This window comes from Trinickia symbiotica, assembly GCF_003028655.1.
In the GTDB taxonomy this organism is placed as follows: domain Bacteria; phylum Pseudomonadota; class Gammaproteobacteria; order Burkholderiales; family Burkholderiaceae; genus Trinickia; species Trinickia symbiotica_A.
The window spans coordinates 113,401-168,497 of sequence record NZ_PYUC01000004.1 but is presented as its reverse complement, the minus strand read 5'-3'; the positions used below and the strand labels follow the sequence as shown (position 1 = coordinate 168,497).

Sequence of the window (55,097 nt, the reverse complement as noted above, 5' to 3'; positions counted from 1 at the left end):
CTAAGCGCCGCCTCGTCCGTATCGGCACTCGGATGATGGAGCGTCCGCACGGCGCTGGCGAGCGGCGGCAGCGCGAGCGGCTCGCAATAGCGCTCGGCGATCGGTCGAGGCAGCAGCTCGGGCAAGTCGGTGCGCGCGAGCGCGTTGTCGATCGCCGTGCGCAAATACGCCTGCGAAACGCCCGCCGTGCTCGGGTACACGGGCGTCAGCGCCTGCGGCAGCGGCGTATCGTCGTCGACGACGCGGACGGTCGGATGCACCATCTCCAGGCCGAAGAAACCGCCACGTACATCGCCCCGCACGCGCAGCCGCTGGCCCACGGCCATCTGCTTGACTTGCGAGCCGTAGAAGTTGAGAAACCGCAAGACGAGCTCGTCGCCCGCGTCGTCGCGCAGCTTGACGACCAACTGCCGACGTGGGCGGTACGCAATTTCGTTGTCGAAGACGATGCCGTCCGTCTGCGCCGTCTCGCCGGGCAGCAGCTCACCGATCGGCGTGAGTGTCGTTTCGTCCTCGTATCGCATCGGCAGGTGCAGCACGAGATCGATGTCACGCGTCAAACCGAGCTTCGCGAGCTTGTCGGCGGTCTTCGCGGGCGCCGCGCGTTTCGCCGCGGGCGCGGCGGCCGACGCCTTCGCCTTCTTCGCTTTCGCCGGGCGCGACTCCCCAATGGTTTTCATGCGCGTCGAAGCGTCCGCGCCGCGCGCGCCGTCGTACCCGTTGCCCACGTTGCGCGCCGCTCGCAGCCACGCGCGGCCGCCCGCGGCGTCGGCTGCGTCGTCCATCGCGTCTTTTGCAGGCTCGGCCGGCCGGCGGCGGGTCAAGGGCATGAGTCTCTTCGCAAGTACAATATCGGTTTCGTCATCAGCATCGCGCCCGGCACGTGGCCGGACGTCCCGCGATGATAGCGGCTCGCGAATTCCGCCGGGCCGCACACCGCCGATCAACGCAGCATGTTCACGCTTTCCGATTTCGATTTCAATCTACCGCCCGAGCTGATCGCTCAGGAGGCGCTGCCTCAGCGCAGCGCGAGCCGCCTGCTCGAGGTCGTCGCACCGAGACCGGGCGGCGATCCGCAAACCGTGACCGATACGATGCGCCTCGTCGATCGGCGCTTTGCCGAGCTTCCCGATTGCCTGACAGCCGGCGACTTGCTCGTTTTCAACGATACCAAGGTGCTCAAGGCGCGCTTTTTCGGCGTCAAGGGGAGCGGCGGTCGAATCGAGGTGCTCATCGAGCGCCTGACGGGCGAGCGCACCGCGTTGGCGCAGATTCGCGCAAGCAAGAGCCCCGCGCCAGGAACGACGCTGCGCCTCGCCGACGCGTTCGACGTGACTGTCGGCGAGCGCGTCGAACCGTTCTACACGCTTCATTTTCCCGAAGCCTGCCTCGAGCTGATCGAGCGCTTCGGCCGGCTGCCGCTGCCGCCCTACATCGAGCACGACCCGGATGCGACCGACGAAGCGCGCTATCAGACCGTCTTCGCGCGCAACCCGGGCGCCGTCGCGGCGCCGACGGCGGGTCTGCACTTCGACGATGCGCTGCTCGCCGAGCTCGATCGCCGCGGCATCGAGCGGGCGACGCTGACGCTGCACGTGGGCGCCGGCACGTTCCAGCCCGTGCGCGTCGAGAACATCGCCGAGCACAAGATGCACAGCGAGTGGTACCACCTCCCGCAGACGCTCGCCGACAAGATCGCGGCCACGCGCGCGCGCGGCGGCCGCGTCGTCGCGGTCGGCACGACGTCGCTGCGCGCGCTCGAAGCCGCGGCGCGCGATGCCGAAGCCGCCGGCCGGCCGCTCGAAGCCACTTCGGCCGAAACGGATATCTTCATCACGCCCGGCTACCGTTTTCGCGTGGTCGATCGGCTCATCACGAACTTCCATCTGCCGAAGTCGACGCTGCTGATGCTCGTCTCCGCGTTTGCCGGCATGGCGACGATACGCGAGGCCTATCGCCATGCGATCGAGGCGCGCTACCGCTTTTTCAGCTACGGCGACGCGATGTTGCTCACCAGGAGTCACTGAATGACCGACGGTCATCCGAACCATCACGACCCGATCGCATCGCCCGCCGCCGCGGGCGGCCTGCAATTCGAGCTGCTCGCCACCGACGGCCAGGCGCGCCGCGGCAGACTGACGCTCAACCATGGCGTCGTCGAGACGCCGATCTTCATGCCCGTCGGCACCTATGGCACAGTCAAGGCAATTCAGCCGCGCGAGCTCGAGGAAATCCAGGCGCGCATCATCCTCGGCAACACGTTTCACCTCTGGCTGCGGCCGGGCCTCGATACCGTCGCCGCGCACGGCGGGCTGCACGGCTTCATGGGCTGGCGCCGGCCGATCCTGACCGATTCGGGCGGCTTTCAGGTCTTCTCGCTCGGCGATCTGCGCAAGATCACCGAGGAAGGCGTCGCGTTCGCCTCGCCCGTCAACGGCGACAAGCTCTTTCTCTCGCCCGAAATCTCGATGCGGATCCAGCGCACGCTCAACTCCGACATCGTGATGCAGTTCGACGAATGCACGCCCTACGCAACCGACGGCGTGCCGACGAGCCACACGGAGGCCGCCGAGTCGATGCGCATGTCGCTGCGCTGGGCGAAGCGCTCCATCGACGAATTCGAGCGGCTCGCGAACCCGAATGCGCTTTTCGGCATCGTCCAGGGCGGCATGTACGAAGACCTGCGCGATGAATCGCTCGCGGGGCTCTCCGAAATCGGCTTTCACGGCATCGCGGTCGGGGGGCTTTCAGTGGGCGAGCCGAAGGAAGAGATGTTGCGCGTGCTCGCTCACGTCGGACCGCGGCTACCGGCCGACAAGCCGCACTACCTGATGGGCGTCGGCACGCCCGAGGACCTCGTGGCCGGCGTCGCGGCCGGCATCGATATGTTCGACTGCGTGATGCCGACGCGTAACGCGCGCAACGGCTGGCTCTTTACGCGCTTCGGCGACATCAAGATCCGCAACGCCCAGCACCGCAACACGCTGCGTCCGCTCGACGAGTGCTGCGGCTGCTACACCTGCCGCAACTTCACGCGCGGGTATTTGCACCATTTGCATCGCGTCGGCGAAATTCTCGGCGCGCAGCTCAACACCATTCACAACCTGCACTACTACCTCGAGCTGATGGGCGAAATGCGCGCCGCCATCGAGACGCAGACCTTCGACGCGTTCCGCAAGCGGTTCGCCGAGGAGCGCGCAAGAGGCACCGAATAGCCGCCGCGCGCGACGAGCGGGCATATGTCCGACTTCCGGGACCCGCGTCGCCGCGCAATACCGCAATGGTAAAATATCTGGCTATTTCGCGATCGTCCGATCGTCTTTTACGGAGAAACCAACGTGTCGATGATTTCCAACGCATTCGCGCAAGGGGCCGGCGGCGGCGCCGAATCGAATCTGATGAGCTTCCTGCCGTTCATCCTCATGTTCGCGGTGCTGTATTTCATCATGATCCGGCCCCAGATGAAGCGCCAGAAGGAGCACCGCAACATGCTCGCCGCGATGGCCAAGGGCGATGAGGTCGTGACGAACGGCGGCGTCGTCGGCAAGGTCACGAAGGTCGGCGATGCCTACGTCGGCGTCGAAATCGCCGAAGGCACCGAGATCCTCGTGCAAAAGGCGGCCGTCACCACGATCCTCCCGAAAGGCACGATCAAATCGCTCTGAAGCCGCCACGCTCCCATGTCGCGTCGATCAATGTTTCGATCGCTGCTTGAGATCGCCTCCCGCGCCTTCACGAGCCGGGCGGCGCGCCGGGTTTCCCCGCGCGCCCTCGCACCGGCCATGAAGACGCGGGACGCGGCGCTTTGACGCCCCTTCCCCGAACGGCGAATGCCATGAATCGTTATCCCCTTTGGAAATATGTCGTGATGGCCGTGGCGCTCGCCATCGGTCTTCTCTACACATTGCCCAACTTCTTCGGCGAAGCGCCGGCGGTGCAGGTGTTGAGCGGCAAGGCCACGGTCAAGCTCGATGCGTCGACGCTCGACAAGGTCGAAGCCGCGCTCGCCGCGAACCAGATCAAGCCTGACGACGTCACGTTCGACAATAGCGGCGCGAATGCCAACATCCGCGTGCGCCTGAAAGACACCGACACGCAGCTGCACGTGAAAGACGTCCTGCAAAAGGCGCTCAACACCGATCCGGCCGATCCGCAATACGTCGTCGCACTCAATCTGCAAAGCGCCTCGCCGCGCTGGCTGACGGCGCTGCGCGCGCTGCCGATGTACCTCGGGCTCGATTTGCGCGGCGGCGTCCACTTCCTTATGCAGATCGACATGGCGGGTGCGCTCGACAAGCGGCTCGACGCCGACGCGTCGGACGCGCGCACGTACTTGCGCGACAACAACATTCGCGACGGCGGCGTGAATCGCGTCGGCCAATCGGTCGTCGTGAGCTTTGCCGATGCGAACGTCGCCAATACGGCGCGCACGCAGCTCTCGCGCACCATCACCGAGCTGCAATGGAACACGCGGCCCGCGGCGCAAGGGGGCGGCGTCGAGCTCGTCGGCACGTTTGCGCCCGCCCAGCAGCAGACCGTCGAGGAAGCCGCCGTCAAGCAGAACATGCAGACGCTGCACAACCGCGTGAACGAGCTCGGCGTGGCCGAGCCCGTGATCCAGCAGCAAGGCGCCGACCGCATCGTCGTCGAGCTGCCGGGCGTGCAGGATACGGCGAAGGCAAAGGAAATCATCGGCCGCACGGCCACGCTCGAGGCGCGTCTCGCGGATCCGGTCAACACGCATCCGGCTCCGGGCGAGCCCGTGCCGCCCGGCGACGAGCTCTTCACCGAAGGCAATCAGGTGCCCGTGCTGCTGCGCAAGCAGGTCATCTTCACGGGCGATAGCATCATCGACGCGTCGGCCGGCTTCGACGAGCACCAACGCCCCTCCGTCAACATCCGCCTCAATTCGGCCGCGGGCCGCGCCGTCGCGAGCGTCTCGCGCGACAACATCGGCAAGCCGATGGCGATGGTGCTGTTCGAAAAGGGCAAAGGGCAGGTGCTGACGGTCGCGACGATCCAGTCCGAGCTCGGCGACCGCTTCCAGATCACGGGCCAGCCGACGCCGCAGGCCGCCGCCGATCTCGCGCTGCTGCTGCGCGCGGGCTCGCTCGCGGCACCGATGGACATCATCGAGGAGCGGACGATCGGACCAAGCCTCGGCGCCGACAACATCAAGAAGGGCTTCGACTCGGTCGTCTACGGCTTTGCCGCGATCACCGTGTTCATGATCGCCTACTATCTGCTCTTCGGCGTGGTTTCCGTGATCGGCCTGTCGGTCAACCTGCTGCTGCTCGTGGCCGTGCTCTCGTTGCTGCAAGCCACGCTGACGCTGCCCGGCATCGCCGCCATCGCGCTCGCGCTCGGTATGGCCATCGACTCAAACGTGCTCATCAACGAGCGCGTGCGCGAAGAGCTGCGCCACGGCGCGCCGCCGCAACTCGCGATCCAGAACGGCTACGCGCACGCCTGGGCGACGATCATCGACTCGAACGTGACGACGCTGATCGCCGGCCTCGCCCTGCTCGCGTTCGGCTCCGGGCCCGTGCGCGGTTTTGCCGTCGTGCACTGCATCGGCATCCTGACCTCGATGTTCTCGGCCGTGTTCTTCTCGCGCGGGCTCGTGAACTGGTGGTACGGCGGCAAGAAGAAGCTGAAGACGCTCTCGATCGGCCAGGTCTGGCGGCCCGCCGCGGCGGGAGCGGCAGCCGGCGCCGGCGCTTTCGGCGCGTCCGATGCGGGCAGCGATACGGCGGCGCTCGCGTCGTCGGTCGGCTCGCAACCGGCCCCCAAGGGCGGAAATCGAGGGGCTCGCGCAGGCAAGCCACAGTTGCGCAATCGCGCGCGCGAAACCGCGGCGCCGCGCAAACCGGATTCGTCCCGCTGACGGCTCGAGGCCGAGCGCTTATATGCCAAAAGGAAGGCGGCCCGCAGGGGCCGCCGAGCGGCTAAAGGGCCGATGACGGCCCGGAGAGAAACACGATGGAATTTTTCCGTATTCGCAACGACATTCCGTTCATGCAGCGCGCGTTGATTTTCAACGCGATCTCGTTCCTGACGTTCTTCGCGGCGGTGTTTTTCCTGCTGCATCGCGGGCTGCACCTGTCGGTCGAGTTCACGGGCGGCACCGTCATGGAAGTGCAGTACCCGCAGGCGGCGCAACTCGAGCCGGTGCGCACGACGCTCGGCAAGCTCGGCTATGGGGACGCACAGGTGCAGACGTTCGGCACGTCGCGCGACGTGATGATCCGTCTGCCATTGAAGACGGGGCTCTCGTCGGCGCAGCAAAGCAATCAGGTCATGACGGCGCTCAATCAGCAGGAGCCCGCCGCGAAGCTGCAGCGCGTCGAGTTCGTCGGCCCGCAGGTCGGCAAGGAGCTCGCGACGAACGGCCTGCTCGCGCTCGCATGCGTCGTCGTCGGCATCATGATCTACCTGTCGTTCCGCTTTGAATGGAAGTACGCGGTGGCGGGCATCATCGCGAACCTGCACGACGTCGTGATCATTCTCGGCTTCTTCGCATTCTTCCAATGGGAGTTTTCGCTGTCGGTGCTGGCTGCGGTGCTCGCGGTGCTTGGCTACTCGGTCAACGAGTCGGTCGTCATCTTCGACCGGATTCGCGAAACGTTCCGCCGCGAGCGCAAGATGACCGTCATGGAAGTCATCAACCACGCGATCACGAGCACGATGTCGCGCACGGTCATCACGCACGGTTGTACCGAAATGATGGTGCTGTCGATGTTCTTCTTCGGCGGCCCGACGCTGCACTACTTCGCTCTCGCGCTGACGATCGGCATTCTGTTCGGCATCTACTCGTCGGTCTTCGTGGCCGCCGCGCTCGCGATGTGGCTTGGCGTGAAGCGCGAAGATCTGCTGAAGGAAAAGCGGCAGCGCCACGATCCGAACGATCCGAATGCGGGCGCGCAGGTCTGAGGTCGGCAGCGCACCGTTTCGCGTCATTTGACGGACAAAAAAAACGCTTCGAGCGCCATGCTCGAAGCGTTTTTTTTATTGGCTCGCCCGACTAGCGCCCGTCATGCGCCAGCTTACGACGGCCGCGCGATTACTGCTGCTTGATCCCTTCAGCCTGGATCTGCAGCTTCGTATCCATGTTGAAGCCATACTTCTGCCCGAAATCGAGACCGAAATCGGCGCGATTGAAATCGCCGCTCGCCTCGACGCCGCACACTTCACGCTTGAGCATCGGGTGCGGCATGCACTTGAAGGAATCGATCTTCAGGTCGACAGGCTTCGTCACGCCGTGCAGCGTCAGCTCGCCGATTACTTCGACGGGCTTGTCGCCGTCGAACTTTATCTTCGTGCCCTTGTAAGTGGCCGTCGGGAACTTCGTCACGTCGAAGAATTCGTCCTTCTTCAAATGCTCGTCGAGCTTGGCGTTGCCCGTATCGATCGAGGCCGGATCGATCGTCACGTCGACCGTACCCGTCTTTGCCTGCCGATCGAGCGTCACGGTACCCGTCGTCTTCGTGAACTTGCCGCGCCAGACCGACAAGCCGCCGAAATGATCGGCCGCGAAGCTCGGGTACGTGTGGTTCGGGTCGAGCTGATACGTATCCGCAGCGAAGACGCTGCCCGACAGCGTCGCCGCCAATGCCGCGGCGGCGATAAGGACATTCTTTTTCACAACCGATTCTCCTGATGCGAGCACCGCCGAACGGGCGGCAACGTTGAATAAACGAGGGAAGATCGCAAGATTGCGCCGGTCAGCCTTTCTTCGCCGCCGAGACAATATGGAACTTGATGACGACGTCGTCGGCGACGACCGAGGTATCCTTCCACTCCCCGGTGCCGACGTCGAAGGCCGAGCGCTTGATCGGCACGGCGCCGTCGAACACTTGAGCGGCCCCCTGCTGCGTCACCGTCACGGGGACGACGACGGTCTGGCTCTTGCCCTTGATCGTCAGCTTGCCCGTCACGTTGTATCTGTTGCCGCCGGCGGGCGCAATGGCGCTCGAGACGAAAGTAGCCGTCGGATACGTCTTCGCGTCGAACCAGTCTTTGCCGGCCACCTGATCGTTGTATTCCTTATCGCCGAGATCGTAGCTGCGCACGTCCACGGAGAATTGCGCACTGCCGGCCGTCGGCTTCGACGGATCGAAGCTCACCTCGGCCGTGAACTTCGTGAACTTGCCATCCACGGGCACGTTCATTTGTTTCGACGTCGCGACGATCGAGCTCTTCGCGGAATCGACCTGCGCGAGCGCGGCCCCCGAGGCTGCCAGTGTCGCGGCCGCGAATGCGGCCAGCATGTAGCGATAGAACGAAGCTTTCATTCAGGTGTCACTCTTGAAAGGTCACTTGGGAAGTCGGATCACTTCAGAAACGGAATCATCCGCGAAAGAAGGCCGTCGCGGTCGAGCCACTGATGCTTGAGGGCGGCCACCACATGCAGGACGACGAGCGCGGCGAGGCAATAGTCGAGCGTGATATGCGTCGTTTTGAGCACTTCCTTCAGCATCGGATCGGGCGCGATGATGCGCGGCAACGGCACGATGCCGAGGTAGACGACGGGCACGTTCGCGGCCGAGCTATAGAGATATCCGGTAACGGGCACGGCGATCATCAGCAGGTAGATGAAGCCGTGGATGGCATGCGCCAGCGCGCGCTCCCAGCCGCGCATGTGCTCGGGCAGCGGCGGCGCCTTGTGCGTCAAGCGCCAGACGATGCGCAGCACGATGAGCGCGAACGCGGTCACGCCTATCCACTTGTGCCACGAGAAATAACGGAGCTTATCGGGCGTGAATCCCGGAATGCTCGTCATGACGAGACCGATCGCAAACGCACTGACGATGAGCAGCGCGATGACCCAATGAAAGGTGATTGCGGTGCTCGTGTAAGCATCGGACTGCGAAAATGATGGCCGCGAAGGCCGGATTTCAGTCGACATGGCAGGATATCGAGTTACCAGGTATTTTGCCGAGAATGGCGACGGCGGCCCCATCCCGTACGGCCGCCATGCTACCGCAAGCCAAGAGACCGTGTGGCCCCCAATTTTGTCCAAAATCGAACCCGGGAACGGCAACTGCTAAACGCGGACAAAGGACAGTCTATTCCGCGCTTCGCCGTCGCGCATGCTCCGGCCCCTTTCCGCGGATCGTCCGCAACGCGTCCGCGCGGGGCCATTTGGTAAGATTGGCGCGGGTTTGCCGCTCGTTTGCAGCGCCTCGAGTCTCGCTCGTCAACCGCCGCCCCGCCCGGGCGACGCACTGTTGCCTATGGATCGACTGAATCTGATTGCATGTCATGAATGCGACGCACTGTTGCGCAAGCCGCGCGATTCAAAGCAGGCGAACGCGCGCTGCCCGCGTTGCGGCGCCGTGCTGTCGCGCTCGAGCTCGATGCACGTCGAGCGCATTGCCGCGCTCGCAATGGCGGCGCTGATCACGTTCCTTATCGCGCAGGGCTTTCCAATCGTCGAGCTCGAGTTGAACGGCATCACGTCGCAAACGACGCTGATTGGCGCGCTCGTGGCCCTTTGGAGCGAGGACATGCAGATCGTCGCCGTGCTCGTGTTCTGCTCGACGATCCTCTTTCCGCTCGTCGAGCTGACCTCGCTGCTCTATGTCCTGCTGCCGATCCGAGCCGGCGTCGTGCCGCCCGGCTTCCATTCCGTGCTGCGCGCGATTCAATTCGTGCGCCCCTGGGGCATGATCGAAGTGCTCATGCTCGGCATTCTAGTGACGATCGTTAAAATGACGAGCCTCGCCCGCGTCGTTCCCGAAGCGGCGCTCTTTGCATTCGGCGGGCTGACGCTGATGCTGGCTGTGGTCGTCATGTTCGATCCGCGTGTGCTCTGGGACATGGCCGATCGCCTGAACGCGCGCCAAGGCGACGCCCCGGCAGCGCGCGAGCGGCGCGCGGCCCACGCCGCGGCGGCGGAGCGAACGGCACCTACGCGCATCGAGCCGCGATGAGATACGTCACGGCGGCAGCCGCGGGACTGATCGCTTGCCATGCGTGCGGCAACGTCGAGGCGCGCCGCGCCGCGGGGCGCGGGCAGCACGCGGAACGCGCCACCGCCACCGCCACCGCCGCGCGCCAGCGCTGCTCGCGCTGCGGCACGGTGCTGCACCAGCGCAACCCGGACAGCATCATGCGAACATGGGCCTTGCTGATCGCGGCAGCATTGCTCTATATCCCGGCCAATCTGCTGCCGATCCTGCACACGACGTCGCTGTTCGGCAACGAAGACGACACGATCATGAGCGGCGTCGTCTACTTCTGGGTATCGGGAGACTGGCCGCTCGCGATCATCGTGTTCGTCGCGAGCATCCTCGTGCCAATGCTGAAGCTCGCCGTGCTGGCGCTGCTCGCACTGACGGCGCAGCGCCGCTCGAGCTGGCGCACGCACGAGCGCGCGAGGCTTTATCGAATCATCGAGCATATCGGCCGCTGGTCGATGCTCGACGTATTCGTGATCACGCTGACAGTTGCGCTCGTGCGCTTCCGGTCGCTCGCGGTCATCACCGCGGGCTGGGGCGCGCTCGCGTTCGCCGCCGTCGTGGTGCTGACCATGATCGCATCGATGCAGTTCGACCCGCGCCTCATCTGGGACTGCGCCGATGAAGCAGAAGCCGGACGCCTAGAAAGGAACCAGGAACAACGACATGAATAGCCCGAATCAAGAGCCCGGCAACCCGTCCGGAGGCTCGAACGGCGGCTCGAACGGCGGCTCGGGCCTTCCGCCCGATCTGCCGGAGCCGGTCACCGCACGCCGCGGCGGCTGGCTGCCCTCGCTCGTCTGGGTCGTGCCGCTCATTGCGGCGCTGATCGGCATTGCGCTCGTCGTGAAGTCGGTCGTCGACCGCGGTCCGACCATCTCGATCAGCTTCACGAACGCGGAGGGCCTCGAGGCCGCCAAGACGAAGGTCAAGTACAAGAACGTCGACATCGGCACCGTCAAGACGATTCGCCTTTCGAAGGACCATACGCGCGTCATCGTCGAAGTGCAGCTCACGAAGGAAGCGTCCGACTTCGCCGTCGAAGACACGCGCTTCTGGGTCGTGCGTCCGCGCATCGGCACGACTGGCGTGTCGGGCCTCGGCACGCTGCTTTCGGGGGCGTACATTGGCGTCGATCTGGGCCGCTCCCACCAAGGAGAGACCGACTTCAAGGGGCTCGAAACGCCGCCTGCGGTAACCGGCGACCAGCGCGGGCGGCGCTACACGCTGCAGGGTGATTCGCTCGGCTCGATCGATATCGGCTCGCCCGTCTACTATCGGCGCGTTCAGGTCGGGCAGGTTGTCGGCTTCTCGCTCGACAAGGATGGCAAGGGCGTCACGATACAGGTCTTCGTCGATGCGCCCTACGATCAGTACGTCGGCGAGAACTCGCGCTGGTGGCATGCGAGCGGTGTGGATCTGCGGCTCGATTCGAGCGGGCTCAAACTCAATACGCAATCGCTCGCAACCGTCATCGTCGGCGGTCTCGCGTTCCAGTCTCCACCAGGGCAGGCGGTCGGGCAGGAAGCGCCAGACAACATGACTTTCCGCCTAGCGGGCAGCGAATCGGCCGCCATGCGCGAGCCGGACGGCCCGGCCTTCACGGTCGTCATGAACTTCAACCAATCGCTGCGGGGCCTCTCTCTGGGTGCCAGCGTCGACTTCCGCGGCATCGAGCTCGGCGAAGTCACGCAGATCGGAGTCGACTACGATGCCAGGACGCACAGCATCACGATGCCCGTCACGATGAACCTCTATCCGAACCGGCTCGGCACGCGGTTCCGCGACGCGCTCGCGAAGACCGGTCCGGATGCCGACAAGACCCTGCTCACGCAACTCGTGGCGCGCGGCTTGCGCGGCCAACTGCGCACCGGGAACCTGCTGACGAACCAGCTCTACGTGGCGCTCGACGTGTTCCCGAACGCACCGCATGTCGCGTTCAATCCCGACGCGACGCCGCTCACGCTGCCGACCGTGCCGAACACGCTCGAAGAACTACAGGTTCAGTTGGCCGACATCGCGAGCAAGCTCGACAAAATCCCGTTCGACGAACTGAGCAAGAACCTGAACGGCACGTTGAAGAATGCCGACAGCCTCTTTAAGCGGCTCGACACGGAAGTCGCGCCGCAGGCGCGAGACACGCTTGCGGCCGCGCAAAAGACGTTCGGCGCCGCGCAGCAGACATTGCAGCAGGACTCGCCGATGCAGTCAGACGTGCATCAGGCGCTGACGCAACTCACGCAGACGCTGCAGTCGCTCAACGCGCTCGCCGATTACCTCGAACGCCACCCCGAATCGCTGCTGCGCGGCAAGGCAAAGGATACGAACCCGTGAAGTCCCTTCGACCCTCGCGCTCATACGGCGCCTACGTTCGCATCGCGCTTTGCGCGAGCGTGGCGGCATTGGCGGCTTGTGCCTCGCCGCCCGCCCATTTCTATACGCTCGGATCGGGCGGAGCGGCATCGGTGTCCACGGCGTCCACGGCATCCGCCGCGCCGGCGGCCGCCCCCGCCACGGCGGCCGATCGCGCGACAAGCCCGGCCTTCTTGATCGAAGTCCCGCCCGTCGACGTCCCCACGCAAGTCGCGCGCAATCAGCTCGTGGTGCAAAAAGGCGGCTCGGGCGTCGACGTGCTCGAGCAAGAGCGATGGGTGTCGCCGCCGGCCGATGAAATCCGCCGCGCGCTCTCGGGCGATCTCGCGGCTCGCCTCGACACGTTCGACGTCTATGGCGCGCCCTATCCGAACGGCGTGCCGGTCTACCGCATCACCGTCAACGTGCGACGCTTCGAATCGTGGCTCGGCTCACGCGCGGTGCTCGATGCGGTGTGGAGCGTGCGCAAGGTCGGCAGCGAATCGGTGCTGACCTGCCATACGCTCGCGCAGGTCTCCGTCGGTTCCGGCTACGCCGCGCTCGTCGACGGACATCGGCAAGCCGTCGCGCAAATGGCCGACGGGATCGCCGCGGCTGTGCGCGCCGGCGCTTCCGGCCGCGGTGTGCCGTCGACGCCGAGCGGGCAATGCGCGACGGGCAAGCCATCATCCGGCAAGGCCGGCGCCGGCGCGGCCTAGCGCCTTCCGCGCGGAAAGGAGCGGCTGCGCTGACCGCCGGCGCCAGCGGCTTCAACCGACAGGGCTGGCGCGCCGCTCGCCTCGGGTGCGGACGACCGACCCGCGTACAATGACGGCTTTGCACGCAGGCCGCCGCTTTATGTCATCCCCCATGCCGTTCGATTTCTTCGCTCCCTGCCCGCGCGGTCTCGAAGCGGCACTTGCCGCCGAGCTGGCCGAGATCGGCGCCCGCCATCTCACAGGAGCTGGCACGCCGCCCCTCGAGCAGGGCGCGCAGGTGCCGGGCGGCGTCCACTTCCGCGGCGGCTGGGCGGCCGGAATGGCCGCCAATCTCCATTCGCGCATTGCAAGCCGCGTGCTGCTGAAAATCGCCGAGCGACCCTATCGCAACGAGCAGGACATCTACGCGTTGGCGGCCGAGCAGCAATGGGAGAAATGGTTTTCGGCGAGCGAAACGCTGCGCGTCGATCTGACCGCCATCAAGTCGCCGCTGCGCAGCCTCGAATTCGCGACGCTGCGCGTGAAGGATGCGGTCTGCGATCGTCTGCGCAGCGTGAGCGGCGCGCGGCCGAGTGTCGATACCGCGCAACCGGACGTGCGCGTCTTCGCCTTCCTCACGGCAAGCGAGTGCACGCTCTATCTCGATACTTCGGGCGAACCGCTCTTCAAGCGCGGTTGGCGCCTCGATAAAGGCGCGGCGCCATTGCGCGAGAACCTCGCGGCCGGCATCCTGCGTCAGACCGGCTGGGCGCCCGGCACGCCGCTTTACGATCCGATGTGCGGCAGCGGCACTTTCCTCGCCGAGGCCGCGCAAGTGGCGCTCGGTATCGCGCCGGGCGTCGAGCGCCGTTTTGGCTTCGAGAAGCTGAAGCAGTACGACATCACGGCATGGCAGACGCTGAAAGTCGCCGCGATCGATGCAAAACGCGCCGCGCGCGCTTCGCGTCCCGACGACCTGCTCCTCTTCGGCAGCGACATTTCAGGCGACATGCTCATCAAGGCGCGCGCGAACCTCGAGCGCGCGGGCCTGCCGCCGCTTCCTCTGAAGCAACTCGACGCACGCGCCATCACGCCGCCCTCCGCGATGCCCGGCATCATCGTCGCGAATCCGCCTTATGGCGAGCGCATCGCCGTGCGCGGGCGCGGTCCGCGCGGGGAGACGCGCGAACGCGAGCGCGACGCGGACGAAGGATTCAGGCGCGCGCAACCCGACGCCCCGGACGCGGAGTTCTTTCACGCGTTCGGCGACGCCCTCAAGCAGCGCTTCGCCGGCTGGCGTGCCTTCGTGCTGACGGCCGATCGCAAACTGCCGGGCCAGATGAGGTTGCGCGAGTCGACCAAAACGCCGCTTTTCAACGGTGCGCTCGAATGCCGGCTTTTTCGCTTCGACCTTGTCGCGGGCAGTGTGAAGGCTGCGCGCGCCGACAACGCGGACGACAAGGCGGACGACAAGCCGGCGAAACGCTGAGCGAGCCACCCACCGAATCCACCCGCCTCAGGTGCGAAGCGCTCCCGCGCCTTCTTCATCACGGCGACGGGCGGGCGACGATCACGCGGTCTCAAGCAGTCCTGACAAACGGCAAAATGACGCGGCCCGTCCGCCTGCCGACGCCATCGCCGCGGCGGACATCCTGCTGACAGAACGGTGTCAGCAGCGCTGTCTCAAAATCCGTCTCACTTCGCTGCGCCAGCCTGCCGTTCGGCGCGCGAACGTTGACCTTGCGGCACCTGCCGCTCTCAATGGAGACTGCCATGACTGCTGCTACTGCTACCGCTACTGCCGCGCGCGTGATCAATTGGTTCGAAATCCCGGCCATCGATTTCGAGCGTGCCGTTCGTTTCTACGAAGCCGTTCTCGACGCGGACTTGCCGCGCGAGGTCATCGGCGGTGTGCCGATGGCACTCTTCGCGCACGGCGATGACGCAACGGGCGGCTGCATCGTCCATAACCCCGGCCAGATGCGCCCGGCCGAAAACAACGCGGGCGTGCTCGTCTACCTGAATGCGGAGCCGTCGGTCCAAGCCGCGCTGAATCGCGTCGCGAAAGCGGGCGGCAAGCAAGTTGGCTCGCTGGTGGAGCTGCCGAACAATTACGGCTATATTGGCTTCTTCTTCGACAGCGAGGGCAACAGGGTGGGACTCCACTCGACGACACTGCGCTGATCACCCGACTGCCATGAGCCGCCGCGCCGATCGTCTATTTCAAATCGCCGAGCTGTTGCGCGGCCGTCGCTTGACGACTGCGCAGCAACTCGCCGAGTGGCTCAGCGTTTCGCCGCGTACCGTCTACCGGGACGTACGCGACTTGCAGCTATCGGGCGTGCCGATCGAGGGCGAGGCCGGCATCGGCTACCGGCTGAGCCGCTCGGCGAGCCTGCCGCCGCTGATGTTCACGGCCGATGAGCTGGCCGCCCTCGCGGCCGGTGCGCGCATGATCGAGACGTGGGGCGGCACTGGACTGGCGAGCGGCGCGAGAAGCGCGCTCGCGAAAATCGCGTCGGCCATGCCGGCCGACAAGCGGGCGACGATCGAGCGCCTTGCGGTATTCGCGCCTTCCTATCGCGTGAACCGGCAGTTTTCCGAAAACATCGATGCGCTGCATCGCGCCGTGGACAGGCACCACGTCGTCAGCATGTCTTACGAGGACAAGAAAGGCGCACGGACTCAGCGGCGCATCTGGCCGCTCAGCCTCGTCTACTGGGGCGGACAATGGACGGTCGGGGCATGGTGCGAGCTGCGCTCGGACTTCCGCAACTTCGACATCTCCCGCATGACCGAGGTGACGCCGCAAGAGCCGTTTCCCGACATGGAGGGGCGACGGCTCGCCGACTATATGAGGCGTGTAGAGACGCCGTCGGCTTAGCCGCTCGAGCACTCCGCCTATCCGGCGGCCGCGCCCCCCCTCACTCCACCGACTTCACCATATCCTCGATGACCTTCTTCGCATCGCCGAAGACCATCATCGTCTTGTCCATGTAGAAGAGGTCGTTGTCGAGCCCCGCATAGCCGGCCGCCATCGACCGTTTGTTGACGATCACCGTGCGCGCCTTGTAGGCCTCGATGATCGGCATGCCGGCGATCGGCGATTTCGGATCGTTCTTCGCGGCGGGGTTCACCACGTCGTTCGCGCCGAGCACGAGCACGACGTCGGTCTGCCCGAACTCGTTATTGATGTCTTCCATCTCGAAGACGAGGTCGTACGGCACCTCCGCTTCGGCGAGCAGCACGTTCATATGACCCGGCATGCGGCCCGCCACGGGGTGAATCGCATAGCGCACGTCGACGCCCTTCTCCACGAGCTTGTCCGTCAACTCTTTCAGCGCATGCTGAGCGCGCGCCACCGCGAGCCCGTAGCCGGGCACGATGACGATCGTCTCGGCATTGCCGAGCATGAACGCGGCGTCTTCGGCCGAACCCGATTTGACGGGCCGCTGCTCGCCGCCGCCCGTGGCCGTCGCCCCCGGCTCGGCTCCGAAGCCGCCCAGCAGCACGTTGAAGAACGACCGGTTCATCGCATGGCACATGATGTACGAGAGGATCGCGCCCGATGAGCCGACGAGCGAGCCCGCCACGATCAGCATCGCGTTGTTCAGCGAAAAGCCGATGCCGGCCGCCGCCCATCCGGAGTACGAGTTCAGCATCGAAACGACGACGGGCATATCCGCGCCGCCGATCGGAATGATGATGAGCACGCCCAACGCAAACGCGATGAGCGTCATGATGATGAACGGCAACCACGACTGCGTGAGAAAGAAGATGATGCCGAAGCCGAGCATGCCGAGCGCGAGCATCAGGTTCAGCAGATGCTGCCCGGGGTAGACGACAGGCGCGCCTTGAAAGAGGCGGAACTTGTACTTGCCCGAGAGCTTGCCGAACGCGATGACCGAACCCGAGAACGTGATGGCGCCGACGAACGTGCCGATGAAGAGCTCGATCCGGTTGCCGTACGGCAGAAAGCCCGCGTAGGGCGCGTCGGGCGGCACGAGCCCGAACGCGGCCGGCTCGTAGACGACGGCGTAGGCAATCGCCACGGCTGCCAAACCGATCAGCGAGTGCATCGCCGCGACGAGCTCGGGCATCTTCGTCATCTCGACGCGCGCGGCGACGAACGCGCCGATCGCCCCGCCGACGACGAGCGCCGCAAAGAGCAGCCCGAGCCCCAGCCCGAGATTCGAGCCGAAGAGCGCCGCCTGCTTGACGATGAGCGCCACCGTCGTGAGGATCGCGATCGCCATCCCCACCATGCCGAAGACGTTGCCCGCGCGCGCACTCTTCGGATTCGACAGCCCCTTCAAGGCCTGAATGAAGCAGATCGACGCCAGCAGATAGAGGAGCGTAACGACGTTCATGCTCATTTATGCGCCCTCCTTCGTTAGCTTCTTCGGCTCTTTCTTCTTGAACATTTCGAGCATGCGGCGCGTCACCAGGAAGCCGCCGAACACGTTGACGGCGGCGAGCAGCACCGCGAGTGTGCCGAAAAACTTGCCGGGACCGCCCACGGTCAAGCCCGTGGCAAGCATCGCCCCTACGATGACGATCGCAGAGATCGCGTTCGTCACGGCCATGAGCGGCGTATGCAGCGCGGGCGTGACGTTCCAGACCACGTGATAGCCGACATAGACGGCCAGCACGAAGATGATCAGATTGATGACCGTGTGATTGATCACTTCCATCGTCGCTTCTCCTTAGCCTTGTTCGCGCTGGGCATCACGCGCTGCGTGCAAGCGCGCCGTCGCGGGTCAACAGTGTCGCCGCGACGATGTCGTCCGCCATGTCGATATTGAGCGCTCCCTCTTTCGTCACGATGAGCTTCAGGAAGTCGAGCAGGTTGCGCGCATACAGCGACGACGCATCGGCCGCCACCATCGCGGGCAGATTCGTATGCCCGACGATCGTGACGCCATGCTTCGTGACCACCCGATCCGGCTCGGTCAACGGACAGTTGCCGCCGCGCACGCCGGGCTCTCCAGGCAACCCGGGCCCGCGGCCCGCCGCGAGATCGACGATGACGGAGCCGGGACGCATTGCCTCGACCGTCTCGGCCGAAATCAACGTCGGCGCATCGCGCCCGGGAATCAGCGCCGTCGTGATGACGATGTCCGATTGCTTCGCGCGCTCATGCACGGCCGTCGACTGGCGCGCGAGCCAGCTCGCCGGCATCGGCCGCGCATAGCCGCCCACGCCCTCCGCGGCTTCGCGCTCTTCCTGCGTCTCGTAAGGAACGTCGATGAACTTGCCCCCGAGCGATTCGATCTGCTCCTTCACGGCCGGCCGCACGTCCGACGCTTCGATGACGGCACCGAGCCGCCGCGCGGTAGCGATCGCCTGCAGCCCCGCCACGCCCGCGCCGAGCACGAGCACGCGCGCGGCCTTCACCGTGCCCGCGGCCGTCATCAGCATCGGCATGAATCGCGGATAAAGATCGGCGGCGATCAGCACCGCCTTATAGCCGGCGATGTTCGCCTGCGAGGAAAGGACGTCGAGGCTTTGCGCGCGCGTCGTGCGCGGCGCGGCTTCGAGCGCGAACGCCGTGACGCCGGCGGCGGCGAGACGAGCGGTGTTCTCGGTATTGAACGGTTCGAGCATGCCGACGAGCACCGCGCCGCGCTTCATCGTCGCGAGCTCGCTATCGACAGGCGATTGGACTTTGAGGACAAGGTCGGCCCCGAACGCCGTCGCGGCATCGACGAGCTCGGCACCGGCGGCGGCGAACGCCTCGTCGGTGAAGCTCGCGGCGCTGCCCGCCCCTCGCTCGACCGTGACGCGATGCCCTGCCGCGACGTATTTCTTGATCGTCTCGGGCGTCGCGGCCACGCGCGCTTCGTGCGCGCGCGTCTCGGCTGGCACTCCGATATGCATCGTGGAATCCTCCTCACCTTCTCGTTGTTCAAGTGCTGCGAAGACTGAAGACGGGCCGACGATGCTGCGCCGGCTCATCTCGAGATACACGGCTTGCACGACTCATTCGGTACGAACGCACTCGATTCGCATGCCGCAGCCCGTTCCGGCGGACTGACGGCCTCTCGCTCGAGGCGCGCTGAAGCGTCACTTTAACCGAAGTTGCGCGGCGCGAACGAATTCGGTTTGGATCGCCGCTCGCCGAGGATGCTGGCCGGAGGGCCGCTCGCCGAACTCGTTCCCCGCCAGCGGGCGCCTCGGGCAGGGTTCTTTGGCAGAAGGTAAAATACGCACCCATGAAACAGGAACGCTGGACGCCTCATGTGACCGTGGCGGCCGTCGTGGAACGCGATGGCCGCTTTCTCGTCGTCGAGGAGGAAACGGCCGACGGATTGCGCATCAACCAACCGGCCGGACACCTCGAAGCCGGCGAAACGCTCGTCGAGGCGGTCATGCGCGAGACGCTCGAGGAAACGGCCCATGCGTTCGCGCCCGAGGCCCTCGTCGGCGCCTACATGACCTACATCGAGAAGCCCGGCGGCGGCGCGACGTACCTGCGTTTCACGTTTTGCGGGCCGAGCGCGGCGGAAAGCGAAGCACGAACGCTCGACGAAGGCATCGTTCGCACACTCTGGCTCACGGCCGATGAGCTGCGCGCCTGCCGCTCGAGGCATCGCACGCCGCTCGTGCTGCGCTCGCTCGAGGACTACCTGGCAGGGCGACGTTTCCCGCTCGATTTCGTGCATACGCATTCGGTCGGGCCGACAGGGTACTAGCACGCAGTGACGCCGCGCCGTACCGATCGGCCCGTCCTGACCGGACGCGAGGCCCTCGGCAAGGCCATCCAGGCATCGGGCATCAAGCACCAGGCAGATCAATGAGCAAGCAAAGAGTCGTAGTGGGAATGTCGGGCGGCGTCGATTCGTCGGTGACCGCCTGGCTTCTCAAGGAAGCCGGTTATGAAGTCGTCGGTCTCTTCATGAAGAACTGGGAAGACGACGACGACAGCGAGTACTGCTCGACCCGGCAGGACTGGATCGACGTCGTCTCCGTCGCCGACCTGATCGGCATCGACGTCGAGGCCGTCAACTTCGCGGCCGAGTACAAGGACCGCGTCTTCGCCGAGTTCCTTCGCGAGTACTCGGCCGGCCGCACGCCGAATCCGGACGTGCTCTGCAACGCAGAAATCAAGTTCAAGGCGTTCCTCGACCATGCGATGTCGCTCGGCGCGGAAACGATCGCGACGGGGCACTACGCTCGCGTGCGCGAAGTCGACGGCCGCTTCGAGCTGCTCAAGGCCAAAGACCATACGAAAGATCAATCGTACTTTTTGCACCGGCTCAACCAGGCGCAGCTTTCGAAAACGCTCTTCCCGCTCGGCGAGATTCCGAAGACTCAGGTGCGCGCGCTCGCCGAGCAAATCGGCCTGCCCAACGCGAAGAAGAAGGACTCGACAGGGATCTGCTTCATCGGCGAGCGGCCGTTCCGCGAGTTCCTCAACCGCTATCTGCCGACTCGCCCAGGACCGATGAAGACGCCCGACGGGGCGATCGTCGGCGAGCATATCGGGCTCGCGTTCTACACGTTCGGACAGCGCAAGGGCATCGGCCTCGGCGGCAGCAAGACGGGCAGCGGCGAGCCGTGGTTCGTCGCCAGCAAGGACATGGCCGCGAATACGCTCTACGTCGTGCAAGGCCACGATCATCCCTGGCTGCTCTCGCAAACGCTCGTGGCCGGCAACGTGAGCTGGGTTGCCGGCGAGGCACCTCTGAGCGGCGCTCGGCTCGCGGCCAAGACGCGCTATCGCCAGGCCGATACCGCCTGCACCTTCGGCGGCGACACCTCGGCGCCAAGCGCGGACGCCGCATTCGCGCTCGCGTTCGATGCCCCGCAATGGGCTGTGACGCCCGGTCAATCGGCGGTGCTGTACGACGGCGAGGTTTGCCTTGGGGGCGGCATTATCGAAAAAGCGAGCGCATCCGCCGAGACCACGAAAGATCGACTTACCGCTCAATTGCAAACGACCTGACATCGGACCCGATTAAAATCACGGACTTTCGAGCGGCTGCCGCCGCCCAGGAGCCCCCGATGTTCTCTCGACGCTACTTCGCCGTCTGGTGCGCGCTTGTGCTCGCCGCGGCATGCGCCTTTTTCGCCGCGAAGCATGGGATCTCGTGGTGGTGGTTGCTCGTGCCGCTCGCGCTGATCGCGCTCGGCGTGTTCGATCTAAGGCAGCAACGCCACAGCATTCTGCGCAACTATCCGATAGCGGGCCACCTGCGCTTCTTTTTCGAGTTCATCCGCCCGGAGATCCGCCAATACTTCGTCGAGGACGATACCGAGGAAAAGCCGTTCTCGCGCGCCCAGCGCAGCATCGTCTATCAGCGCGCGAAAAACGAGCCCGATAGCCGGCCTTACGGCACGGAGCTCGACGTACGCGCGGTCGGACACGAATGGATCAGTCACTCGCTGTCGCCGACGAAGATCGATAGCCACGACTTTCGCATCGTCGTCGGTCCGGAACGCGCCCAGCCGTACTCGATGTCGATCTTCAATGTTTCGGCGATGAGCTTCGGCGCATTGTCGGCCAATGCGATCCGCGCGCTCAATCTCGGTGCGAAAAAAGGCGGCTTCGCGCACGATACGGGCGAAGGCTCACTGTCGAAATATCACCGCGAGCATGGCGGCGACATCATCTGGGAAATCGCTTCGGGCTATTTTGGCTGCCGCCGCGACGACGGCGGCTTCGACCCCGACAAGTTCGCGAAGCAGGCAAGCGATCCGCAAGTGAAGATGATCGAGATCAAACTGTCGCAGGGCGCGAAGCCCGGACACGGCGGCGTGCTGCCGGCCGCGAAGGTGACACCCGAGATCGCCGAAGCGCGCGGCGTGCCGATGGGCCGCGACTGTGTCTCACCGGCCGCGCACAGTGAGTTCAAGACGCCGCGCGGACTGCTCGAATTCGTCGAGCGTCTGCGAACTCTGTCGGGCGGCAAGCCGACCGGCTTCAAGCTCTGCATCGGCCACCCGTGGGAGTTCTTCGGCATCGCGAAGGCCATGCTCGAGACCGGGATCGTGCCGGACTTCATCGTCGTCGACGGCGCCGAAGGCGGCACCGGCGCGGCGCCGCTCGAGTTCACCGATCACATCGGCGTGCCGCTGCAAGAAGGGCTCCTGCTCGTGCACAACACGCTCGTCGGCATCGGCTTGCGCGATCGGGTACGCATCGGCGCAAGCGGCAAGATGATCACGGCCTTCGATATCGCACGCACGCTCGCGATCGGCGCCGACTGGGTCAACTCGGCGCGCGGCTTCATGTTCGCCGTCGGCTGCATCCAGGCGCAGACCTGCCATACGGGACGCTGCCCGACCGGAGTCGCAACGCAAGATCCGGTGCGTCAGCGCGCGCTCGTCGTGCCTGACAAGGCGGATCGTGTCTACCACTTCCACCGCAACACGCTCCATGCGCTGCTCGAGCTCGTCCAGGCAGCGGGTATCGAGCATCCGTCGCAATTGCGTGCGCACCACATCGTCCGCCGCGTGTCGTCCCACGAGGTACGGCTGATGTCGGACCTGCTCAAGTATCTCGAGCCGAACGACCTCGCCAACGGCAACTATCGCTATTCGCTCTATGAGAAGTGGTGGCCCATCGCACGCAGCGATTCATTCGCACCCAAGGCGCTCGCACCGGCGCTTTCTTAGGCGTCCTCGCCGCACTATCGGTTCGATCGCCCGCTCGCTGTCGACTGCTCATTGTCGAGCGGACGCGCTCCGTCCTCGATAGGAGCGGCGCGCCGCCGCCACGCGCGCTCGAGCGCACCGGCGAGCAAGTCGACAACGACTCCAATGGCGACGAGGACGACAAGCGCCGCATAGACGCCGCCCGCGTTGAACTGCCGAGCCGCGCGCGCGATGAGAAAGCCGATCCCGGAGCGCGCGACGAAGCATTCGCCGAGTACGGCACCGGCGAGCGCGAGCCCGCACCGCCAGCGCAACGTCTCGAACGCGGGCCGGCTCGCGCGTGCGTCGGCAAATGCCACGAGGAAGACGAGTATCGCGGCGAATGCCGCTCTCGCAGCTATCCCGAAGCCAAGCCCGAGCGCCAGCGCCGCTGCGAGCGCGACGACGGGTGCGGGCCGCAAAAGCCATACGAATAGCGCGAAGACGTCGCCGCGAAGCGTACCGGCCCGAAACAAAAAAGCGCAAGCCGCGCCGAGAATCGATCCCGCCGCAACGCCGAGCGCCGCTTCCGCGAGCGTCACGCCGACATGGACAGCGAGCGGCCCATTCGACGTGCCGCCGTGCCACCAGTCGAAAAGCTGATAGGCGAGAGCCGAAGGGCGCGAGACGAAGAACGGATCGACCCATCCGCGCCGCGAAGCGAGCTCCCACCCGAACGCAAAAAGGACGGCTAGTGCAAGCGTGATTGCGCAGGCGAGCAGACGCTTTGGTCCTATCAAAGACAAAGACCGCCGCCCGGCCCGGGCGACGCCAATCCGGCCCGCGGCGCTCGGGCGCGCAGACGACGCGTCGGTCCTATCGGGCATGCTCGCTCCTTGCGATAGACCTCGGCCTGGCACGATCGGGCGCGCCACGGCACGAGCAGCGCCCGAGCCGCGTGCTCAGGCGGGAATCGTATCGATGAAAGACTGTCGCTGCGAGAGCTTGGCGAAGTGCTTTTCGAGATTCGAATGCTTCTCGCGCCAATTGAGCTCGGGCATGCGGAAATCGAGGTACCCGAGCGCGCAGCCTACCGCCACGTCGGCCAGCGTGAAGTGGTTGTTCGAGCACCACGGCTTGCCGGCGAGCCCCTGCGAGATGGCGTCGAGCCCCTCGTCGACCTTGCGCTGCTGCCGCGCGACCCAGCTCTCGCTGCGCTCGCCCTCGCTGCGCAGCGTCGATTCGAGCCGGATCAGCACGGCCGCTTCGAGCACACCGTCGGCAAGCGCTTCCCAGCAGCGCACTTCGACGCGTTCGCGGCCCGATTGCGGAATCAGCCGGCCGACGGGCGAAAGCGTATCGACGTATTCGCAGATGACGCGCGAATCGAAGACGGCCTCTCCATCCTCCATGACGAGGCATGGCACCTTGCCGATCGGATTGAACGTATGAATGGTCGTATCCGGCGCCCAGACGTTTTCGAGCACCAACTGGTAGTCGATCTTCTTTTCTGCGAGCACGATGCGCGCTTTGCGCACGAAGGGACTCGCGAGCGAACCGATTAGTTTGATCATCTGCTTTCTCTGGAGTGCGACCGAGAGTATACCGTCGCCCACGATCATAACCGCGGACATGCCCGCCATAATATCGGCCCTACGGGCAGCTGCGCGCGTGTCGGTGTCGGCCCAACGCAACAACTTGTCGTTCGCCGGCCAGCTCTGGCCGTTGCCGGCCGGCGACCGGCGCGCCGCTGTTCGTCGATGGTCGCGCGGCGAGAGCGCCATTCGAATAGGGCGGTACAATCGAACGATGAATGAGCCAGCCGAATCTTCCATCGCCATCGCCGTCTATCGGGCGCGCCGCGAACGCGTGTTGGCCGCGTTGCGCGCGGCTGGCGGCGGCGTCGCCGTCGTTCCGACGGCCCCCGAAGTCCCGCGCAATCGCGACACGGACTATCCGTACCGCCACGACAGCTATTTTTACTACCTGACAGGCTTTTCCGAGCCGCAGGCACTCGTCGTGCTCGACGCCGATGCCGATGTCGGGGCCGGCGAACCTGCTTCGATCTTGTTCTGCCGGACCAAGAACGCCGAGCGCGAGACCTGGGAAGGCTTCCACTATGGTCCTGAAGCGGCGCGCGAGGCCTTCGGCTTCGATGCCGCATTCCCGATCGATGAAGTCGATGCCGAACTGCCGCGCCTCATCGCCGATGCGTCGGCGCTGCACTACGCGTTCGGCCGCTCGGCCGAGCTCGACTCGCAGGTGCGACGCTGGCTCGACGCCGTGCGTGCGCAAAGCAGGAGCGGCGTGGCCGCGCCCGCAACGCTCGCCGACATCACGCCCCTTCTCGACGATATGCGGCTCGTCAAGGACGAGCACGAGCTGGCGCTGATGCGACGCGCCGCGCGGATCTCGGCCGAGGCGCATCGGCGCGCGATGGCAACCTGTCGCCCCGGCATGCGCGAGTACGAGCTCGAGGCCGAATTGCTCTACACCTTCCGGCGCCGCGGCGCGCAATCGCCGGCTTACGGCTCCATCGTGGCCGCCGGCGCAAACGCCTGCGTGCTGCACTATCCCGCCGGCAATGCCATCTTGCGCGACGGCGACCTCGTGCTCATCGACGCCGCCTGCGAGCTGGACGGCTACGCATCGGACATCACCCGCACGTTCCCGGCAAGCGGACGGTTCTCGCCCGCGCAACGCGAGCTTTACGACATCGTGCTCGCGGCGCAACAGGCAGCCGTCGACGCGACGCGCGCCGGCGTGAACTTCGAAGCCCCGCACGACGCGGCCGTGCGCGTGCTCGCGCAGGGACTGCTCGATACGGGCATCATTGCGCGCGACAAGTTCTCGTCGGTCGACGATGTGATCGCCGAGCGCGCCTACGCGCGCTTTTACATGCATCGGACGGGGCACTGGATCGGCATGGACGTGCACGACTGCGGCGACTATCGCGAGCGCGACGCCGAGCGGAACGACCAAGGCGCATTGCCCTGGCGAACGCTGCGCCCGTCGATGACGCTCACGATCGAGCCGGGTCTTTACGTGCGCGCCGCGGAGGACATACCCGAGCGCTACTGGAACATCGGCATCCGGATCGAGGACGACGCGATCGTGACGGAGACCGGCTGCGAACTCATCACGCGCGACGTACCGGTGCGCGCCGATGAAATCGAAGCGCTGATGCGCGACGGCGAAACCGCTCGGAACGAGGCGTGACGCCGGATCTTCGGCCGATGGCGGACTCTCTTCGACAGACCCGGATAACGTGAGCACCGAGCGATGAGCGATAACGCGTCCCTCTCTCCCTCGAAGGCCGTGGAAGATTTCGACGTGACGATCGTCGGCGCGGGCCCGGTCGGCCTCGCGCTCGCCGCGTGGCTCGCACGGCGCAGCGCGAGCACGGCGCTCACCGTCGCGCTCGTCGATGCACGGGAGCCCGCCGACGCGGCTGCCGATCCGCGCGCGATCGCCGTTTCCGAAGGCAGCCGCATGCTGCTCGAGCCGCTCTCCGCGTGGCCCGCCACCGCCCATGCGATCGAGCGCATCCACGTTTCCGAGCGCGGCCGCTTCGGCCGCACGCTGATCGAGCGCGACGAGCACGGGCTGCCGGCGCTCGGCTATGTGGCGCGCTACGGCGCGATCGTCGATGCGCTCGGAGAGACGGTGCGCCGCACGCACACGCGCTGGCTCACGTCCGCGAGCGCGTTGACGCCGCACGCCGAGCAGGGCGACGACTGGATCACGCTGCCGATCGAAAGCGGCCGGCCCCACCCGATGTTGCACACGTTGCGCACGCGCGTGCTCGTGAATGCGGAGGGCGGTCTTTATGGCGACGCGCGCGCAATCGGCGGCGCGGGCACGCCCGTCAGCCGCGAAAAAAACCGCAGTGGAGCGACCCGCGATTACGGGCAGACCGCCCTCGTCGGCACGGTGACGGTATCGGCCCCCCAGCCGCACACGGCCTGGGAGCGCTTCACAGCAGAAGGGCCGATCGCGCTCTTGCCCGTGGGCGGCATGCGCCAGGCCGACTACGCGATGGTCTGGTGCATGGCGCCCGAGCAGGCGGAGCGCCGGCTGCCGCTTTCCGACGACGCGCTGCTCGCCGAGCTCGGCGTCGCTTTCGGCGACCGGATGGGCCGCTTCGAGGCGATCAAGGGACGCGCCGCGTTCCCGCTCGGCCTCGCGGCCGCGAAGACACTCGCGCGCGGCCGCACCGTGGCGATCGGCAACGCCGCTCAGACGCTGCACCCGGTCGCGGGGCAAGGACTCAATCTCGGCCTGCGCGACGCGCACGCGCTGGCCGACGCGCTCGCTCGACACGGCGCGTCGCCTCGCGCGCTCGCGGACTTCGCTCGCGCACGCGCGCTCGACAGACGGCTCACGATCGGCGCGACCGACGCGCTCGCGCGACTTTTCACAGTCGATATGGGGCCGCTCTCGGGGTTGCGCGGGCTTGCGCTCGCGGCGCTCGAGCTTGTGCCGCCGGCCAAGACGGCGCTCGCGCGCCAGATGATGTTCGGTCAGCGGCGATAGCGCCCGCGTGCCGCCCGATGCGCTGATTGCCGGTCCGCGCACTCGCGGTTTCTCCCGCGCTGCAACTTGGCCGCGCCCTCGTTAACGGTAAAATGGTCGTTTCCCTCATCGACCGCCGCGCTCGTGTGCGTCCCGAGCGCGCGCGGCCATTTCGTCATGCCAACGCTTGGGTCCCACGTCCTGCGCAACAACCTGTTCGTCGCTCCGATGGCGGGCGTCACGGACCGGCCGTTTCGCCAGCTCTGCAAGCGGCTCGGCGCGGGCTACGCCGTCTCGGAGATGGTCGCCTCGAACGCCCAGTTCTGGAAAAGCGAGAAGACGATGCGGCGCGCCAATCACGCGGGCGAAGTCGAGCCGATCGCCGTGCAGATCGCCGGCGCCGATCCCGCGATGATGGCTGAGGCCGCGCGCTACAACGTCGCGAACGGCGCGCAGATCATCGATATCAACATGGGCTGCCCCGCGAAAAAGGTCTGCAACGTCGCCGCGGGCTCGGCGCTCTTGCAAGACGAGCCGCTCGTCGCGCGCATCGTCGAAGCGGTGGTGAGCGCCGTCGGCGCGGGGCCTGACGCCGTGCCCGTCACGCTGAAGATTCGCACGGGCTGGGACCGGGCGAACAAGAACGCGCTCACGATCGCGCGCATCGCCGAGAACGCCGGCATTTCGATGCTGACGGTACACGGGCGCACGCGGGCCGATCTTTATCACGGCGAGGCCGAGTACGAGACCATCGCGGCCGTGAAGGCTGCCGCGCGCATTCCGGTCGTCGCGAACGGCGACATCGATTCGCCGATGAAGGCCCGCGCGGTGCTCGAAGCGACGGGCGCCGACGCGATCATGATCGGCCGCGCGGCGCAGGGGCGCCCGTGGCTCTTTCGCGAGATCGATCATTTCCTGCGGCACGGGGAGTTGCCGCCGCCGCCTCGCATCGCCGAGATCCGCGAGGTGATGAACGCGCATCTCGAGGATCACTACGCGTTCTACGGTGAATTCACGGGCGTTCGTACTGCGCGCAAGCACATCGGCTGGTACACTCGCGGCCTTCCCGGCGCCAACGCGTTCCGGCACCGGATGAACACGCTCGATACCACACGCGAACAGCTCGCTGCCGTCAACGAATTCTTCGACGCGCAGCAGGCTTTGTCGGACCGTCTCATCTACGTGGAAGATGAGACGCTCGAGCAAACCGAGCCGACTCGTAACGAACCCTTAGCAGCATGAGCAAGCACAACATCGAACAATGCGTCCGCGACAGCCTGGGCATGTACTTCCAGGATCTCGACGGCGCGAATCCGCACGACGTTTATGACATGGTGATGTCGTGCGTCGAAAAACCGATGCTCGAGGTGGTGCTCGAGCAGGCAGGCGGCAACCAGTCGCTCGCCGCCGATTATCTCGGCATCAACCGCAACACGTTGCGCAAGAAGCTGCAACAGCACGGTCTGCTGTAGTCGCGCGCCGCCCTCGATTCTTTTCGGTCTTCGTTCTCATCATGATCAAGCAAGCGCTCATTTCCGTTTCCGACAAATCCGGCATCGTCGAGTTCGCCCAATCGCTCTCGGCGCTCGGCGTCAAGATCCTGTCGACGGGAGGGACGGCCAAGCTCCTCGCCGAGGCGGGGCTGCCCGTTACCGAAGTCGCCGACTACACCGGGTTTCCTGAAATGCTCGACGGCCGTGTGAAGACGCTGCATCCGAAGGTGCACGGCGGCATTCTCGCGCGCCGCGACCTGCCCGAGCATATGGCCGCGCTCGAGACGCACGGCATCCCGACGATCGATCTGCTCGTCGTGAACCTCTATCCGTTCGTCGCGACCGTTTCGAAAGACGAATGCACGCTCGAAGACGCCATCGAGAACATCGATATCGGCGGTCCGACGATGCTGCGCTCCGCGGCCAAGAACCATCGCGACGTCACCGTCATCGTCGATCCGGCGGATTACGCGACCGTGCTCGAAGAAATGCGCGCCAACGACAACAAAGTCAGCTACAAGACCAACTTCCGTCTTGCGACGAAGGTCTTCGCGCATACGGCGCAATACGATGGCGCGATTACGAACTATCTGACGAGCCTGACGGAAGCGCTGCAGCACAACTCGCGCAATACGTATCCGAATACGCTCAATCTCGCGTTCACAAAGGTGCAAGACCTGCGCTACGGCGAAAATCCGCATCAAAGCGCGGCGTTCTACCGCGACCTCGCGGCGCCTGCTGGCGCGCTGGCCGCCTACCGGCAGTTGCAAGGTAAAGAGCTTTCGTACAACAACATTGCCGATGCCGATGCGGCTTGGGAATGCGTGAAGACGTTCGAGGCAACGGCCTGCGTGATCATCAAGCATGCGAACCCGTGCGGCGTGGCGATCGGCGCCGATCCGCTCGAGGCTTACTCGAAGGCGTTCCAGACCGATCCGACTTCGGCGTTCGGCGGCATCATCGCATTTAACCGCGAGCTCGACGAGGCGGCCGCGGCGGCCGTCGCGAAGCAGTTCGTCGAAGTGCTGATCGCACCGTCGTTCAGCGAGGGCGCGAAGGCGGTTTTTGCCGGGAAGCAGAACGTGCGCTTGCTGGAGATTCCTCTCGGCTCCGGTCAGAACCCGTTCGACTTCAAGCGCGTGGGCGGCGGCCTGCTCGTGCAGTCGCCCGATGCGAAGAACGTGACGCCGCGCGAGATTCGCGTCGTGACGAAGCGGCATCCCACGCCGCAGGAGATGGACGATCTGCTCTTCGCCTGGCGTGTTGCGAAGTTCGTCAAATCGAATGCGATCGTGTTCTGCGGCAAGGGGATGACATTGGGCGTCGGTGCGGGGCAGATGAGCCGCGTCGATTCGGCGCGCATTGCGAGCATCAAGGCGGAGAACGCGGGGCTGTCGTTGAAGGGCTCGGCCGTGGCGTCGGATGCATTCTTCCCGTTCCGCGACGGCCTTGATGTCGTCGTCGCGGCGGGCGCGACTTGCGTGATCCATCCGGGCGGCTCGGTGCGCGACGATGAGGTGATCGCCGCCGCCGATGAGCATAAGATCGCGATGATCATGACGGGCGTCCGGCATTTCCGGCATTGAGCATCACGTCGCACGGCGATCCGACCGTCAACCTGCATAGCTTCTATCACGTCGTCGAAGGCGAAACGCTCGTCGATGTTTGGACGATCGAGGCGCGCAGCAGGCTATGAGCGCCGCGCGGCCGCCGGCGTGTGACTCGCATCCCGCGAGCAATCCGCTCGCGGGCGGCCGCCGTTCGTTGTAGTATCGCAGGCACTCCGTCCCCCTTGCTTTGCATGAGAATTCTCGGCATCGATCCAGGCCTGCGCGTAACCGGTTTCGGCGTCATCGAACAGACGGGCCAGCGGCTCGCCTACGTGACGAGCGGTGTCATCCGCACCGCCGACGGCGACCTCCCTTCCCGGCTTGGCACGATCTTCGACGGCATCGCCACGCTGATCCGAGAACACTCGCCCGATCAATCAGCGATCGAGAAAGTCTTCGTCAACGTCAATCCGCAATCGACGTTGCTGCTTGGCCAAGCGCGCGGCGCGGCCATCTGCGGCCTCGTCGCCGGCGGGGTCCCAGTCGCCGAGTACACAGCGCTGCAGTTGAAGCAGGCCGTCGTCGGCTACGGCCGAGCAACGAAGGAACAAATGCAGCAGATGGTCGGGAGGCTCCTCAATTTGCCTGGACTGCCAGGCACTGACGCGGCGGATGCACTCGGTATGGCGATCTGCCACGCGCACGGCGGAAGCGCACTCGGCACGCTGGGTGGCATGGCGCCGGCCCTGGCAAAAAAAGGCTTGCGAGTACGACGGGGTCGGCTGGTCGGCTAGAAGCGTTCTTCTCTGCACAAACGCCTCCATTTCAACGCGGAACCAGCCCGCACCGCAAAATCGACAGGCAGCACCTTGCGCTAAACTCGCGCTTTCCCGTCCTCACTCGCATACGCCATGATCGGTCGCATCGCCGGCACGCTGCTCGAAAAGAATCCCCCTCATTTGCTCGTAGACTGCAACGGCGTCGGCTACGAGGTCGACGTGCCGATGAGCACTTTCTACAACCTCCCATCGACCGGCGAAAGAATCGTCCTGCTGACGCAGTTGATCGTTCGCGAGGACGCGCACCTTCTCTACGGCTTCGGCACGGCGCAGGAGCGCACGACGTTCCGCGAACTGCTGAAGATCAGCGGGATCGGCGCGCGCATGGCGCTCGCGGTGCTCTCGGGCATGAGCGTGGCGGAACTCGCCCACACCGTGACGCTGCAGGATGCGGCGCGCTTGACGCGCGTGCCCGGCATCGGCAAGAAAACGGCCGAGCGGCTCTTGCTCGAACTGAAAGGCAAGCTCGGCGCCGATCTGGGCGCGAGCGCCGCGGCAGTCTCGCCGTCGGACCACGCCACCGATATCCTCAACGCGCTGCTCGCGCTCGGCTACTCCGAGAAGGAAGCGCTCGCGGCCATCAAGAACGTGCCGGCCGGCACGGGCGTGTCCGAAGGCATCAAGCTTTCGCTGAAGGCGTTGTCGAAGGCGTAAGCGCCCTTTCGACGATTGCGCGTCGCAACGATAAGCGACAGCCGAGAGCCGACAGGCCAGCGTTGCCGCTTGAGCATCGAGCGCGCGCGGTACAATGACGCGCATGATCGAAACCGACAAGCTCGCCGCCGAGCGCATCATTTCCGCGACGCCCGCGTCCTCTCACGAGGAAGCGTTCGAGCGCGCGCTTCGTCCGCGCCAGCTCGACGAATACGTCGGCCAGGAAAAGGTGCGCGGCCAGCTCGAAATCTTCATCGAGGCGGCCAAGCGCCGCTCCGAAGCACTCGACCATGTCTTGCTGTTCGGCCCACCGGGCCTCGGCAAGACGACGCTCGCACACATCATCGCGCGCGAAATGGGCGTCAATTTGCGGCAGACGTCGGGCCCCGTGCTCGAGCGCGCCGGCGACCTTGCGGCGCTGCTCACGAACCTCGAGGCGAACGACGTCCTCTTCATCGACGAAATCCATCGGCTCTCGCCCGTCGTCGAAGAGATCCTATATCCGGCGCTCGAGGACTATCAGATCGACATCATGATCGGCGAAGGGCCGGCCGCGCGCAGCGTCAAGCTCGACCTGCAGCCCTTCACGCTCGTCGGCGCAACGACGCGCGCCGGCATGCTGACGAATCCGCTGCGCGACCGCTTCGGTATCGTCGCCCGCCTCGAGTTCTATAACGCCGAGGAACTCTCGCGCATCGTCGTGCGCTCGGCCGCGCTGCTCGGCGCGAACATTCACCGTGACGGCGCCCTCGAAATCGCGCGCCGCTCGCGCGGCACGCCGCGTATCGCGAACCGGCTGCTGCGGCGGGTGCGCGACTTCGCCGAAGTCAAGGCGGACGGCAACATCACGGCAAGCGTGGCCGACGCGGCGCTCGCCATGCTCGATGTCGACCCGGTCGGCTTCGACCTGATGGACCGCAAGCTGCTCGAGGCGATCCTGCACAAATTCGACGGAGGTCCCGTCGGGGTCGACAACCTGGCCGCTGCGATCGGCGAGGAGCGCGATACGATCGAAGACGTGCTCGAACCGTATCTGATCCAGCAAGGCTACCTCCAGCGTACGCCGCGCGGCCGGGTGGCCACGCTCGCCGCCTATCGCCACTTCGGCCTGGCCACGCCCGCGGAATCGAGCCCCGTGCGCAGTCTCTGGGACGCCGGCGAGGCCGATCCCGCGTAGCGTCCAACGTACGTCCTTCCAGTCGGCGCTCGATCAGCGAAACGCAGTCTCGATAAACGAAGCCAACGATGTCAGACCATGCCGGCATCCCGCCTCGTGATCGCTCCGGCATCGGGCATGCGCTCGCCGGTCTGATGCGCAAGCGAGTTGCGCACGCCGCCGCGTTGCGGCGAGCCAGAGCGGCTCAGAAGCTTTTCAGCGAGAGGCGGCGCTTGCGGGGCTAAGCCCGTCGTCCTCGCTTTCGCCGTGGAGATGTTCGACATCGGCCCACCCCACGATCGATGCGCGGCCCGCTTCGTCGAAGTCGACGGTATTGATGCTGGCGTTGAGTAGCGGGTAGTCGCGTGGCGCTTCGAGCGACAACCCGCGCGCATGGCGATAGATGCAGTCGAGCACACCGCCGTGCGTCACGCAGGCAATATGGCCGCCCGGATGAGCGGCGACGATCGAGGCCACCGCATGCAGCACGCGGTGAAAGAACCCGCGCGACGACTCGCCTCCGTCGGGCGCAAACCCGGGATCGCGCGTTTGCCAGATCGCATAGGCATCGGGAAAGCGTGCCGCAATCTCGTTGCTGTCATGTCCCTGGAAGACACCGTACGCGCGCTCGCGCAATCCCGTGCACAACTGCAGCGGAAGCCGGAGCGCGCTCGCCGTCGGCTGCGCCGTTTGCTGCGCGCGCTGCAGGTCGCTCGAATAAATGGCGTCGAGCACCGCGCGCGGCGGCGGCGCGTCGATTTCACCCGCTGAACGAGCTTCGTAGGCTGACTGCGGCGGCTGCGCCGGGTGCCGGCCGTTCACTCGAGATGCAAGCCGCGCGGCCAACCGCTCGGCTTGCGCCAATCCGCTCGCCGCGAGCGGAATGTCGATATGCCCCTGTATCCGCTTGACGCGATTCCAGGTCGTTTCGCCGTGACGAATGAAAAGCACGCGAGTCGTCATTGCGTAGGGACCTCTTTCTTTCGTCAGCCGCGCGTTTGCAGCCAAAAGGTGACGGGACCGTCGTTGACGAGCGAGACCTGCATTTCGGCGCCGAACTCGCCCGTTTCGACGATCGGATGCCGCGCACGCGCCGCCGCGACGAAGTAATCGAAAAGACGCCGGCCTTCGTCGGGCGGTGCAGCCGGCGTGAAGCTCGGCCGCAATCCGCTGTCCGTATCGGCGGCGAGCGTGAACTGCGAAACGAGCAACAGCCCGCCCGCGCGATCCTCGCCGTCGATGTTCGTGACGGGCAAATTCATCTTGCCGGCCGCGTCGCTGAAGACTCGATAGCCGAGCACCTTCGCCACGAGCTTGTCCGCTTGCGCCTCGGTGTCACCGCGCTCAGCGCAAACGAGCGCCAGGAGCCCGGCGCCGATTTGCCCTGTCACGCGCTCGCCCACGCGCACCTCGGCGCGCGCGACGCGCTGAATCAACGCGATCATCGCCGCGCCGCCCTTTACGCCGAAAGCGTGACGCGCGCGAAGCGGCGCTTGCCGACCTGCACGACGTATTCGCCGGCTTCGACTTTGAGCCCTTTGTCGGAGATCGTCACGCCGTCGATCTTGACGCCATTCTGCTCGATGTTGCGCAGCGCCTCGCTCGTCGACGGGACGAGGCCCGCCTGCTTGAGCAATTGACCAATGCCGAGCGGCGCCCCGGTGAGCGCGACCGACGGGATATCGTCGGGCACGCCGCCCTTCGCGCGATAGTCGAATTCCTCGAGTGCGCGCCCGGCATCGGCCTGCGAATGAAAGCGCGCGACGATCTCCTGGGCGAGCATGACCTTGAAGTCGCGCGGATTGCGCCCTTGCCCGGCTTCGCGCTTGAAGCGGGCGATTTCGTCGAGGCTGCGGAACGAGAGCAGCTCGTAGTAGCGCCACATCAGATCGTCCGAGATGCTCATCAGCTTGCCGAACATGTCGCCGGGCTTTTCGCCGATGCCGACGTAGTTGTTCTTCGATTTCGACATCTTCTCGACGCCGTCGAGCCCTTCAAGCAGCGGCATCGTCAGGATGCATTGCTGCTCCTGCCCGTACTGCTTCTGGAGCTCGCGTCCGACGAGCAGGTTGAACTTCTGGTCCGTGCCGCCGAGCTCTAGATCCGCATTGAGCGCAACGGAGTCGTACCCTTGCATCAGCGGGTAAAGGAATTCGTGGATCGAGATCGGAACGCCGCCTTGAAAACGCTTCGTAAAATCTTCGCGCTCGAGGATGCGCGCGACGGTGTAGCGGGAGGCGAGCTTGATCATGCCGTCCGCGCCGAGCGGCATCGACCATTCGCTGTTGTAGCGAATCTCCGTCTTTTCTCTGTCGAGCACGAGCGACGCCTGTTCGAAGTAGGTCTTCGCGTTCGATTCGATCTGCTCGCGCGTAAGCGGCGGGCGCGTCGCATTGCGACCGGACGGATCGCCGATCAGCGACGTGAAATCACCGATCAGGAAAATCACGGTATGACCGAGGTCCTGGAGCTGCCGCATCTTGTTCAGCACGACCGTGTGGCCGATATGGATATCGGGCGCCGTCGGATCGAGCCCGAGCTTGATCCGCAGCGGCTTGCCCGTCGCGGCGCTCCTTGCGAGCTTGCCGGCGAACTCCTCTTCGATCAGCAGTTCATCGGCGCCGCGCTTCGCGACGGCGAGCGCGTGGCGAACCTCGTCCGTGATCGGGTACGTCGGCGCGGGTTTGGCAGTGGACTCGGTGCTCATCTCTGGAATTCTTGAAACGGGGATGGTGCAAAAGGCTCAATTGTCCCATATTCTCGCCGCGCTTCCGGGGCATCGCTCGCTTAACGGGGTTCCCGCTTGCGCGGATAATGGTGGACTGCGGAACAGACTATGAGGAGCCCAGCGTGCCACGTAACACGCCCCCCACTGCGAACGGCATCTATTTCGGGCTGATGTCGGGCACGAGTCTCGACGGCGTAGACGGCATCGCGGTCGAATTCGCCGCCGGCAAGCCGCCTGTCGTGCTCGCCGATGCCTTCGTCAGCTTCGCCGACGGTCTGCGCGGCGCCTTGCTCGCGTTGCAGCAGCCGGGCGAGAACGAGATCGAGCGCGAAGCGCTCGCTTCGTCGGCGCTTGCCTCGCGCTACGCGGTCTGCTGCCACGAACTGCTGCGCTCGGCCAACGTGGGGCCCACCCGTGTGCGGGCGATCGGCGTGCACGGGCAGACCGTCCGTCACCGCCCCGAAAAGGGATATACGCGCCAGATCAATAACCCGGCGCTGCTCGCCGAAATGACGCATATCGATGTGGTTGCCGATTTCCGCAGCCGCGACGTCGCTGCGGGCGGCCAGGGCGCGCCGCTCGTTCCCGCGTTCCACGCGCAAATCTTCGGGTCGGGCGACGAAACGCGCGTGGTCTGCAATCTCGGCGGTATCAGCAACATCACGATCTTGCCCGCCGCCGTCGAGCCGGGCGTGGGCGCGTCCGTGCGCGGCTTCGATTGCGGCCCCGCCAACGTGCTGCTCGACGAATGGGCGTTCCGGCATATCGGCGCGCCTTACGACGAGGGCGGGCGCTTCGCCGCGAGCGGCACCGTGCATCAGCCGCTGCTCAATGCGTTGCTCGACGAGCCATTTTTCGAGCAGGCGCCGCCGAAGAGCACCGGCCGCGACCTCTTCAACGCCGCGTGGCTCGACGCCAAGCTCGCCGCCTTCAGCGATGCCGAGCTGAAGCCAGCCGACGTTCAGGCGACGCTCGCGGCGCTCACGGGTGTCACGATCGCGCGCGAGATCGAGCGGCATGCGTCCGATTGCCGCGCCGTCTACGTGTGCGGCGGCGGTGCGCGCAATCCTCAGCTGTTGAAGGCCATCGACGCGGCGCTCGCCAGGAGCGGCGTCAATGGCATACCCGTCAGGACGACCGATGCGCTCGGCGTGCCGCCCCATCACGTGGAGTCGCTTGCATTCGCCTGGCTGGCCATGCGGTGCATGGAACGCACGCCCGGCAACCTGCCCGCTGTCACGGGCGCCGCCGGTGAGCGAATTTTGGGCGCTATCTATCCGCGCTGAAGCGCAGGGACACGCGACCGCTCGGAGCGGCCGGACATGGCAAACGGGGCCGGAGCCCCGTTCAAATGCCGCGACAGCGAGCGCTGCGGCGGCCCAACAACGATTGCCGAGGCTGGCGCCGACTCAGACCGAGAACGACGATCCGCAGCCGCAGGTGGTCGACGCGTTCGGGTTCTTGATGACGAATTGCGCGCCGTTGAGGTCGTCCTTGTAGTCGATCTCGGCGCCGACGAGGTATTGATAGCTCATCGAATCGATCAACAACTGCACGCCGCCTTTCACCATGACGGTGTCGTCTTCGTTGATCGTTTCGTCGAACGTGAAACCGTACTGAAAACCCGAGCAGCCGCCACCCTGCACGAAAACGCGCAGTTTGAGGTCGGGATTGCCCTCTTCGTCGATCAGTTGTTTCACCTTGTCAGCCGCCGCGTCCGTGAAGACGAACGGGGCCGGCATTTCGGTCACGGGGGTATCGGTGACGGCGTTCATTCGAACTCTCCAAAAAAGCTTCTAGCGCCATTGTAAGTCGCTTAGGAATATCGTGCTGAAAGCCTTGAATGCAATAGGTGCATCTGGACGCATGCGCGCCACGCAACGAAAAGAGCCGCCGACACCCGTGGCTCGGGCGTCGGCGGCTCTTCGTGCCGCCTCTGGCAACGCCATTCCGCTCTCGCGGTGCGTGCGCAGAGAAGCGCTTAACGCTTCGAGAACTGCTTGCGGCGACGTGCCTTGTGGAAACCGACCTTCTTCCGCTCGACTTCACGTGCATCGCGCGTCACGAAGCCGGCGTTCGACAGCGCCGGCTTCAGCGTGGCGTCGTAATCCATCAGCGCACGCGTGATGCCGTGACGAACGGCGCCTGCCTGACCCGTCTCGCCGCCACCCGTGACGTTGACCTTGATGTCGAACGTCGTGGCATGGTTCGTGAGCTCGAGCGGCTGACGCACGATCATCAGCGACGTTTCGCGCGAGAAGTAGTCGGCGATGGGCTTGCCGTTGACGACGATCTCGCCCTTGCCCGCCTTGATGAACACACGGGCGACAGCGCTCTTGCGACGGCCCGTGCCATAGTTCCAGTTACCGATCATGTGGGCTCCCCTTAGATCTCGAGCGCTTTCGGCTGCTGAGCCGTATGCGGATGCGTGGCTTCGGCGTAGACCTTCAGCTTCTTGATCATCGCGTAGCCGAGCGGCCCCTTAGGCAGCATGCCCTTCACGGCCTTCTCGAGCGCGCGTCCCGGGAAACGCTCCTGCATCTTGCCGAACGTCGTTTCGTAGATGCCGCCCGGGTAGCCCGAATGGCGGTAGTACTTCTTGTCCGTCGTCTTGTTGCCGGTAACCTTGAGCTTGCCGGCGTTGATGACGATGATGAAATCACCCGTATCGACGTGCGGGGTGAACTCAGGCTTGTGCTTGCCGCGAAGACGGCGTGCCACTTCGCTGGCGACACGGCCGAGAACCTTATCCGTCGCGTCAATCACGTACCATTCGCGCGTCACCTCATGGGCTTTGGCGGAAAATGTCTTCATGATCGATCCCAAAAATTGCCCTGCCCTTCATGTTGTTCCTGCTTGTTCGCGGCGCTGACGGTACCCGCCCTTCGTCGTCTCTCGACTTCGTCGGGCCGCTTCCGGCGCGCTGCCGGCCGCTGGATCGTTTTCGGTGCCGAAAACCCCCAAAGGCTCTTGCTGCAGGCTCTCCCTGTTCTTCTTCCGCGGGCATGGATGCGGAAAAGCCCTGAATTATAAAGGAATTCATCGAGCAGAGTCAAAAAAAAGCCCGAACGCTCGGTTCGGGCTTAATCCACCTTAGGAGGAGGGTGGAGGAGACATGCGGAGGTTGCCAACATCGACAACCAATGGAGTGCATTGTACAGACGCGTTGGCAAACGCGCAAGAAAATTTGCATCGCGAAATCTCAACTCATAATGTGAAATACATATACGTGATCGCGAAAAGGGGCTCGGCTCGAACCGGGCGCTCGGGCTCCCTCGCTGCACTGCAGCGAGCGCCGGGCAGCGCGGTAGAATGGCGCTTCGACTGATTAACCGCGCGGGAGCTTCGACATGGAATGCAAAGTGAGCTGGATGGGGCCTGACGGCATGGCGTTCGCCGCCGAGACCGGCAGCGGCCATCTCGCCATGATGGACGGAGCGCCCGAAGGCGGCGGCCGCAATCTCGCGCCGCGGCCGATGGAGATGGTGCTGCTCGGCACCGGCGGCTGTACCGCCTACGACGTCGTGATGATCCTCAAGAAAAGCCGGCAGGAGATCGCGGGCTGTTCCGTCACGTTGAAGGCAGAGCGCACGAGCGAGGATCCGAAGGTCTTCACGAAGATCCACTTCCATTTCACCGTCACAGGCAAGAACCTGAACCCGGCGACGGTCGAGCGTGCCATCAACCTCTCGCACGATAAGTACTGCTCGGCTTCGATCATGCTCGCCAAGACGGCCGAGCTTTCGCATTCGTTCGATATCGTCGAGAACTGAAGCGCGCGTCATCAGGAAAAAAGCCGGCGCCGAGAACGACGCCGGCTCTTCCATGATCGGCAAAGCGGGCCGGTAAGCCGGATTCTGTGCACGCGCAACGCCGCAATGGGCGCCGCGCGCGTGGCAGCCATTCCTCTAGGCGCGCCATTGCTGACGCGCTCGAGCTTCCTACCCGCAGGCGCGACGGGGGCCCCGCCCTGCATCCGAAGATGCGTGCCTGCCTACTTGGAATTGCTCCGGGTGGAGGTTGCCGTGCCGGACTGCGTCGCCGCAGCCGCGGTGCGCTCTTACCGCACCGTTTCACCCTTGCCTGATCCCGGCTTGCGCCGGGCCATCGGCGGTCTGCTTTCTGTTGCCCTGTTCCGCGTGTCGCCACGGATGGCCGTTAGCCATCACCCTGCCCTGTGGAGTCCGGACTTTCCTCGCCCTCCCACCGTCAGGGCCGAAACCCGACGTCAGGAGGCCGCGACTGCCTGGCCTGCTTTGCAGCTTGCAAGTATAGCAACAGCCAAGCACGTGCATGCTCACGGGCGCTCGCGCTTCAGCGCGCGCGCCCTTCCGGAAGGGCGCCGTGCCGTCAACGAAGCGGCGTTCGCGGCTCGGCGCCCCTGACTCGGCGGCCCCTTCGAAACACGCGCTCGTCGTCGTAAAAAGCGGGATCGCGGTTGGCCGGCCACCAGCCCGGAATGCCGAGAACAGGCAGCGGGGCAAACAGGCGGCTCGTCAAGGATGTCGAGGCAAGCGTCGCGGCGATCGTCTCGTCGAGCCATGTCGTTTGCCGTGTCGCGGGCCAGTCGAAGAATTCCGGCGGCGCCTCGACGATCCAGGCGTGCCCGGTGCAGGCCTTGTAGGGCTCGATCAGTTTTTCGAGCAACGCGTGCCCGAACGGCCGAACCAGACAACGCCGCCCCCAGGCGGCGCGCTCCGCGACGAAAAGACGCCGCCAGTCGAATTCGACAAGCGCGCGGCTCAGGGCCGGATCGCAGGCGACGAAAACGACGGCGTTTTCGTCGAAGAGCGTCAGCGCATCGCGCTCGGCGCCCCGTGAGCCGCCGATCCCGTCGCGCGCGATGGCCAACGCCTGTCGGGCGTTGAGGACGGCCTTCACGCGCGGATAGCTGAACCAGACCAGGGCGTTGAAGAAATCGTGCAGGTTCTCGCGGGTCGGCACACCGCCCGTCGCCGCGATGTGCGCCTCGTACGCGGTACCGGCGGGCAGCTCCGCCTGCGCGATGAACGTCAGCGGCGCGCCGCCGCCCGTTGTCTGCGCGCTCGCGCGCGCATCGCGCCGCAGTTCGCCGAGGTAATCGTCGGGGTGCTCGAGCGCCACGCGTTGCCAGCGCTTGCCGCGCTCGGCAAAAGGCGAGAACCACGCTGTGGACCAGTCGATGCGGTCGAAGTCGAGGAATCCCGCGCTCACTCGGTATCGGCCGGCTAATAAAGGATCGGGACGATCAAGCGAGCCGCCAGCCGATTTCTTCCCCGCCGCGCAGTGGTACGACCGAGGCGTCACCGGCCTCGATCGCGGCCGGCAGCGTCCACGGCTCGCGCACGAGCGTCACCTTCTCAGTGCTCCGCGGCAGGCCGTAGAAGTCCGCGCCAAAAAAGCTCGCAAAGCCTTCGAGCTTGTCGAGCGCGTCGGCCTCGTCGAACGCTTCCGCATAAAGCTCGAGGGCATGGAGCGCGGTGTAGCAGCCTGCGCAGCCGCATGCATGCTCCTTCAGCCCTTTCGGATGCGGTGCGCTATCCGTGCCGAGGAAAAAGCGCGGATCCCCCGAGGTGGCCGCCGCGACGAGCGCCACACGATGCGTCTCGCGCTTGAGCACCGGCAGGCAGTAGTAGTGCGGCCGAATGCCGCCCTGAAAGATCGCGTTGCGGTTGTAGAGCAGATGATGGGCCGTGATCGTTGCACCGAGCCGCCCCGGCGGCGCGCCGGCGTCGCGAACGTAGTCGGCCGCGTCTTTCGTCGTAATGTGCTCGAACACGACTTTGAGCGCCGGGAAATCGCGCCGCAGCGGCTCCATGACGCGATCGATGAAGACTTGCTCGCGATCGAACAGATCGACGGACGGGTCCGTCACTTCGCCGTGAATCAGCAACGGCATGCCCGCTTCCTGCATCGCCTCCAGCGTCTTCGCGCAGTGGCGAAGATCGGTGACACCGGCGTCCGAATTCGTCGTCGCCCCGGCCGGATAAAGCTTCACCCCGTGCACGAAGCCGCTCTCTTTCGCCCGCCGGATCTCGTCGGGTGCGGTGTTATCGGTCAGGTAAAGCGTCATCAAGGGCTCGAAGGCCATGCCCGAGGGCAACGCGGCCAGTATCCGCTCGCGGTAGGCGCGCGCCGCTTCGGTCGTCGTGACGGGCGGCTTCAGGTTGGGCATGACGATCGCGCGACCGAATTGGCGCGCCGTATGCGGCAGGACGGCCGCCAGCATCGCGCCGTCGCGCAAATGAAGATGCCAGTCGTCGGGACGCGCGAGCGTAAGCATTGACGGACGGCCGCCGCTTGCAGCGGCGGTCTGGGACGAAAGGGAAACGGTCATGGCGACGATCGAAGAAGAGAGAGCCGGCTTCTCGCGCCGAGGCCCGGCAGCGAAGCGGTGCGCGGCTCATGCAAAAATTGCCGGGATGGGTCGTGGAAAAACCGCAACGCCCATCGGGCCGTGCACGCTGATTTCGCTTTTTTCGCTCAGCGGCTCGGTATATGCTTCAAAAAACATATTGTAGCGGGTTCGGCGAACGGTTAGCCCGGTCGCGGCCCGCCCCATCAGCACCATGTGCCAACTCCTCGGAATGAACTGCGCCGCGCCGACGGACGTCACGTTCTCCTTCACCGGCTTCGCGGCGCGGGGCGGCGTCACCGATCACCACGCCGACGGATGGGGCATCGCCTTCTTCGAAGATAAAGCCTGCAGGCTCTTCATCGATCATCAATCGTCGGCCACTTCGCCGATTGCCGAGATGGTCAAGCGTTATCCGATCAAGTCGAAGAACACAATCGCGCACATTCGCAAGGCGACGCAGGGGCATATTCTGCTCGAGAACTGCCATCCGTTCATGCGCGAACTCTGGGGCCGGCACTGGATCTTCGCCCACAACGGCGACCTGAAGGACTACCGGCCGACACTCTCGGGCATTTGCCAGCCGGTCGGCACCACCGATAGCGAGCTCGCTTTCTGCGCGATCATGCAAGGCTTGCGGCAGGCGTTCCCTTGCGCGCAGCCGCCGCTGCACGATCTTTTCGCGGCGGTCGCCGAACTCACGCGCGACGTCACGAATTACGGCGTCTTCAACTTCCTCATGTCGAATGGGCAGGCGCTCTTCGCCCATTGCTCGACGCACCTGCACTACCTCGTGCGGCGCTGGCCGTTCTCGACCGCGCATCTGATCGATGCGGACATGTCAATCGACTTCGCGCAGTACACGACGCCTGAAGATCGCGTGGCCGTCATCGCCACGCAGCCGCTCACCGACGACGAGATCTGGACGGCCTTCGAGCCCGGCGATCTGCTGATGTTCCAGGACGGCGACGTGGTCGCGCGCACGCATATTCCGGTGCCCGCGCATGTGCTCGAGAAGGCGCGCAACCCGGCCTGCGACGAAACCGCTTCCGCGTCGATGCAAAACGCAAAGGCGGTTGCGACCGGAGATCTTGCCGCCGAAGCGGATGACGTCGCGGCCTACGAATCGTGATTCGGCCTACGCCGGAAACCCGTGCGGTTAGACGTCAGTGCAGGATCTTCGCGAGGAAGTCTTTCGCGCGATCCGATTTTGGATTGGCGAAGAACGCATCTTTCTGATCATCCTCCACGATGACGCCGCGATCCATGAAGATCACGCGGTGCGCGACTTTTTTCGCGAAGCCCATCTCGTGCGTGACGACCATCATCGTCATGCCTTCCTTCGCGAGCTCGACCATCACGTCTAGCACTTCGTTGATCATCTCCGGATCGAGCGCCGAAGTCGGCTCGTCGAACAGCATCGCGACCGGATCCATCGAGAGGGCCCGCGCAATGGCGACGCGCTGCTGCTGGCCGCCCGAGAGCTGGCCCGGGTACTTGTCGGCGTGAGCGCGCAAGCCGACGCGATCGAGCAGCTTCATCCCCTTGGTCGTCGCCTCGTCTTTCGACCGGCCGAGCACTTTCTGCTGCGCGAGCGTCAGGTTCTCGGTGATCGTCAGATGCGGAAAGAGCTCGAAGTGCTGAAACACCATCCCGACTTTCGCACGCAGCTTCGACAGATTCGTGCTCCTGTCCTTCAGCGACTGTCCGTTGACGACGATATCGCCCTGCTGAAACGGCTCGAGGCCGTTCACGGTCTTGATGAGCGTCGACTTCCCCGAGCCGGACGGTCCGCAGACGACGACGACTTCGCCCTTGTTGACCTCTGTCGTGCAATCCGTCAGCACCTGGAACTGCCCATACCACTTCGATACGTTCTTGAGTGAAATCATCTTGCAACCTTTTTCCGAAGCCCTTTGACTACGCCGGAGGCTACCGCGCATACGACAAAATAGCAGGCGCCCGCAAACAGTATCATCTCGACCATCGTACCGTCCCGATCGCCGATATTCGTGGCCGTGCGAAAGAAGTCCGCAAGGCTGATCACATAGACGAGCGACGTGTCCTGAAACAGCACGATGGCCTGCGTCAGCAGCAGCGGGACCATCGCGCGAAACGCCTGCGGCAGGATGATGTAGCGCATCGATTGCCAGTAGGTCATGCCGAGGGCGAACGATGCGTTGACCTGCCCGCGCGATACCGACTGAATCCCCGCGCGAATGATCTCCGAGTAATAGGCTGCCTCGAAGAGCGAAAAAGCGACCATCGCCGAGGCCAGGCGAATGTCGATGTTCGGCGACAGCCCGAGCACGTTCTGCAGCAGTTGCGGCACGATCAGGAAGAACCACAACAGCACCATGACGAGCGGGATCGAGCGGAAAGTCGTGACATAGCCCTGCGCGAACCAGGCGAGCGGCGCGATGCCGGAAAGACGCATCAGCGCGAGCATCGTCCCCCAGACGATGCCCACGACGATCGCGATCACCGTGATTTCGAGCGTGACGACAGCGCCCGACGCGAGCGCCGGCAATGCGCCGGGGATACTCGTCCAATCGAATTGGTGCATCACTTGCCTCCGATATAGCCGGGCAGACGCGTTTTGCTCTCGACCCAGCGCATGAACGCCATCACGACGAGATTGATGATCAGGTAGGCTACCGTCACGGCGATGAACGATTCGTAGGCCTGCGCCGTATAGTCGACGAGTTGCCGTGCCTGCGCGGAGAGCTCGAGCAGGCCGATCGTCGAGGCGACGGCCGAGTTCTTGAAGATGTTGAGAAACTCGGACGTGAGCGGCGGCACGATGATCCGGTAGGCAACGGGCAGCAGCACGTGCCGATAGGTCTGCCACTGCGTGAAGCCGAGCGCGAGGCCGGCGGCGCGCTGTCCGCGCGGCAACGCCTCGATGCCCGAGCGCACTTGCTCGCAAACGCGCGCAGCCGTGAAGAGGCCGAGGCAGACCACCGACGACGTGAAGAACTGCACGCCGGGCGGCGATTGCTTGAACGCGGTCCCGATCGATACAGGGAGCAGTTCCGGCACGACGAAGTACCAGACGAAGAACTGCACGATGAGCGGAATGTTGCGGAACACCGAGACATAGACGGTGCCGATACCGGTCAGAAGGCGGCTCGGCGTCGTGCGCAACACGCCGAAAAACGATCCGACGATGAGCGCGATCACCCACGCGCAAAGCGAGACCGATACCGTCATCCACATGCCCGAAAGCAGCCAGCCAAGGTAAGTCGTGGGCTCGCCGGTGGAGACGGGCTGCAGCAGGACGGCCCAATTCCAGTGATACGACATGTCAGAGACTCCAACGAAAAGAACGGAAGAAGCGCCGCGCTCCTTCCGTTCGATTCAATCTTTCAATAACGTGGCGAGAAAGGCGCCGACGCCGCCGGCGCTCAGTCGATCGCCTTGTCGTTCGGTTTCTTGAAGAGGGCCTTCATGTCGTCGCTTTCGGGGAATTTGAGGTTGAGCCCCTTCGGCGGAATCGGCGATTCGAACCACTTCTTGTACAGCTGATCGGCTTCGCCCGACGTCTCGACCTGCGCTATGGCGTCGTCGACAACCTTCTTGAACTCGGTATCGCCCTTGCGCATCATGCAGCCGTACGCCTCGCGCGACTGCGGCGTGCCGACGATCACGAAATCGTCAGGCGTTCTCGATTTCGCGCGTTCGCCCGCGAGCAACGCGTCATCCATCATGAACGCGACCGCGCGGCCCGTCTCGAGCGTATGGAACGACTCGCCGTGATCTTTCGCGCTGATGATGTTCATCCCCATGTTCTTGTCCTGGTTCATCTTGCGCAAGAGACGCTCGGAGGTCGTGCCGGCCGTCGTGACGACGGTCTTGCCTTTCAGGTCGGGGAAGTCCTTGATGCCCGAGTCCTTCTTCGTCATCAGCCGCGTGCCGATCACGAAGATCGTGTCGGAGAAGTCCGCTTGCTGCTGGCGCTCGGCATTGTTCGTCGTCGATCCGCATTCGATGTCGACCGTGCCGTTCTGCACGAGCGGAATGCGATTTTGCGAGGTGACCGGAATGTTCTTCACCTGCAGGTTCGGCATGTTGAGCTTCTTCTTCACTGCGTCGACGATCTTCATCTGGAAGTCGCGCGAGTAGCCGATCACCTGCTGCTTCTCGTCGTAGTACGAAAACGGAATCGAGGATTCACGATGCCCGAGCGCGATGACGCCCGTATCCTTGATCTTCTTCAACGTGCCCGAATCCTGCGCGAACGCGCTGCCGGCCATCACGGCACCGGCGCAAAGCGCAACGAGCATGCTCGTCTTGAACTTCATTGTGTGATCTCCTTCTTGAGCCTGCCAAAAGCCCCGCGCCAGTGTAGCGCAAAGTAATGCGGTTGAAAGCATCGAATTCGCTCGCGATGTGCGCCCGCAAACGGAAAGCGGGCGGCATGGTCGATGCCGCCCGCACCCGGCGCCGGGCGCACCGTGTTATGCACGATGCTCGAGCGCCATCACGAGGATTTTGTTTTGGAAGCGACGCGCGCAGGATCGGCGTGCCGCCTCGCGCCAACGAGTGTCAGGGGTAGAGCCCGCGCATCTCGCGCGCCATCAGGATGCGTTTGCACGCAACGATGAACGCGGCCGTGCGCATCGAGACGTCGTTGTCGCCCGCCACCTGCCAGACGGCGTTGAACGCTTCGCGCATCACGCGCTCGAGGCGCTGATTGATCTCGTCTTCGGTCCAGAAGAAGCTCGAGAAGTCCTGCACCCATTCGAAGTACGAGACCGTCACGCCGCCGGCGTTCGCGACCACATCGGGCACGACGAGCACACCGTTGTCGTGCAGGATGTCGTCGGCCGCCGTCGTCGTCGGGCCGTTCGCGCCTTCGACGATGATTTTCGTCCTGATCTTCGAGGCGTTCTTCTCGGTGATCTGGTTTTCGAGCGCGGCCGGAATCAGGATGTCGCTTTCGATCGTCCAGAATTCGTCGTTGCCAAGCGGGTCCGCGCCGGCGAAGCCGCCCACGCCGCCCGTCTTCGCGACATGTTCGAGCAGTGCCGCCGTATCGATGCCGCTCGACCGGCAGATCGAGCCCGTGTGGTCCTGCACCGCGATCACTTTCGCGCCGGCCTCCTGAAAGAGCCGCGCGGCGATGCCGCCGACGTTGCCGAAACCTTGCACGACGACGCGCGCGCCTTCGATGTCGAGCCCCTTGCGGCGCGCCGCCTCCGTGCCGACGACGAACACGCCGCGGCCCGTCGCCTCCCGACGCCCGAGCGAGCCGCCGAGCGAGATCGGCTTGCCCGTCACGACGCCCGTAGCCGTCTGGCCTTGGTTCATCGAATACGTGTCCATCATCCACGCCATGATCTGCTCGTTCGTGTTGACGTCGGGCGCGGGGATGTCGGTGTTCGGTCCGATGATGATGCCGATCTCGCTCGTGTAGCGGCGCGTCACGCGCTCGAGCTCACCGCGCGAGAGCTTGCGCGGATCGACGCGAATGCCGCCCTTGGCCCCGCCGTACGGCACGTTCACGGCCGCGTTCTTGACCGACATCCAGGCCGACAGCGCCATCACTTCCGAGAGCGTCACGTCCTGGTGATAGCGCACGCCGCCCTTGCCGGGGCCGCGCGAGACGTTGTGCTGCACGCGATATCCCTCGAAGTGCGCGACCGTGCCGTCATCGAGTTCGATGGGCACGTCGACGATGAGGATTCGTTTCGGACGCTTCAACGTCTCGATCCAGCGCGAGAGCGAACCGAGGTACGGAGCGACGCGATCGACCTGGCGCAGATAGTTGCCCCAGGGACCGAGATCGTCGGCATGCAGGTAGGAGGGAATCGATTGCGCCAACGGCGCCGACGACGATTGCGAAGACATGGACACTCCAGCGGTCAGAGAATGTGCGCCATTGTGAGAAAAGCGGTTTTTGAAATCCAATGCCGATTGGTCATCCTGTTATGCAAAATTTGCATGACACGGCTTTTCAGCCAATCTCATTGGTCTCGCTCTTTCCGTTCACGCCGAGCTCGTCGGCGACCACCTGCCATAGACGCTGCACGAGCCGCTGACGTCGATCGTCGGCGGCGGCGGCAAGCTTGTCGCGATAGAGGCGAATCTCCATCGTCAGCGTGAAACGGTCCGCGGCCGTGCCGCGCGTCGGGCGATCGAGCCGGATCAGCGCGCCTGCCGCGACCGCGTCCTCCACCGCGCTGTGCGGCAGGAACGCGACCCCGTGGCCCGCGAGCGCCATCGCCTTGAGCGCCTCGGCCATGTCGGTTTCATAGACGCGGTCGAGGTAGAGTCGCTCCGGCGCTTTGGCGATGATGACTTCGGTCATCCGGCCCAGGTACGCGTTCGGCGTGTACGAGAGATACGGAACCGGCGCATCGGCCGTGCCCGGCAGTTGGAAGCGCGGGCGCCCCGCGCGCAACGGCGCCGAGAAGGGGCTGATCGGCTCGAAGCCGAGCGTGAGCATGTCGTAGTGACCCGGATCGAGCGCGACCGGATGGCTCGGATGGTGATAGCCCATCACGAGATCGCACCCGCCCTCGACGAGCGAAAGCACGGCGTCGTGAACGTTGAGCGCCCGCAGCCGCGTATGAATGGGCCCCATCTGCGCCTCGATGCGCTGCAGCCATTTCGGGAAATAGGTGAGTGAAAGCGTATGGGGGACGGCGAATTCGATCGTCGTGGCGGGCGCACCGATATGGCCGCGCAACAGCACGCGCGCCTCGTGCACTTGCGAGAGCATCGCGAGCGCCTGCTCGTAGAAGACTTCACCGGCATTGGTCAAACGCGTCGGATAGACCGAGCGATCGATGAGCTCGGTGCCGAGCCACGCTTCGAGTGCCTGGATTCGCCGTGAAAAAGCGGGCTGAGTCACATGCCGAAGCTCGGCGGAACGGCTGAAGCTGCGCGTTTCCGCGAGCGAGACGAAATCTTCCAGCCACTTCAGTTCCATGCTAGGTCCCGCCTACCCGTGTCCATCATGTTCGCGTCTCCTCGGAAAAGGTCGGACGCCATTGTCGCGCATGCCGCTTTCCGGCGCGGTTGGGATCGGCATTGAACATCTAACTTCCGCAACGCACCATTACCGAGCGCGCGGAGCACGCGGGCAGTGCCGCCCGCGCACCGCTGGTGCGCAAGCGGAACGGCCGCCGTTCCCGCCCCTCGTTGCCGCCATTCGCCCGCGATCGAATCGCCGCCCCCGACAAGCGGCCTGCAATGCCGGATCCGGCTTTCATCTGACTGACACCTCCCCCGCCAAAACTAACAGCCGATGGCCTAGAAGCCCCGCGCGCCGGACGATGGCATGGCCCTTGCGTTTCGATGCGGCCGCGCTGCATTGCAAAAAGACAAAGTGCGCGTTTCACCTTCGATCACCCGACGTGAGGATGTCATGAAGAACTTGCAACACGCGCTACGGAGCGGCAACTGGCGTTCGCTTCTCGCCTGCTTTCTCTATTTCGATACGGGCTTCACGGTCTGGGTCCTCTACGGCCCGCTTGCGCCGTTCATCGGCAAGGACGTGGCGATGTCGGCCGCGCAGCAAGGCTTTCTCGTCGCCGTGCCCGTGCTCGCGGCCGCCATTCTGCGCGTCGCGCTCGGTAATCTCTATCAGTCGGCCGATGGACGGCGCGTCGCGTTGATCGGCGTGCTGCTGTCGGCGCTGCCGACCATCGTCCTGCCATTCTGGCCCGCGACGCCGTCGTACTCCCTGCTGCTCGTGCTCGGCGTGTTTCTCGGGGTCGGCGGCGCGAGCTTCGCCGTGGCGCTGCCGATGGCGGGCAGCAGCTATCCGCCGAAGGTGCAGGGCCTGGTGCTGGGGCTTGCCGCGGCCGGCAACATCGGCGCCGTGCTCGACGGCTTCCTCTTTCCGCATGTCGCCGCCGCGCTCGGCTGGCAATTCGCGACGGCCGCGGCACTGCCGCTTCTGGCGATCGCCGGCCTCGCCCTCTTCGCCTGGGCCGACGATCGCGGCGAAAAGTCAGGGAGCCTGCCGCGCGCGGCGGCGAGCTTCGCGGCGGTGCTCGCCGGGCTCGTGGCGCTGGTGCTCGCGGTCAAGGCCGGCGTCTTCGGCTCGGGCAAAACCGGCGTATTGCTCTTGCCCGTGCTCGGCGCGGCCGGCGCCATCGCGCTCTTGCCCGCCCGCTATCGGGCTGTCCTCGCCGAGCGCGACACCTGGGTCATGATGCTCATCTACAGCATCACCTTCGGCGGGTTCGTCGGCATGTCCTCGTATGTCACGCTGCTGCTCACGAACCTCTATCAGATGCCGAAGCTCGAAGCCGGCCTCTTCATGTCGCTGCTCGCGTTTCTCGGCGCGATCGTGCGCCCGATGGGCGGCTACGTCGCCGACCGCGTGACGGGCGTGCGTGCGCTGATGCTGCTGCTCGCCGTCATCTCCATCGCCGATTTCGCGTTCGCCGCGTGGATGCCCCCGCTCGGCGGCGGCATCGCGCTGCTCGTGCTCCTCTACATCGCATTCGGGCTCGGCAACGGCTCGACGTTCCAGCTCGTGCCGCATCGCTGGAAGGGCAAGACGGGTCTGCTTTCGGGCGTCGTCGGGGCGGCGGGCGGCATTGGCGGGTTCTACCTTCCCGTCGTAATGGGCATCGCAAAGGAAAGCACGGGCAGCTACCAGATGGGCTTCGCGACGTTCGGCGCGCTCGCCGCCTGCGCTTGCGGCGCCCTCGTCGCGCTGCGCGGGCAATGGCTCGTCTGGGCCGCGCCGGCCGCCACCGCGGCCAATGCGTCGATGCCTGCGAGCGCCGGCATCGGTCAAACGGCTTCGGCAGGGAAGTGACACGCGAGCGAGCGCCGCGGCGCTCTCGCCGCGACAACGAATGTCCGGTCTGACGGCTGGCCCCGCTCGCTTAGCAGGGCGCGGCCAGCCTGGGCGGCTGGCGGCTCGAAGGTGGTAAAATTCGCGGTTCCCTTCCGCTTCCGAACGGGCGCATTCGGGCGCCCGACCGCCTCATCATGTCCGATACCCGCGCCGATACCCTTTTCACGCTCACCGCCCTCTCCCCGCTCGACGGCCGCTATGCGGCCAAAACCGAAGCACTGCGCGACTGGCTTTCTGAAGCCGCGTTCATGCGTCATCGCGTGACGGTCGAAGTTCATTGGCTCATCGCGCTCTCGCAGGCCGGCTTCGCCGAGGTCCCCAGGTTCTCGGGGGAATCGGAACGGTTTCTGCTCGAGCTCGTCGAGCGCTTTTCCGCGCATGACGCCGCGCGCATCAAGGAAATCGAGCGCGTGACGAACCACGACGTGAAGGCCGTCGAGTACTGGCTCAAGGAATCGGTGAAGGGCCAGCCCGAGCTCGAGCGCGCGAGCGAGTTCATCCATTTCGCCTGCACGTCCGAGGATATCAACAACACCTCGCACGGTCTCATGCTGGCCGGCGCGCGCGAGCATGTCATTCTGCCCGCGCTGCGCTCCGTCCATGCGCGGCTCGTCGCACTCGCGCGCACGCACGCCGAGCAGCCGATGCTCTCGCGCACGCATGGCCAGCCGGCGAGCCCGACGACGCTCGGCAAGGAAATCGCGAACGTCGCCGCGCGCCTCGCGCGCGCGATCGAGCGCATCGCCGCCGTGCAAATTCTCGGCAAGATGAACGGCGCCGTCGGCAACTATAACGCCCATCTGTCCGCCTACCCCGACTTCGATTGGGAGGCGTTCTCGCGCAACGTCGTCGAAAACCGCCTGAAGCTGGCGTTCAACCCCTACACGATTCAGATCGAGCCGCACGATTACATGGCGGAGCTCTTCGACGCCGTCGCACGGGCGAACACGATCCTGCTCGATCTCGACCGCGACGTCTGGGGCTACATCTCGCTCGGGTATTTCAAGCAAAAGACGAAAGCTGGCGAGATCGGCTCGTCGACGATGCCGCACAAGGTCAACCCGATCGATTTCGAGAACTCCGAAGGCAACCTCGGGCTCGCGAACGCGACGCTGCGCCATCTCGCCGACAAGCTCCCCGTCTCGCGCTGGCAGCGCGACCTCACCGATTCGACGGTCCTGCGCAACATGGGCGTAGCGCTCGGCTACTCGCTGCTCGCCTACGACGCGCTGATCCGCGGGCTCGACAAGCTGGAGGTCAACCCGCAGCGTCTCGACGAGGATCTCGACGGATGTTGGGAGGTACTCGCCGAGCCCGTGCAAACGGTCATGCGGCGCTATGGCATCGAAAACCCTTACGAGCAACTGAAGGAACTCACGCGCGGCAAGGGCATTACGCGCGAAGCCCTGCGGCAGTTCATCACGACGCTTGCGATTCCCGACGATGCGAAGGCGCGCCTGCTGGCGATGACGCCCGGGTCCTACATCGGCAAGGCCGTCGAGCTCGCCAAGCGAATCGGCTAACGGGCTCGGCTCAGCCCGCTGTGGCTTGGCGGGCAGATCCGAGCGGCTCGGCTTACAATGCCTTCGCGGCCGGAGGGAGCACAAAGCCGCTATTCACCGCGTCCGAAGAAGAACCTGGCTTCAATGCCGATCCTCGTTCGACGACATCGGATCATCGTCTCTCGACTGAGGATTCCCGATAGGAGTGATGGCAGATGAGCATTTCCAGATTGCGGCGAGCCGCCGTGACGCTTGCCGGTATCGCTTGCGCGAGCGCGGCAGTCGTCGCGCAGGCCGCGCCCATGTCTTTTTCCGTGCCGCTCAACGGTTCGGAGCAGGTGCCCCCGGTACAGACGAAGGCAACGGGTGACGCGAAGCTGACCTACGATCCCGATACGCGAGTCGTGACGTGGAACATTACGACCCACGACCTCTCGGGCCCCGCGACCATGGCGCACTTCCACGGCCCGGCGACGGAAGGGAAGAATGCGCCCCCCGTCGTATGGCTTTCGAAGAAGGGCTCGACGAGCACGCCGATCACGGGCCCCATCGAGGGCAAGGCGACGTTGTCCGACGAACAAGCCAAGGAGTTCATGGCAGGTGAGCTCTATATCAACGTGCACACGAAGGAGCATCCGGACGGCGAGATTCGCGGTCAAGTGATGCCGCCCAAGCAATAACGCTCGCAGTAAGCTTCAGAAATACTTCGCGAGTACGGCTGCCGCGACACTCGCGGCAGCGAACAGGAGCAACGCGAGCCCCATCGATCCCAACCGGGGCTCGCACGCTTCCATTGGCATCGATTTGCGGCCGCTCAGCATCGGCCACAGCAAGTTGTGCCCCTTCGCCGCGGCATAGACGGCAATAGCCAGCAGATGCATCGCCACGGCGGCAACGAGCGCGTCCCACAACCACGTGTGTAAATCGGTGATCGCATTGGCGATCCACGCCGGCACCCATGGCGTGAATGGCCCCTCGTCGGCCACATCGTTGTTCGTGTAAAGGCCTGTCAACGTCTCGCCAAGCAGCAAGGCGAGCAACAGCACGACCATCCAGCCGCCTGCCGGGTTATGCCCGATCTGCAGATCGGGCTCGCGCCGTAACATTCGCCGCAAGTGATGCAGGGCCGCGGCGGGCGACGCGAGAAAACGGCGAAACCTTGCCGTCTCGCTGCCGAAGCAGCCCCAAAGGATGCGAAACAGCACCAGCGCAAGCACCGCTTCACCGATCCAGGCGTGCCAATCCATCCAGTTGAGCCGTTCGGTCACATAGGCGGCCGCGACGAGCACGACGATGAGCCAATGAAAGAGCCGCGTCGGCACGTCCCAGACGAGGACGGGCCGCGTATTCGCTCCTAGCGCTGCCGAATCGACATGTTTATTGTCCATGGTCGCGGTGTCCTAAGCAGGGACACGGCAAATGGTATCCCCAAACGTCGTCTTCCCTCGCGGCGTCCGAATGTCGGCAGGCGTCGCACTGCCAGAGTGCTTGCGCGTAATAGCATCGAACGTTTGTACACCGTTAAACGGGAGTTGATATGCCGAAGGGCAAACCATTGACTGACAAGCGCCGAGAAGTGCGCGAGCTGACCGCAACGGATATGCGTCGCTTTGGAAAGTGCGACGAAGTATTAGGCACTTCGCTCCGAGCGAAAATCGGCTTGCGCGGCCGACGATACGGTCGTAGCAACCCTCAAGATCCGTCATCACAAGCCGATATTGTGTCTGGAGCTATTTCGGGCGATGCTTCGCGGTAGCGAGGACGCGACCGAATGAAGCAACGATTGCACGTGCAGTCATCAAACGTCGCCGACAGCCAAGAAGAAACCCTGGACAAGTCAACCTTTCTACGCTGGAGACCTCGTGATTCGACAAGCACTCGTCGCCCTGCTTCTCGTGCTGGGCAGCCTCGGCAACGCGCTCGCAGCCGGCCCGGACTGCTCCAGGCCTTTCACGCTCGCGCTGCATGATCACGGCCTGCTCTATTCGCTCGATACCGACACAGGCATCGATAAGGATTTCGCCGAAGAACTGACCCGCCGCAGCGGTTGCCAGATCCGGGTCAGCCTCATGTCGCGCGCGCGGATCTGGAATCTGATCGAATCGGGTGCGCTCGATTTCAGTCTCTCGGGCATCGCCAACGAAGAGCGTGTCCGTTACGCCGACTTCGCCTGGTACTTCAGCAACAAGTACTACCTGCTGGTGCGCAAGGACGCGGGCATCCGACAATTGTCGGACTTCGAGCACAACGATCAATTCCGGCTCGGCGTCATTCGGAGTTTCCGCTACAGCGAGTCGGCGAACCGACTTGTCGACTCGCTGGCCGCCGCCAACCGGGTCAGCCAGGCAGGCGGTCTCGAGCCGCTCTACGACGCGCTCGTCCTCGATCATATTCAAGGCATGATCATCGAGCCGTTCGATTACCCAGCAATCGACGATAAGAAGATCCGCGACATCACGACGATCGTCGAATTCAACGATCCGTCGGTGCCGCACGGTCTCATCATGTCGAGGAAGGCATTGCCTCCCGAGGAGCGCGAGAAGTGGCGCGCGCTCGTCAACGACATGCGAGCGGACGGCACGGTTCGCCGCATCTTCGAAAAGTATTTCAAACGCGACCTGGCCGATGCCATGGTCGACTTCAAGTCCCCGCCGTGATCCGGGCACGCCTCGTTCTCCTACCCCTCGTGATCCTGCTGGCCGGCCTCGGCATCACGTGGGCCGTGTGGAACCATGAGCGCCAGGCGTCCCGCCATGAACTGCTTGCTCAGTTCAACTTCGAGCTCGGCGACGCGGTCGGCCGCATCGAGCAACGGATGGCCGCTTACGAGCAGTTGCTGCGCGGCGTCCAGGCGCTCTTTGTCGCCACCGGGACGATGGATCGGGCGCGGTTCCACGACTACGTGAACTCG

55 protein-coding genes, 1 other RNA gene and 1 pseudogene (2 of these 57 only partly in view) are annotated in these 55,097 nt (G+C 64.9%); 31 read left to right on the top strand and 26 right to left on the bottom strand.

Annotated elements, in window-relative coordinates; translation table 11 throughout:
- On the bottom strand, nt 1–830 hold the start of the coding sequence (recG, locus tag C9I57_RS09245) for an ATP-dependent DNA helicase RecG (protein WP_107150604.1). It extends 1,522 nt beyond the left edge of the window; only the first 830 of its 2,352 coding nucleotides appear in the window; the start codon lies at nt 828–830; its stop codon lies beyond the left edge, outside the window.
- A gap of 123 nt (nt 831–953) precedes the next feature.
- Between recG and queA the strand changes: the two genes are divergently transcribed.
- From queA to secF, 5 genes are all read left to right on the top strand, one after another.
- Nucleotides 954–2,027: a tRNA preQ1(34) S-adenosylmethionine ribosyltransferase-isomerase QueA gene (gene queA, locus C9I57_RS09240; protein ID WP_107150327.1), complete on the top strand. Its 1,074-nt coding sequence runs from the start codon at nt 954–956 to the stop codon at nt 2,025–2,027.
- On the top strand, nt 2,028–3,215 hold the full coding sequence (gene tgt / locus C9I57_RS09235) for a tRNA guanosine(34) transglycosylase Tgt (RefSeq protein ID WP_018439968.1): 1,188 nt from the start codon (nt 2,028–2,030) through the stop codon (nt 3,213–3,215).
- A 123-nt stretch (nt 3,216–3,338) separates the two neighbouring features.
- Nucleotides 3,339–3,665, top strand: a complete 327-nt coding sequence (gene yajC, locus C9I57_RS09230; protein ID WP_018439967.1) for a preprotein translocase subunit YajC — start codon at nt 3,339–3,341, stop codon at nt 3,663–3,665.
- A 170-nt stretch (nt 3,666–3,835) separates the two neighbouring features.
- Nucleotides 3,836–5,887 (top strand): protein translocase subunit SecD, encoded by a 2,052-nt coding sequence (gene secD, locus C9I57_RS09225; protein ID WP_107150326.1) that lies wholly within the window; start codon nt 3,836–3,838, stop codon nt 5,885–5,887.
- Between the two features lie 95 nt (nt 5,888–5,982).
- A complete protein-coding gene (secF, locus tag C9I57_RS09220; RefSeq protein ID WP_107150325.1) occupies nt 5,983–6,933 on the top strand; it encodes a protein translocase subunit SecF in 951 nt (316 codons plus the stop codon).
- Nucleotides 6,934–7,063: 130 nt separating this feature from the next.
- On the opposite strand, the gene C9I57_RS09215 is transcribed toward secF, so the two are convergent.
- From C9I57_RS09215 to C9I57_RS09205, 3 genes are all read right to left on the bottom strand, one after another.
- A complete protein-coding gene (locus C9I57_RS09215; protein WP_107150324.1) occupies nt 7,064–7,645 on the bottom strand; it encodes a YceI family protein in 582 nt (193 codons plus the stop codon).
- Between the two features lie 79 nt (nt 7,646–7,724).
- Complete coding sequence (locus C9I57_RS09210) at nt 7,725–8,294, bottom strand: YceI family protein (RefSeq protein WP_107150323.1); 570 nt, start codon at nt 8,292–8,294, stop codon at nt 7,725–7,727.
- A gap of 38 nt (nt 8,295–8,332) precedes the next feature.
- Complete coding sequence (locus C9I57_RS09205; protein WP_107150322.1) at nt 8,333–8,908, bottom strand: cytochrome b; 576 nt, start codon at nt 8,906–8,908, stop codon at nt 8,333–8,335.
- Between the two features lie 328 nt (nt 8,909–9,236).
- Between C9I57_RS09205 and C9I57_RS09200 the strand changes: the two genes are divergently transcribed.
- The 7 genes and pseudogenes from C9I57_RS09200 to C9I57_RS09165 all read left to right on the top strand — a co-directional run.
- Nucleotides 9,237–9,935 carry a paraquat-inducible protein A gene (locus C9I57_RS09200; RefSeq protein ID WP_107150321.1) on the top strand — a complete coding sequence of 233 codons (699 nt, stop codon included), beginning with the start codon at nt 9,237–9,239 and terminating at the stop codon, nt 9,933–9,935.
- Entirely contained in the window at nt 9,932–10,636 is a 705-nt protein-coding gene (locus C9I57_RS09195; protein ID WP_107150320.1) for a paraquat-inducible protein A, read from the top strand. The genes C9I57_RS09200 and C9I57_RS09195 overlap by 4 nt, the downstream gene beginning before the upstream one ends.
- Nucleotides 10,629–12,296 carry a PqiB family protein gene (locus C9I57_RS09190; protein ID WP_107150319.1) on the top strand — a complete coding sequence of 556 codons (1,668 nt, stop codon included), beginning with the start codon at nt 10,629–10,631 and terminating at the stop codon, nt 12,294–12,296. The genes C9I57_RS09195 and C9I57_RS09190 overlap by 8 nt, the downstream gene beginning before the upstream one ends.
- Nucleotides 12,293–13,033, top strand: a complete 741-nt coding sequence (locus tag C9I57_RS09185; protein WP_107150318.1) for a PqiC family protein — start codon at nt 12,293–12,295, stop codon at nt 13,031–13,033. The genes C9I57_RS09190 and C9I57_RS09185 overlap by 4 nt, the downstream gene beginning before the upstream one ends.
- A gap of 139 nt (nt 13,034–13,172) precedes the next feature.
- A complete protein-coding gene (locus C9I57_RS09180) occupies nt 13,173–14,501 on the top strand; it encodes a THUMP domain-containing class I SAM-dependent RNA methyltransferase (RefSeq protein ID WP_107150603.1) in 1,329 nt (442 codons plus the stop codon).
- A gap of 284 nt (nt 14,502–14,785) precedes the next feature.
- On the top strand, nt 14,786–15,196 hold the full coding sequence (locus C9I57_RS09170) for a VOC family protein (RefSeq protein WP_107150316.1): 411 nt from the start codon (nt 14,786–14,788) through the stop codon (nt 15,194–15,196).
- Nucleotides 15,197–15,206: 10 nt separating this feature from the next.
- Nucleotides 15,207–15,896, top strand: a pseudogene (locus C9I57_RS09165) (helix-turn-helix transcriptional regulator); the annotation flags it as partial.
- Nucleotides 15,897–15,936: 40 nt separating this feature from the next.
- On the opposite strand, the gene C9I57_RS09160 reads toward C9I57_RS09165, so the two are convergent.
- From C9I57_RS09160 to C9I57_RS09150, 3 genes are read right to left on the bottom strand one after another with little or no spacing between them, the layout of a single operon-like run.
- Nucleotides 15,937–17,388 carry an NAD(P)(+) transhydrogenase (Re/Si-specific) subunit beta gene (locus C9I57_RS09160; protein ID WP_107150314.1) on the bottom strand — a complete coding sequence of 484 codons (1,452 nt, stop codon included), beginning with the start codon at nt 17,386–17,388 and terminating at the stop codon, nt 15,937–15,939.
- Nucleotides 17,389–17,706 carry a proton-translocating transhydrogenase family protein gene (locus C9I57_RS09155; protein WP_107150313.1) on the bottom strand — a complete coding sequence of 106 codons (318 nt, stop codon included), beginning with the start codon at nt 17,704–17,706 and terminating at the stop codon, nt 17,389–17,391.
- A 34-nt stretch (nt 17,707–17,740) separates the two neighbouring features.
- On the bottom strand, nt 17,741–18,892 hold the full coding sequence (locus tag C9I57_RS09150; protein WP_107150602.1) for a Re/Si-specific NAD(P)(+) transhydrogenase subunit alpha: 1,152 nt from the start codon (nt 18,890–18,892) through the stop codon (nt 17,741–17,743).
- Nucleotides 18,893–19,227: 335 nt separating this feature from the next.
- Between C9I57_RS09150 and C9I57_RS09145 the strand changes: the two genes are divergently transcribed.
- From C9I57_RS09145 to C9I57_RS09135, 3 genes are all read left to right on the top strand, one after another.
- Nucleotides 19,228–19,707 carry an NUDIX hydrolase gene (locus C9I57_RS09145; RefSeq protein ID WP_107150312.1) on the top strand — a complete coding sequence of 160 codons (480 nt, stop codon included), beginning with the start codon at nt 19,228–19,230 and terminating at the stop codon, nt 19,705–19,707.
- Nucleotides 19,708–19,808: 101 nt separating this feature from the next.
- Nucleotides 19,809–20,960 (top strand): tRNA 2-thiouridine(34) synthase MnmA, encoded by a 1,152-nt coding sequence (mnmA, locus tag C9I57_RS09140; RefSeq protein ID WP_107150311.1) that lies wholly within the window; start codon nt 19,809–19,811, stop codon nt 20,958–20,960.
- Between the two features lie 59 nt (nt 20,961–21,019).
- Nucleotides 21,020–22,633 (top strand): FMN-binding glutamate synthase family protein, encoded by a 1,614-nt coding sequence (locus C9I57_RS09135; protein WP_107150310.1) that lies wholly within the window; start codon nt 21,020–21,022, stop codon nt 22,631–22,633.
- 14 nt (nt 22,634–22,647) lie between these two features.
- On the opposite strand, the gene C9I57_RS09130 is transcribed toward C9I57_RS09135, so the two are convergent.
- Nucleotides 22,648–23,478: an ABC transporter permease subunit gene (locus C9I57_RS09130; RefSeq protein WP_107150309.1), complete on the bottom strand. Its 831-nt coding sequence runs from the start codon at nt 23,476–23,478 to the stop codon at nt 22,648–22,650.
- Between the two features lie 75 nt (nt 23,479–23,553).
- Nucleotides 23,554–24,165 (bottom strand): glutathione S-transferase family protein, encoded by a 612-nt coding sequence (locus C9I57_RS09125; RefSeq protein ID WP_107150601.1) that lies wholly within the window; start codon nt 24,163–24,165, stop codon nt 23,554–23,556.
- 235 nt (nt 24,166–24,400) lie between these two features.
- On the opposite strand from C9I57_RS09125, the gene C9I57_RS09120 reads away from it, so the two are divergent.
- From C9I57_RS09120 to ruvB, 8 genes are all read left to right on the top strand, one after another.
- Complete coding sequence (locus C9I57_RS09120; protein WP_107150308.1) at nt 24,401–25,810, top strand: aminopeptidase P N-terminal domain-containing protein; 1,410 nt, start codon at nt 24,401–24,403, stop codon at nt 25,808–25,810.
- 63 nt (nt 25,811–25,873) lie between these two features.
- Nucleotides 25,874–27,127 carry a UbiH/UbiF/VisC/COQ6 family ubiquinone biosynthesis hydroxylase gene (locus C9I57_RS09115; RefSeq protein WP_107150307.1) on the top strand — a complete coding sequence of 418 codons (1,254 nt, stop codon included), beginning with the start codon at nt 25,874–25,876 and terminating at the stop codon, nt 27,125–27,127.
- A 156-nt stretch (nt 27,128–27,283) separates the two neighbouring features.
- Nucleotides 27,284–28,348 (top strand): tRNA dihydrouridine synthase DusB, encoded by a 1,065-nt coding sequence (gene dusB, locus C9I57_RS09110; protein ID WP_107150600.1) that lies wholly within the window; start codon nt 27,284–27,286, stop codon nt 28,346–28,348.
- Entirely contained in the window at nt 28,345–28,578 is a 234-nt protein-coding gene (locus C9I57_RS09105; protein ID WP_018439942.1) for a Fis family transcriptional regulator, read from the top strand. Before dusB ends, C9I57_RS09105 begins: the two co-directional genes overlap by 4 nt.
- Nucleotides 28,579–28,619: 41 nt before the next feature.
- On the top strand, nt 28,620–30,185 hold the full coding sequence (gene purH, locus C9I57_RS09100; RefSeq protein ID WP_107150306.1) for a bifunctional phosphoribosylaminoimidazolecarboxamide formyltransferase/IMP cyclohydrolase: 1,566 nt from the start codon (nt 28,620–28,622) through the stop codon (nt 30,183–30,185).
- A gap of 215 nt (nt 30,186–30,400) precedes the next feature.
- Complete coding sequence (gene ruvC / locus C9I57_RS09095; RefSeq protein WP_107150305.1) at nt 30,401–30,943, top strand: crossover junction endodeoxyribonuclease RuvC; 543 nt, start codon at nt 30,401–30,403, stop codon at nt 30,941–30,943.
- 117 nt (nt 30,944–31,060) lie between these two features.
- Nucleotides 31,061–31,642, top strand: coding sequence for a Holliday junction branch migration protein RuvA (gene ruvA, locus C9I57_RS09090; protein ID WP_107150304.1), 582 nt, complete (start codon nt 31,061–31,063; stop codon nt 31,640–31,642).
- A 103-nt stretch (nt 31,643–31,745) separates the two neighbouring features.
- The gene (gene ruvB, locus C9I57_RS09085) at nt 31,746–32,819 is read left to right on the top strand and encodes a Holliday junction branch migration DNA helicase RuvB (protein WP_107150599.1); all 1,074 of its coding nucleotides are present in this window, start codon (nt 31,746–31,748) and stop codon (nt 32,817–32,819) included.
- A gap of 195 nt (nt 32,820–33,014) precedes the next feature.
- Here ruvB and C9I57_RS09080 read toward each other — a convergent pair whose 3' ends face one another.
- Genes C9I57_RS09080 through tyrS form a run of 3 tightly spaced genes read right to left on the bottom strand, consistent with a single transcriptional unit; the run spans nt 33,015 to nt 35,505 of the window.
- Nucleotides 33,015–33,761, bottom strand: a complete 747-nt coding sequence (locus C9I57_RS09080) for a histidine phosphatase family protein (RefSeq protein WP_107150303.1) — start codon at nt 33,759–33,761, stop codon at nt 33,015–33,017.
- A 23-nt stretch (nt 33,762–33,784) separates the two neighbouring features.
- On the bottom strand, nt 33,785–34,243 hold the full coding sequence (gene dtd, locus C9I57_RS09075; RefSeq protein WP_107150302.1) for a D-aminoacyl-tRNA deacylase: 459 nt from the start codon (nt 34,241–34,243) through the stop codon (nt 33,785–33,787).
- Nucleotides 34,244–34,257: 14 nt separating this feature from the next.
- The gene (gene tyrS / locus C9I57_RS09070) at nt 34,258–35,505 is read right to left on the bottom strand and encodes a tyrosine--tRNA ligase (protein WP_107150301.1); all 1,248 of its coding nucleotides are present in this window, start codon (nt 35,503–35,505) and stop codon (nt 34,258–34,260) included.
- 107 nt (nt 35,506–35,612) lie between these two features.
- Here tyrS and C9I57_RS09065 point away from each other — a divergent pair, with 107 nt between their 5' ends.
- Nucleotides 35,613–36,812: an anhydro-N-acetylmuramic acid kinase gene (locus C9I57_RS09065; RefSeq protein ID WP_107150300.1), complete on the top strand. Its 1,200-nt coding sequence runs from the start codon at nt 35,613–35,615 to the stop codon at nt 36,810–36,812.
- 123 nt (nt 36,813–36,935) lie between these two features.
- On the opposite strand, the gene erpA is transcribed toward C9I57_RS09065, so the two are convergent.
- The 3 genes from erpA to rplM all read right to left on the bottom strand — a co-directional run bounded on the left by erpA (nt 36,936) and on the right by rplM (nt 38,340).
- Nucleotides 36,936–37,301 carry an iron-sulfur cluster insertion protein ErpA gene (gene erpA, locus C9I57_RS09060; RefSeq protein ID WP_018439931.1) on the bottom strand — a complete coding sequence of 122 codons (366 nt, stop codon included), beginning with the start codon at nt 37,299–37,301 and terminating at the stop codon, nt 36,936–36,938.
- A gap of 206 nt (nt 37,302–37,507) precedes the next feature.
- Nucleotides 37,508–37,900: a 30S ribosomal protein S9 gene (gene rpsI, locus C9I57_RS09055; RefSeq protein ID WP_107150299.1), complete on the bottom strand. Its 393-nt coding sequence runs from the start codon at nt 37,898–37,900 to the stop codon at nt 37,508–37,510.
- A gap of 11 nt (nt 37,901–37,911) precedes the next feature.
- Nucleotides 37,912–38,340 (bottom strand): 50S ribosomal protein L13, encoded by a 429-nt coding sequence (rplM, locus tag C9I57_RS09050; protein WP_020566108.1) that lies wholly within the window; start codon nt 38,338–38,340, stop codon nt 37,912–37,914.
- A gap of 536 nt (nt 38,341–38,876) precedes the next feature.
- Here rplM and C9I57_RS09045 point away from each other — a divergent pair.
- On the top strand, nt 38,877–39,299 hold the full coding sequence (locus tag C9I57_RS09045; protein ID WP_107150298.1) for an OsmC family protein: 423 nt from the start codon (nt 38,877–38,879) through the stop codon (nt 39,297–39,299).
- A gap of 57 nt (nt 39,300–39,356) precedes the next feature.
- On the opposite strand, the gene rnpB is transcribed toward C9I57_RS09045, so the two are convergent.
- The 4 genes from rnpB to C9I57_RS32695 form a co-directional block, all read right to left on the bottom strand.
- An RNA gene (gene rnpB, locus C9I57_RS09040) (RNase P RNA component class A) lies at nt 39,357–39,784 on the bottom strand.
- Nucleotides 39,785–39,876: 92 nt separating this feature from the next.
- Complete coding sequence (locus tag C9I57_RS09035; protein ID WP_107150297.1) at nt 39,877–40,719, bottom strand: DUF3025 domain-containing protein; 843 nt, start codon at nt 40,717–40,719, stop codon at nt 39,877–39,879.
- Nucleotides 40,720–40,753: 34 nt separating this feature from the next.
- Nucleotides 40,754–41,842, bottom strand: coding sequence for a dihydroorotase (gene pyrC / locus C9I57_RS09030; protein WP_181321781.1), 1,089 nt, complete (start codon nt 41,840–41,842; stop codon nt 40,754–40,756).
- Nucleotides 41,843–41,908: 66 nt separating this feature from the next.
- Nucleotides 41,909–42,076 (bottom strand): hypothetical protein, encoded by a 168-nt coding sequence (locus tag C9I57_RS32695; protein WP_181321780.1) that lies wholly within the window; start codon nt 42,074–42,076, stop codon nt 41,909–41,911.
- On the opposite strand from C9I57_RS32695, the gene C9I57_RS09020 reads away from it, so the two are divergent.
- Nucleotides 42,075–42,992, top strand: coding sequence for a class II glutamine amidotransferase (locus tag C9I57_RS09020; protein ID WP_107150295.1), 918 nt, complete (start codon nt 42,075–42,077; stop codon nt 42,990–42,992). The two genes, C9I57_RS32695 and C9I57_RS09020, sit on opposite strands and share 2 nt — an antisense overlap.
- Before the next feature lie 34 nt (nt 42,993–43,026).
- On the opposite strand, the gene C9I57_RS09015 is transcribed toward C9I57_RS09020, so the two are convergent.
- From C9I57_RS09015 to C9I57_RS08990, 6 genes are all read right to left on the bottom strand, one after another.
- A complete protein-coding gene (locus tag C9I57_RS09015; protein ID WP_018439923.1) occupies nt 43,027–43,752 on the bottom strand; it encodes an amino acid ABC transporter ATP-binding protein in 726 nt (241 codons plus the stop codon).
- Nucleotides 43,749–44,426 (bottom strand): glutamate/aspartate ABC transporter permease GltK, encoded by a 678-nt coding sequence (gltK, locus tag C9I57_RS09010; RefSeq protein ID WP_107150294.1) that lies wholly within the window; start codon nt 44,424–44,426, stop codon nt 43,749–43,751. Before gltK ends, C9I57_RS09015 begins: the two co-directional genes overlap by 4 nt.
- Nucleotides 44,426–45,166 carry an amino acid ABC transporter permease gene (locus C9I57_RS09005; RefSeq protein ID WP_107150293.1) on the bottom strand — a complete coding sequence of 247 codons (741 nt, stop codon included), beginning with the start codon at nt 45,164–45,166 and terminating at the stop codon, nt 44,426–44,428. The genes gltK and C9I57_RS09005 overlap by 1 nt, the downstream gene beginning before the upstream one ends.
- Nucleotides 45,167–45,267: 101 nt before the next feature.
- A complete protein-coding gene (locus C9I57_RS09000; RefSeq protein ID WP_308836353.1) occupies nt 45,268–46,146 on the bottom strand; it encodes a glutamate/aspartate ABC transporter substrate-binding protein in 879 nt (292 codons plus the stop codon).
- Nucleotides 46,147–46,408: 262 nt separating this feature from the next.
- A complete protein-coding gene (locus C9I57_RS08995) occupies nt 46,409–47,713 on the bottom strand; it encodes a Glu/Leu/Phe/Val family dehydrogenase (protein WP_107150291.1) in 1,305 nt (434 codons plus the stop codon).
- A 106-nt stretch (nt 47,714–47,819) separates the two neighbouring features.
- A complete protein-coding gene (locus tag C9I57_RS08990) occupies nt 47,820–48,797 on the bottom strand; it encodes a LysR family transcriptional regulator (RefSeq protein ID WP_107150290.1) in 978 nt (325 codons plus the stop codon).
- A 438-nt stretch (nt 48,798–49,235) separates the two neighbouring features.
- Between C9I57_RS08990 and C9I57_RS08985 the strand changes: the two genes are divergently transcribed.
- The 3 genes from C9I57_RS08985 (at nt 49,236) to C9I57_RS08975 (ending at nt 52,866) form a co-directional block, all read left to right on the top strand.
- Nucleotides 49,236–50,642, top strand: a complete 1,407-nt coding sequence (locus C9I57_RS08985; protein WP_107150289.1) for an MFS transporter — start codon at nt 49,236–49,238, stop codon at nt 50,640–50,642.
- A gap of 176 nt (nt 50,643–50,818) precedes the next feature.
- Nucleotides 50,819–52,207, top strand: coding sequence for an adenylosuccinate lyase (gene purB / locus C9I57_RS08980; RefSeq protein ID WP_107150288.1), 1,389 nt, complete (start codon nt 50,819–50,821; stop codon nt 52,205–52,207).
- A 194-nt stretch (nt 52,208–52,401) separates the two neighbouring features.
- Complete coding sequence (locus tag C9I57_RS08975) at nt 52,402–52,866, top strand: CHRD domain-containing protein (RefSeq protein ID WP_107150287.1); 465 nt, start codon at nt 52,402–52,404, stop codon at nt 52,864–52,866.
- Nucleotides 52,867–52,881: 15 nt separating this feature from the next.
- Here C9I57_RS08975 and C9I57_RS08970 read toward each other — a convergent pair whose 3' ends face one another.
- The gene (locus C9I57_RS08970) at nt 52,882–53,574 is read right to left on the bottom strand and encodes a cytochrome b/b6 domain-containing protein (protein ID WP_107150286.1); all 693 of its coding nucleotides are present in this window, start codon (nt 53,572–53,574) and stop codon (nt 52,882–52,884) included.
- Nucleotides 53,575–54,048: 474 nt separating this feature from the next.
- Here C9I57_RS08970 and C9I57_RS08965 point away from each other — a divergent pair, with 474 nt between their 5' ends.
- Nucleotides 54,049–54,843 (top strand): substrate-binding periplasmic protein, encoded by a 795-nt coding sequence (locus C9I57_RS08965; protein ID WP_107150285.1) that lies wholly within the window; start codon nt 54,049–54,051, stop codon nt 54,841–54,843.
- Nucleotides 54,840–55,097, top strand: the 5' portion of a protein-coding gene (locus tag C9I57_RS08960; RefSeq protein WP_107150284.1) for a bifunctional diguanylate cyclase/phosphodiesterase. The gene runs 2,451 nt beyond the window's last position; only the first 258 of its 2,709 coding nucleotides appear in the window; the start codon lies at nt 54,840–54,842; the stop codon falls past the right edge of the window. The genes C9I57_RS08965 and C9I57_RS08960 overlap by 4 nt, the downstream gene beginning before the upstream one ends.

Excerpts from the sequence above, each read along its gene's own strand:
- queA (WP_107150327.1), top strand. The coding sequence starts at position 954 with ATGTTCACGCTTTCCGATTTCGATTTCAATCTACCGCCCGAGCTGATC.
- tgt (WP_018439968.1), top strand. The coding sequence starts at position 2,028 with ATGACCGACGGTCATCCGAACCATCACGACCCGATCGCATCGCCCGCC.
- secD (WP_107150326.1), top strand. The coding sequence starts at position 3,836 with ATGAATCGTTATCCCCTTTGGAAATATGTCGTGATGGCCGTGGCGCTC.
- secF (WP_107150325.1), top strand. The coding sequence starts at position 5,983 with ATGGAATTTTTCCGTATTCGCAACGACATTCCGTTCATGCAGCGCGCG.
- C9I57_RS09210 (WP_107150323.1), bottom strand. The coding sequence starts at position 8,294 with ATGAAAGCTTCGTTCTATCGCTACATGCTGGCCGCATTCGCGGCCGCG.
- C9I57_RS09205 (WP_107150322.1), bottom strand. The coding sequence starts at position 8,908 with ATGTCGACTGAAATCCGGCCTTCGCGGCCATCATTTTCGCAGTCCGAT.
- C9I57_RS09200 (WP_107150321.1), top strand. The coding sequence starts at position 9,237 with ATGGATCGACTGAATCTGATTGCATGTCATGAATGCGACGCACTGTTG.
- C9I57_RS09195 (WP_107150320.1), top strand. The coding sequence starts at position 9,932 with ATGAGATACGTCACGGCGGCAGCCGCGGGACTGATCGCTTGCCATGCG.
- C9I57_RS09190 (WP_107150319.1), top strand. The coding sequence starts at position 10,629 with ATGAATAGCCCGAATCAAGAGCCCGGCAACCCGTCCGGAGGCTCGAAC.
- C9I57_RS09180 (WP_107150603.1), top strand. The coding sequence starts at position 13,173 with ATGTCATCCCCCATGCCGTTCGATTTCTTCGCTCCCTGCCCGCGCGGT.
- C9I57_RS09170 (WP_107150316.1), top strand. The coding sequence starts at position 14,786 with ATGACTGCTGCTACTGCTACCGCTACTGCCGCGCGCGTGATCAATTGG.
- C9I57_RS09160 (WP_107150314.1), bottom strand. The coding sequence starts at position 17,388 with ATGAGCATGAACGTCGTTACGCTCCTCTATCTGCTGGCGTCGATCTGC.
- C9I57_RS09155 (WP_107150313.1), bottom strand. The coding sequence starts at position 17,706 with ATGGAAGTGATCAATCACACGGTCATCAATCTGATCATCTTCGTGCTG.
- C9I57_RS09150 (WP_107150602.1), bottom strand. The coding sequence starts at position 18,892 with ATGCATATCGGAGTGCCAGCCGAGACGCGCGCGCACGAAGCGCGCGTG.
- C9I57_RS09145 (WP_107150312.1), top strand. The coding sequence starts at position 19,228 with ATGAAACAGGAACGCTGGACGCCTCATGTGACCGTGGCGGCCGTCGTG.
- mnmA (WP_107150311.1), top strand. The coding sequence starts at position 19,809 with ATGAGCAAGCAAAGAGTCGTAGTGGGAATGTCGGGCGGCGTCGATTCG.
- C9I57_RS09135 (WP_107150310.1), top strand. The coding sequence starts at position 21,020 with ATGTTCTCTCGACGCTACTTCGCCGTCTGGTGCGCGCTTGTGCTCGCC.
- C9I57_RS09130 (WP_107150309.1), bottom strand. The coding sequence starts at position 23,478 with ATGCCCGATAGGACCGACGCGTCGTCTGCGCGCCCGAGCGCCGCGGGC.
- C9I57_RS09125 (WP_107150601.1), bottom strand. The coding sequence starts at position 24,165 with ATGATCAAACTAATCGGTTCGCTCGCGAGTCCCTTCGTGCGCAAAGCG.
- C9I57_RS09120 (WP_107150308.1), top strand. The coding sequence starts at position 24,401 with ATGAATGAGCCAGCCGAATCTTCCATCGCCATCGCCGTCTATCGGGCG.
- C9I57_RS09115 (WP_107150307.1), top strand. The coding sequence starts at position 25,874 with ATGAGCGATAACGCGTCCCTCTCTCCCTCGAAGGCCGTGGAAGATTTC.
- dusB (WP_107150600.1), top strand. The coding sequence starts at position 27,284 with ATGCCAACGCTTGGGTCCCACGTCCTGCGCAACAACCTGTTCGTCGCT.
- C9I57_RS09105 (WP_018439942.1), top strand. The coding sequence starts at position 28,345 with ATGAGCAAGCACAACATCGAACAATGCGTCCGCGACAGCCTGGGCATG.
- purH (WP_107150306.1), top strand. The coding sequence starts at position 28,620 with ATGATCAAGCAAGCGCTCATTTCCGTTTCCGACAAATCCGGCATCGTC.
- ruvC (WP_107150305.1), top strand. The coding sequence starts at position 30,401 with ATGAGAATTCTCGGCATCGATCCAGGCCTGCGCGTAACCGGTTTCGGC.
- ruvA (WP_107150304.1), top strand. The coding sequence starts at position 31,061 with ATGATCGGTCGCATCGCCGGCACGCTGCTCGAAAAGAATCCCCCTCAT.
- ruvB (WP_107150599.1), top strand. The coding sequence starts at position 31,746 with ATGATCGAAACCGACAAGCTCGCCGCCGAGCGCATCATTTCCGCGACG.
- C9I57_RS09080 (WP_107150303.1), bottom strand. The coding sequence starts at position 33,761 with ATGACGACTCGCGTGCTTTTCATTCGTCACGGCGAAACGACCTGGAAT.
- dtd (WP_107150302.1), bottom strand. The coding sequence starts at position 34,243 with ATGATCGCGTTGATTCAGCGCGTCGCGCGCGCCGAGGTGCGCGTGGGC.
- tyrS (WP_107150301.1), bottom strand. The coding sequence starts at position 35,505 with ATGAGCACCGAGTCCACTGCCAAACCCGCGCCGACGTACCCGATCACG.
- C9I57_RS09065 (WP_107150300.1), top strand. The coding sequence starts at position 35,613 with ATGGTGGACTGCGGAACAGACTATGAGGAGCCCAGCGTGCCACGTAAC.
- erpA (WP_018439931.1), bottom strand. The coding sequence starts at position 37,301 with ATGAACGCCGTCACCGATACCCCCGTGACCGAAATGCCGGCCCCGTTC.
- rpsI (WP_107150299.1), bottom strand. The coding sequence starts at position 37,900 with ATGATCGGTAACTGGAACTATGGCACGGGCCGTCGCAAGAGCGCTGTC.
- rplM (WP_020566108.1), bottom strand. The coding sequence starts at position 38,340 with ATGAAGACATTTTCCGCCAAAGCCCATGAGGTGACGCGCGAATGGTAC.
- C9I57_RS09045 (WP_107150298.1), top strand. The coding sequence starts at position 38,877 with ATGGAATGCAAAGTGAGCTGGATGGGGCCTGACGGCATGGCGTTCGCC.
- pyrC (WP_181321781.1), bottom strand. The coding sequence starts at position 41,842 with ATGACCGTTTCCCTTTCGTCCCAGACCGCCGCTGCAAGCGGCGGCCGT.
- C9I57_RS09020 (WP_107150295.1), top strand. The coding sequence starts at position 42,075 with ATGTGCCAACTCCTCGGAATGAACTGCGCCGCGCCGACGGACGTCACG.
- C9I57_RS32695 (WP_181321780.1), bottom strand. The coding sequence starts at position 42,076 with ATGGTGCTGATGGGGCGGGCCGCGACCGGGCTAACCGTTCGCCGAACC.
- C9I57_RS09015 (WP_018439923.1), bottom strand. The coding sequence starts at position 43,752 with ATGATTTCACTCAAGAACGTATCGAAGTGGTATGGGCAGTTCCAGGTG.
- gltK (WP_107150294.1), bottom strand. The coding sequence starts at position 44,426 with ATGCACCAATTCGATTGGACGAGTATCCCCGGCGCATTGCCGGCGCTC.
- C9I57_RS09005 (WP_107150293.1), bottom strand. The coding sequence starts at position 45,166 with ATGTCGTATCACTGGAATTGGGCCGTCCTGCTGCAGCCCGTCTCCACC.
- C9I57_RS09000 (WP_308836353.1), bottom strand. The coding sequence starts at position 46,146 with ATGCTCGTTGCGCTTTGCGCCGGTGCCGTGATGGCCGGCAGCGCGTTC.
- C9I57_RS08995 (WP_107150291.1), bottom strand. The coding sequence starts at position 47,713 with ATGTCTTCGCAATCGTCGTCGGCGCCGTTGGCGCAATCGATTCCCTCC.
- C9I57_RS08990 (WP_107150290.1), bottom strand. The coding sequence starts at position 48,797 with ATGGAACTGAAGTGGCTGGAAGATTTCGTCTCGCTCGCGGAAACGCGC.
- C9I57_RS08985 (WP_107150289.1), top strand. The coding sequence starts at position 49,236 with ATGAAGAACTTGCAACACGCGCTACGGAGCGGCAACTGGCGTTCGCTT.
- purB (WP_107150288.1), top strand. The coding sequence starts at position 50,819 with ATGTCCGATACCCGCGCCGATACCCTTTTCACGCTCACCGCCCTCTCC.
- C9I57_RS08975 (WP_107150287.1), top strand. The coding sequence starts at position 52,402 with ATGAGCATTTCCAGATTGCGGCGAGCCGCCGTGACGCTTGCCGGTATC.
- C9I57_RS08970 (WP_107150286.1), bottom strand. The coding sequence starts at position 53,574 with ATGGACAATAAACATGTCGATTCGGCAGCGCTAGGAGCGAATACGCGG.